At 66.7% G+C, this 55951-nt stretch carries 55 protein-coding genes and 1 pseudogene (1 of these 56 cut by a window edge); 20 read left to right on the top strand and 36 right to left on the bottom strand.

Annotation, left to right across the window (positions count from 1 at the left end):
- The 3 genes from RCJ92_RS03595 to pdhA all read right to left on the bottom strand — a co-directional run.
- On the bottom strand, positions 1-1129 hold a 1129-nt coding region (locus RCJ92_RS03595), incomplete at its 3' end, for a dihydrolipoamide acetyltransferase family protein (protein ID WP_446753784.1).
- Position 1130: 1 nt separating this feature from the next.
- Entirely contained in the window at positions 1131-2213 is a 1083-nt protein-coding gene (locus RCJ92_RS03600) for an alpha-ketoacid dehydrogenase subunit beta (RefSeq protein WP_138926639.1), read from the bottom strand.
- A 1-nt stretch (position 2214) separates the two neighbouring features.
- Positions 2215-3378 (bottom strand): pyruvate dehydrogenase (acetyl-transferring) E1 component subunit alpha, encoded by a 1164-nt coding sequence (gene pdhA / locus RCJ92_RS03605; RefSeq protein ID WP_446753785.1) that lies wholly within the window; start codon positions 3376-3378, stop codon positions 2215-2217.
- A gap of 226 nt (positions 3379-3604) precedes the next feature.
- Between pdhA and RCJ92_RS03610 the strand changes: the two genes are divergently transcribed.
- Entirely contained in the window at positions 3605-4057 is a 453-nt protein-coding gene (locus RCJ92_RS03610; protein WP_171021222.1) for an Lrp/AsnC family transcriptional regulator, read from the top strand.
- Positions 4058-4209: 152 nt separating this feature from the next.
- On the opposite strand, the gene RCJ92_RS03615 is transcribed toward RCJ92_RS03610, so the two are convergent.
- The 8 genes from RCJ92_RS03615 to RCJ92_RS03650 all read right to left on the bottom strand — a co-directional run bounded on the left by RCJ92_RS03615 (position 4210) and on the right by RCJ92_RS03650 (position 11276).
- A complete protein-coding gene (locus RCJ92_RS03615) occupies positions 4210-4995 on the bottom strand; it encodes an enoyl-CoA hydratase/isomerase family protein (RefSeq protein ID WP_446753786.1) in 786 nt (261 codons plus the stop codon).
- A gap of 10 nt (positions 4996-5005) precedes the next feature.
- Positions 5006-6166 carry a 1,2-phenylacetyl-CoA epoxidase subunit PaaE gene (paaE, locus tag RCJ92_RS03620; protein ID WP_138177002.1) on the bottom strand — a complete coding sequence of 387 codons (1161 nt, stop codon included), beginning with the start codon at positions 6164-6166 and terminating at the stop codon, positions 5006-5008.
- A complete protein-coding gene (gene paaD, locus RCJ92_RS03625) occupies positions 6163-6651 on the bottom strand; it encodes a 1,2-phenylacetyl-CoA epoxidase subunit PaaD (protein ID WP_054821074.1) in 489 nt (162 codons plus the stop codon). Before paaD ends, paaE begins: the two co-directional genes overlap by 4 nt.
- Positions 6652-6697: 46 nt before the next feature.
- Positions 6698-7558, bottom strand: a complete 861-nt coding sequence (gene paaC / locus RCJ92_RS03630; RefSeq protein ID WP_446753787.1) for a 1,2-phenylacetyl-CoA epoxidase subunit PaaC — start codon at positions 7556-7558, stop codon at positions 6698-6700.
- A complete protein-coding gene (gene paaB / locus RCJ92_RS03635; RefSeq protein ID WP_138176996.1) occupies positions 7555-7848 on the bottom strand; it encodes a 1,2-phenylacetyl-CoA epoxidase subunit PaaB in 294 nt (97 codons plus the stop codon). The genes paaC and paaB overlap by 4 nt, the downstream gene beginning before the upstream one ends.
- A 3-nt stretch (positions 7849-7851) precedes the next feature.
- Positions 7852-8838 carry a 1,2-phenylacetyl-CoA epoxidase subunit PaaA gene (paaA, locus tag RCJ92_RS03640; protein WP_138176993.1) on the bottom strand — a complete coding sequence of 329 codons (987 nt, stop codon included), beginning with the start codon at positions 8836-8838 and terminating at the stop codon, positions 7852-7854.
- A 285-nt stretch (positions 8839-9123) separates the two neighbouring features.
- On the bottom strand, positions 9124-9882 hold the full coding sequence (locus tag RCJ92_RS03645; protein ID WP_138176990.1) for an amino acid ABC transporter ATP-binding protein: 759 nt from the start codon (positions 9880-9882) through the stop codon (positions 9124-9126).
- Entirely contained in the window at positions 9879-11276 is a 1398-nt protein-coding gene (locus RCJ92_RS03650; protein WP_343831949.1) for an amino acid ABC transporter substrate-binding protein/permease, read from the bottom strand. Before RCJ92_RS03650 ends, RCJ92_RS03645 begins: the two co-directional genes overlap by 4 nt.
- 303 nt (positions 11277-11579) lie before the next feature.
- On the opposite strand from RCJ92_RS03650, the gene RCJ92_RS03655 reads away from it, so the two are divergent.
- From RCJ92_RS03655 to RCJ92_RS03680, 6 genes are all read left to right on the top strand, one after another.
- Positions 11580-13745 carry a S9 family peptidase gene (locus RCJ92_RS03655; protein WP_446753788.1) on the top strand — a complete coding sequence of 722 codons (2166 nt, stop codon included), beginning with the start codon at positions 11580-11582 and terminating at the stop codon, positions 13743-13745.
- Positions 13745-14812, top strand: a complete 1068-nt coding sequence (locus tag RCJ92_RS03660; protein ID WP_446753789.1) for a GNAT family N-acetyltransferase — start codon at positions 13745-13747, stop codon at positions 14810-14812. Before RCJ92_RS03655 ends, RCJ92_RS03660 begins: the two co-directional genes overlap by 1 nt.
- 84 nt (positions 14813-14896) lie before the next feature.
- Positions 14897-15337 carry a hydroxyphenylacetyl-CoA thioesterase PaaI gene (gene paaI / locus RCJ92_RS03665; RefSeq protein WP_054821979.1) on the top strand — a complete coding sequence of 147 codons (441 nt, stop codon included), beginning with the start codon at positions 14897-14899 and terminating at the stop codon, positions 15335-15337.
- Positions 15338-15467: 130 nt separating this feature from the next.
- Positions 15468-16787 carry a phenylacetate--CoA ligase family protein gene (locus RCJ92_RS03670; RefSeq protein ID WP_054821471.1) on the top strand — a complete coding sequence of 440 codons (1320 nt, stop codon included), beginning with the start codon at positions 15468-15470 and terminating at the stop codon, positions 16785-16787.
- A gap of 109 nt (positions 16788-16896) precedes the next feature.
- Positions 16897-17514, top strand: a complete 618-nt coding sequence (locus RCJ92_RS03675) for a TetR/AcrR family transcriptional regulator (RefSeq protein WP_138176982.1) — start codon at positions 16897-16899, stop codon at positions 17512-17514.
- Positions 17515-17693: 179 nt separating this feature from the next.
- On the top strand, positions 17694-18374 hold the full coding sequence (locus RCJ92_RS03680) for a nicotinamide mononucleotide transporter (RefSeq protein ID WP_446753790.1): 681 nt from the start codon (positions 17694-17696) through the stop codon (positions 18372-18374).
- A 203-nt stretch (positions 18375-18577) separates the two neighbouring features.
- Here the strand turns inward: RCJ92_RS03680 and paaZ are convergent, their stop codons facing one another.
- Complete coding sequence (gene paaZ / locus RCJ92_RS03685) at positions 18578-20701, bottom strand: phenylacetic acid degradation bifunctional protein PaaZ (protein ID WP_446753791.1); 2124 nt, start codon at positions 20699-20701, stop codon at positions 18578-18580.
- An 87-nt stretch (positions 20702-20788) separates the two neighbouring features.
- On the opposite strand from paaZ, the gene RCJ92_RS03690 reads away from it, so the two are divergent.
- Positions 20789-21244, top strand: a complete 456-nt coding sequence (locus RCJ92_RS03690; protein ID WP_138926645.1) for a hotdog fold thioesterase — start codon at positions 20789-20791, stop codon at positions 21242-21244.
- A gap of 35 nt (positions 21245-21279) precedes the next feature.
- Here RCJ92_RS03690 and RCJ92_RS03695 read toward each other — a convergent pair whose 3' ends face one another.
- Positions 21280-22026: a tyrosine-protein phosphatase gene (locus tag RCJ92_RS03695; RefSeq protein WP_246049543.1), complete on the bottom strand. Its 747-nt coding sequence runs from the start codon at positions 22024-22026 to the stop codon at positions 21280-21282.
- A gap of 141 nt (positions 22027-22167) precedes the next feature.
- Here RCJ92_RS03695 and RCJ92_RS03700 point away from each other — a divergent pair, with 141 nt between their 5' ends.
- Entirely contained in the window at positions 22168-23049 is an 882-nt protein-coding gene (locus RCJ92_RS03700; RefSeq protein ID WP_175419409.1) for a serine protein kinase RIO, read from the top strand.
- 92 nt (positions 23050-23141) lie between these two features.
- On the opposite strand, the gene RCJ92_RS03705 is transcribed toward RCJ92_RS03700, so the two are convergent.
- The 3 genes from RCJ92_RS03705 to RCJ92_RS03715 are packed head-to-tail and all read right to left on the bottom strand — an operon-like array spanning position 23142 to position 26032.
- Positions 23142-24002: a 3-hydroxyacyl-CoA dehydrogenase family protein gene (locus RCJ92_RS03705; RefSeq protein WP_446753792.1), complete on the bottom strand. Its 861-nt coding sequence runs from the start codon at positions 24000-24002 to the stop codon at positions 23142-23144.
- Between the two features lie 6 nt (positions 24003-24008).
- The gene (locus RCJ92_RS03710; protein ID WP_138926647.1) at positions 24009-24803 is read right to left on the bottom strand and encodes an enoyl-CoA hydratase/isomerase family protein; all 795 of its coding nucleotides are present in this window, start codon (positions 24801-24803) and stop codon (positions 24009-24011) included.
- A gap of 5 nt (positions 24804-24808) precedes the next feature.
- On the bottom strand, positions 24809-26032 hold the full coding sequence (locus tag RCJ92_RS03715; protein WP_138176964.1) for a thiolase family protein: 1224 nt from the start codon (positions 26030-26032) through the stop codon (positions 24809-24811).
- 479 nt (positions 26033-26511) lie between these two features.
- On the opposite strand from RCJ92_RS03715, the gene RCJ92_RS03720 reads away from it, so the two are divergent.
- The 4 genes from RCJ92_RS03720 to RCJ92_RS03735 all read left to right on the top strand — a co-directional run bounded on the left by RCJ92_RS03720 (position 26512) and on the right by RCJ92_RS03735 (position 31123).
- Positions 26512-27855 (top strand): MFS transporter, encoded by a 1344-nt coding sequence (locus RCJ92_RS03720; RefSeq protein ID WP_446753793.1) that lies wholly within the window; start codon positions 26512-26514, stop codon positions 27853-27855.
- 186 nt (positions 27856-28041) lie between these two features.
- The gene (locus tag RCJ92_RS03725) at positions 28042-29013 is read left to right on the top strand and encodes a 1,4-dihydroxy-2-naphthoyl-CoA synthase (RefSeq protein WP_138176961.1); all 972 of its coding nucleotides are present in this window, start codon (positions 28042-28044) and stop codon (positions 29011-29013) included.
- A gap of 14 nt (positions 29014-29027) precedes the next feature.
- Positions 29028-30158 carry an AMP-binding protein gene (locus RCJ92_RS03730; protein ID WP_138926648.1) on the top strand — a complete coding sequence of 377 codons (1131 nt, stop codon included), beginning with the start codon at positions 29028-29030 and terminating at the stop codon, positions 30156-30158.
- 80 nt (positions 30159-30238) lie between these two features.
- The gene (locus tag RCJ92_RS03735) at positions 30239-31123 is read left to right on the top strand and encodes a 1,4-dihydroxy-2-naphthoate polyprenyltransferase (protein ID WP_138926649.1); all 885 of its coding nucleotides are present in this window, start codon (positions 30239-30241) and stop codon (positions 31121-31123) included.
- A gap of 24 nt (positions 31124-31147) precedes the next feature.
- Here the strand turns inward: RCJ92_RS03735 and RCJ92_RS03740 are convergent, their stop codons facing one another.
- A complete protein-coding gene (locus tag RCJ92_RS03740) occupies positions 31148-31429 on the bottom strand; it encodes a DUF4229 domain-containing protein (RefSeq protein WP_138176953.1) in 282 nt (93 codons plus the stop codon).
- Between the two features lie 52 nt (positions 31430-31481).
- Here RCJ92_RS03740 and RCJ92_RS03745 point away from each other — a divergent pair, with 52 nt between their 5' ends.
- Complete coding sequence (locus RCJ92_RS03745; protein ID WP_446753794.1) at positions 31482-31892, top strand: PLDc N-terminal domain-containing protein; 411 nt, start codon at positions 31482-31484, stop codon at positions 31890-31892.
- Between the two features lie 22 nt (positions 31893-31914).
- On the opposite strand, the gene RCJ92_RS03750 is transcribed toward RCJ92_RS03745, so the two are convergent.
- The 6 genes from RCJ92_RS03750 to RCJ92_RS03775 all read right to left on the bottom strand — a co-directional run bounded on the left by RCJ92_RS03750 (position 31915) and on the right by RCJ92_RS03775 (position 37456).
- A complete protein-coding gene (locus RCJ92_RS03750) occupies positions 31915-32385 on the bottom strand; it encodes a hemerythrin domain-containing protein (protein ID WP_446753795.1) in 471 nt (156 codons plus the stop codon).
- Positions 32386-32613: 228 nt separating this feature from the next.
- The gene (gene ccsB / locus RCJ92_RS03755) at positions 32614-33651 is read right to left on the bottom strand and encodes a c-type cytochrome biogenesis protein CcsB (protein ID WP_446753807.1); all 1038 of its coding nucleotides are present in this window, start codon (positions 33649-33651) and stop codon (positions 32614-32616) included.
- A gap of 7 nt (positions 33652-33658) precedes the next feature.
- On the bottom strand, positions 33659-35404 hold the full coding sequence (resB, locus tag RCJ92_RS03760; protein ID WP_446753796.1) for a cytochrome c biogenesis protein ResB: 1746 nt from the start codon (positions 35402-35404) through the stop codon (positions 33659-33661).
- The gene (locus RCJ92_RS03765; protein WP_138177575.1) at positions 35404-36165 is read right to left on the bottom strand and encodes a cytochrome c biogenesis CcdA family protein; all 762 of its coding nucleotides are present in this window, start codon (positions 36163-36165) and stop codon (positions 35404-35406) included. Before RCJ92_RS03765 ends, resB begins: the two co-directional genes overlap by 1 nt.
- A gap of 2 nt (positions 36166-36167) precedes the next feature.
- On the bottom strand, positions 36168-36788 hold the full coding sequence (locus tag RCJ92_RS03770; RefSeq protein WP_346923007.1) for a TlpA family protein disulfide reductase: 621 nt from the start codon (positions 36786-36788) through the stop codon (positions 36168-36170).
- Between the two features lie 5 nt (positions 36789-36793).
- Complete coding sequence (locus RCJ92_RS03775; protein ID WP_138926653.1) at positions 36794-37456, bottom strand: histidine phosphatase family protein; 663 nt, start codon at positions 37454-37456, stop codon at positions 36794-36796.
- A 178-nt stretch (positions 37457-37634) separates the two neighbouring features.
- On the opposite strand from RCJ92_RS03775, the gene RCJ92_RS03780 reads away from it, so the two are divergent.
- From RCJ92_RS03780 to RCJ92_RS03790, 3 genes and pseudogenes are all read left to right on the top strand, one after another.
- Complete coding sequence (locus RCJ92_RS03780) at positions 37635-38399, top strand: hypothetical protein (RefSeq protein WP_446753797.1); 765 nt, start codon at positions 37635-37637, stop codon at positions 38397-38399.
- A 155-nt stretch (positions 38400-38554) separates the two neighbouring features.
- Positions 38555-39978 (top strand): annotated as a pseudogene (locus RCJ92_RS03785) (KUP/HAK/KT family potassium transporter); the annotation flags it as partial.
- Positions 39976-40551: a KUP/HAK/KT family potassium transporter gene (locus RCJ92_RS03790; RefSeq protein WP_446753808.1), complete on the top strand. Its 576-nt coding sequence runs from the start codon at positions 39976-39978 to the stop codon at positions 40549-40551. The pseudogene RCJ92_RS03785 and the gene RCJ92_RS03790, both read left to right, overlap by 3 nt.
- 17 nt (positions 40552-40568) lie before the next feature.
- Here RCJ92_RS03790 and RCJ92_RS03795 read toward each other — a convergent pair whose 3' ends face one another.
- Both RCJ92_RS03795 and RCJ92_RS03800 read right to left on the bottom strand, forming a co-directional pair.
- On the bottom strand, positions 40569-41252 hold the full coding sequence (locus tag RCJ92_RS03795) for a redox-sensing transcriptional repressor Rex (protein WP_446753798.1): 684 nt from the start codon (positions 41250-41252) through the stop codon (positions 40569-40571).
- A gap of 44 nt (positions 41253-41296) precedes the next feature.
- A complete protein-coding gene (locus tag RCJ92_RS03800) occupies positions 41297-41545 on the bottom strand; it encodes a glutaredoxin family protein (RefSeq protein ID WP_246049548.1) in 249 nt (82 codons plus the stop codon).
- 115 nt (positions 41546-41660) lie between these two features.
- Here RCJ92_RS03800 and RCJ92_RS03805 point away from each other — a divergent pair, with 115 nt between their 5' ends.
- A complete protein-coding gene (locus RCJ92_RS03805; RefSeq protein ID WP_138926656.1) occupies positions 41661-42479 on the top strand; it encodes an HAD family hydrolase in 819 nt (272 codons plus the stop codon).
- Positions 42480-42670: 191 nt separating this feature from the next.
- On the opposite strand, the gene RCJ92_RS03810 is transcribed toward RCJ92_RS03805, so the two are convergent.
- The 5 genes from RCJ92_RS03810 to RCJ92_RS03830 all read right to left on the bottom strand — a co-directional run bounded on the left by RCJ92_RS03810 (position 42671) and on the right by RCJ92_RS03830 (position 46549).
- Positions 42671-42769 (bottom strand): 30S ribosomal protein bS22, encoded by a 99-nt coding sequence (locus RCJ92_RS03810; RefSeq protein ID WP_019174583.1) that lies wholly within the window; start codon positions 42767-42769, stop codon positions 42671-42673.
- Positions 42770-42918: 149 nt separating this feature from the next.
- Positions 42919-43143, bottom strand: a complete 225-nt coding sequence (locus RCJ92_RS03815; RefSeq protein ID WP_054822018.1) for a helix-turn-helix domain-containing protein — start codon at positions 43141-43143, stop codon at positions 42919-42921.
- Positions 43144-43416: 273 nt separating this feature from the next.
- Positions 43417-44760, bottom strand: coding sequence for an NADP-specific glutamate dehydrogenase (gene gdhA, locus RCJ92_RS03820; RefSeq protein WP_138176930.1), 1344 nt, complete (start codon positions 44758-44760; stop codon positions 43417-43419).
- Between the two features lie 159 nt (positions 44761-44919).
- Positions 44920-45381 carry an ArsR/SmtB family transcription factor gene (locus tag RCJ92_RS03825; RefSeq protein ID WP_446753799.1) on the bottom strand — a complete coding sequence of 154 codons (462 nt, stop codon included), beginning with the start codon at positions 45379-45381 and terminating at the stop codon, positions 44920-44922.
- A gap of 52 nt (positions 45382-45433) precedes the next feature.
- The gene (locus tag RCJ92_RS03830) at positions 45434-46549 is read right to left on the bottom strand and encodes an acetoin utilization protein AcuC (protein WP_343834029.1); all 1116 of its coding nucleotides are present in this window, start codon (positions 46547-46549) and stop codon (positions 45434-45436) included.
- 253 nt (positions 46550-46802) lie between these two features.
- On the opposite strand from RCJ92_RS03830, the gene RCJ92_RS03835 reads away from it, so the two are divergent.
- Both RCJ92_RS03835 and RCJ92_RS03840 read left to right on the top strand, forming a co-directional pair.
- Positions 46803-48236 (top strand): TrkH family potassium uptake protein, encoded by a 1434-nt coding sequence (locus RCJ92_RS03835; RefSeq protein WP_446753800.1) that lies wholly within the window; start codon positions 46803-46805, stop codon positions 48234-48236.
- A complete protein-coding gene (locus tag RCJ92_RS03840; RefSeq protein WP_054821453.1) occupies positions 48229-48900 on the top strand; it encodes a potassium channel family protein in 672 nt (223 codons plus the stop codon). The genes RCJ92_RS03835 and RCJ92_RS03840 overlap by 8 nt, the downstream gene beginning before the upstream one ends.
- Before the next feature lie 105 nt (positions 48901-49005).
- On the opposite strand, the gene proC is transcribed toward RCJ92_RS03840, so the two are convergent.
- The 6 genes from proC to RCJ92_RS03870 all read right to left on the bottom strand — a co-directional run.
- Entirely contained in the window at positions 49006-49848 is an 843-nt protein-coding gene (gene proC / locus RCJ92_RS03845; RefSeq protein ID WP_446753801.1) for a pyrroline-5-carboxylate reductase, read from the bottom strand.
- A gap of 7 nt (positions 49849-49855) precedes the next feature.
- Complete coding sequence (locus RCJ92_RS03850; protein ID WP_446753802.1) at positions 49856-50674, bottom strand: sugar phosphate isomerase/epimerase family protein; 819 nt, start codon at positions 50672-50674, stop codon at positions 49856-49858.
- 52 nt (positions 50675-50726) lie between these two features.
- Positions 50727-51749 (bottom strand): Ppx/GppA phosphatase family protein, encoded by a 1023-nt coding sequence (locus tag RCJ92_RS03855; RefSeq protein WP_138176915.1) that lies wholly within the window; start codon positions 51747-51749, stop codon positions 50727-50729.
- Between the two features lie 29 nt (positions 51750-51778).
- Entirely contained in the window at positions 51779-54586 is a 2808-nt protein-coding gene (gene topA, locus RCJ92_RS03860; protein ID WP_446753803.1) for a type I DNA topoisomerase, read from the bottom strand.
- 140 nt (positions 54587-54726) lie between these two features.
- Positions 54727-55377 carry an ArsR/SmtB family transcription factor gene (locus RCJ92_RS03865; protein ID WP_446753804.1) on the bottom strand — a complete coding sequence of 217 codons (651 nt, stop codon included), beginning with the start codon at positions 55375-55377 and terminating at the stop codon, positions 54727-54729.
- Between the two features lie 23 nt (positions 55378-55400).
- Positions 55401-55951, bottom strand: partial view of a DUF7059 domain-containing protein gene (locus tag RCJ92_RS03870; RefSeq protein WP_446753805.1) — the final stretch only. It continues 1021 nt past the right edge of the window; 551 of the gene's 1572 nt are visible here — the last part of the coding sequence; its start codon lies off the right edge, out of view; it ends in the stop codon at positions 55401-55403.

The following is a 55951-nucleotide window of genomic DNA, read 5'->3' on the forward strand; positions in this document are numbered from 1 at the left end:
CGGCCTTGCCTTCGCGGGCCAGCGAGGCCAGGCGGGCGAACTCGGCCGAGAGCTGCTGTGCGTTCAGCTGGTGCGCGCCGCGCACGTTGGGGACCACCAGGCCCCGCTCGGTTTGCGCGGCGAAGCCCAGGTTCACCCCGTCGAAGCGGGTCTGTGTCAGCTGCCCGTCGGCCCCCACCTCGATGCGGCTGTTCAGTTCCGGGAACTGCTTCAGGCCCAGCACCGCGAAGCGGGAGATGATGGCCAGCATGCTCGGGGCGCTGCCGGCACTTTCCTTGACCTTGGCGCGCAGCTTCAGCAGCTTGGTGACATCCACATCCACCCAGACGGTGGCCTCGGGAATCTCCCGGCGCGAGGTGCTCATCGCGTTGGCGATGGTGCGCCGCACGCCGGAGAGCACCGTGGATTCGGCCACCGGCAGGCCGGTGCGTGAATCGGTCTGCCCGGCGCCGGCCGGGGCACTGGCCGCCGCAGCCGGGGCCGGGGTGGCTGCCGGGGCCGGGGTGCTGGCCGCCGCCGGGGCGCCGGAGTCGATGCGGGACTGGATGTCGCTGCGCAGCACCATCCCGTTCTGGCCGGTGCCCTGCACGGTGGCGATGTCGATCCCGTGATCGCGCGCCAGCTTGCGCACGATCGGGTTGATCACCAGCGGGGCCTGCTCGTTGGCCGGTCCGGGGGTGGTGATCACGCTGCCGGCGCGCGGGCGGCGCCGGCGGCTGCCGGTGGACTTGGCCGCGCCGGTGCCGTACCCGATCAGCACGTTGCCGCTGCCCTCGTCCTCGGCCTGCGGGGCCGTGGTTCCGGCACGCTCCTCCTCACGGTAGGACAGCGCCCCCTCGGCCGGCTCGGAGTCCGCGGGCGAACCGGAGTCCTGGCCGCCGGCTTCCCCGGCCTCGGTGGCCACGGAGATGAACGGCTCGTCAACCAGCATCATCTGCCCGGCTTCCCCGTGCAGCTGGTGCACCACGCCCTCGAACGGGCAGGGGATCTCCACCAGCGACTTGGCGGTCTCCACCTCGGCGATGGGCTGGTCCACGGCCACGGTGTCCCCCGCGGCGACCATCCAGCGCACCAGTTCGGCCTCGGTCAGGCCCTCCCCCAGATCGGGGAGCAGGAATGTCTTGATCACGTTAGGCCTCCCATTGCAGTTGGTCGACGGCGTCGAGGATGCGCTCGGCGCTGGGCAGGTGGTGCTTTTCCAGGGTCGGGGCCGGGTACGGGATGTCGAACCCGGTCACCCGCAGCACCGGGGCCGCCAGCGAGTGGAAGCAGCGCTCCTGGATGCGGGCGGTGATTTCACTGGCCACGGACACGAAGCCCTGGGCTTCGCCGATCACCACGGCTCGTCCGGTCTTGCGTACCGAGGCGGCCACGGTCTCATCATCGAACGGCACAATGGTGCGCACGTCGATGACTTCCAGGTTCCGGCCCTCCTCGGCGGCGATCTTGGCCGCCTCCAGGGCGGTGGACACGCTCGGGCCGTAGGCCACCAGGGTGGCGTCGGTGCCCGGGCGGGCGATGCGGGCGGTGCCCTCGGTCTTCGCCGCGCGCTGCGCCTCGTACTGCCGGGCCAGGTCCTCCAGGTCCACCTGGTCCTTGGTCCAGTACAGCTTCTTCGGCTCAAAGAACACCACCGGGTCCGGGGAGTCGATGGCCTCGCGCAGCATCAGGTAGGCGTCCTGCACGGTGGAGGGGGTGAAGACCTTCAGCCCCGGGGTGTGGGCGTAGTAGGCCTCGGAGGAGTCGCAGTGGTGCTCCACCCCGCCCACGCCGCCGGCGTAGGGGATGCGGATGACCATCGGCAGCGGCAGGCGGCCCTGGGTGCGGTTGCGCATCTTGGCCACGTGCGAGGCGATCTGTTCGAAGGCCGGGTAGGCGAATGCGTCGAACTGCATCTCAATCACCGGGCGCATCTCATTCATGGCCATGCCCACGGCCATGCCCACGATGCCCGATTCGGCCAGCGGGGTGTCAAAGCAGCGGTGGGAGCCGAACCGGGCGGTCAGCCCGTCGGTGATGCGGAAGACCCCGCCAAGCACTCCGACGTCCTCGCCGAAGATGACCACCGACTCATCCGCGCTCAGCGCGTCGGCCAGGGCGGTGTTCAGGGCCTTGCCGAAGGTCACCGGCTGGTTGGCCGCGGCCTTGGCTGCGGCGGCGTGTGCGGTTTCGGCGCTGACGTTGCCGTTCTCGGCTGATGCGGTTGCAGTCACCTTATGCCTCCTCGCGGGCTAGTTCGTCGGCCAGCAGTGCGGACTGTTCCTTCAGCTGGGCGGTGGGGGTCGAATACACGTGGTTGAACAGCTCCAGCGGGTCGGTGTCCGCGTCCTGGTTCATCCCGTCGCGCAGGGTCTTGGCCACGGTTTCGGCGTGGTCGGTGATCCGCTGCGTGGCCTCGGACTCCAGCAGCCCGGAGTCGGCCAGGTAGGCTTCCATGCGCTTGACCGGATCCTTGGCCACCCATTCGGCCACCTCCGCGTCCTCGCGGTAGCGCTTGTCGTCATCGGCGTTGGTGTGCGCCTGCATGCGGTAGGTGTGGGCCTCGATCATCAGCGGGCCGGAGCCCTCGCGGGCCAGGCGCACGGCGCGGCCCATGACGGCCATCAGCGCGATCAGGTCGTTGCCGTCCACGCGTTCGCCGGCCATGCCGTAGCCCACGGCCTTGTGGGCCAGCGACGGGGCAACCGACTGCTGGGAAAGCGGCACGGAGATGGCGTATTTGTTGTTCTGCACGAAGAAGATCACCGGCAGGTTGAACACGGCGGCGAAGTTCAGGGCCTCATGGAAGTCGCCTTCACTGGTCGCGCCGTCGCCGCACATGGCCACCACCACGGTGTTCTCCCCGCGCAGCTTTGCGGCGTGGGCAACACCCACCGCGTGCAGCAGCTGGGTGGTCAGCGGGGTGGACATCGGGGCCACCTGGTACTGCTTCGGGTCGTAGCCGCAGTGCCATTCGCCGCGGAAGCTGGTCATGACCTCCATCGGGGCCACCCCCTTGGTCATCACCGCCACCGAGTCCCGATAGGTCGGGAAAAGCCAGTCGCCATCCTGCAGGCACAGCGCGGCAGCGATCTGGCAGGCCTCCTGCCCGTGGCTGGAGGGGTAGACGGCCATGCGGCCCTGGCGGACCAGGGCCGAGTTCTGGTCGTTGACCCGTCGCCCGACCACCAGCGCCTCGTAGGCGCGCAGCAGTTCGGCGGGGCTGGGCAGCGGGTACTCGTGCCCCGGCTCCGCGCCCTGCTCCTCGGTGGAGCGCAGCGAGCCGTCCGGGTTCAGCAGATTGATCATGTGCCGTGCCGGCAGCATGTAGTCCTCGGGGGAAATGCCGAATTTGCGGCTGACTTCAGTGATGAGGTCTTCGCGGGGTTCGGTGCTCATGGCAACCCACCTTTCCTGACCGGGTGCGTGACCCACGACAGAGGGTCGTGTGAAATCACTCACCAATACATTCTTTGTTCACAATTATGGGTAACGATGACTATTCGTCGCCAGTCCGGCGGCTGATCCCAGAAAGTTGCGGGAATATTCCCTATACTCGTAGACGAATAGTTCATTCATCAGGGCTTTGACGAGAACTCGTCCGCCCGCAGTTTCAGGAGCTTTGGTGAGCAAGGAAACCGAGATCAAACTCGATGACGTGGATCATGCGATCCTGGCCGAATTGACCCGGGACGGACGCCAGTCGGTGACCACCGTGGCACAGCGGGTGCACGTCTCGCGGGCCCACGCCTATTCACGCATTGCCCGCCTGCAGGACGCCGGGGTGATCACCCGGTACACGGCGGTCATCGACCCGGTCAAGGCGGGTCTGAAGGCCAGCGCCTATGTCACCCTGAAGCTGCGCCAGCATTCGTGGCGGGAGCTGCGGGACCATCTGGCCTCCATCCCGGAGGTGCACCACGTGGGCCTGGTGGGCGGGAACTTCGATGTGATCCTGCTGGTGCGGGCCAAGGACAACCTGGACCTGCGCCGGGTGGTCTTTGAACGCCTCCAATCCCTGCCCACCGTGCTTGACACCCAGACGCTGCTGATTTTCGAGGACGCCGACACCCGGTAGGGGGTATCCCGCAGCCCCCTGGGCCGGCCGCTGTTCCGGCGCATTGCCCCTCCGGCTGGGCGCAGTACCGGTCAACGCACGCAGCCTCCGGGAAAAGACGGTGTCTTTTCCCGGAGGCTGCGTGCGGTCGGTGGCGGTGTTCGCCAGTGCTGTTAGCCGCGGCCGGTGAACCGCGGCGCGCGCTTTTCCTGGAAGGCCTTGAAGCCCTCGCCGTAGTCGGCGGTGTCGCACAGGGCCGCCTGGGCCTTGTTCTCGGCGCGCATGGACGCCCACAGTCCCACCCGCTCGTCACGGATCTGGGCGACCAGTTCTTTGGAGGCCACGAACGCCTGCGTGGCGCCGTTGGCGACCCGGGCCACGATCTGCCCGGTCTGCTCCAGCAGCTGCTCCGCGGCGAAGGCCCGGGAGAACAGCCCGGAGCGCACCGCCTCGGTGCCGGAAATCAGTTCGGCGGTATAGATCAGATCCAGGGTCCGGTGGGCGCCGAGCCGTTCGGTGAACAACCAGTGTCCGCCCGAATCCAGGGTGGCTCCCAGGTTGGCGAACGGGGAGCCGATCTTCGCGTTCTCGGCCACGTAGACCACGTCGGTGGCTACGGCCAGGCCCAGCCCGACGCCCAGGCAGGCGCCGTGCACCGCGGCGAACGTCGGGGCGGGAAACGCCGACATCTTCTGCAGCAGCGGCTGCACCTTGCCGTCGAGGTAGCCCATGACGTCATCGTCTGCCGGGTTCACCCCGGAGATGTCCCGTCCGGCACAGAACCCGCGGCCCTCTGCGCGCAGCAGCAGGGCGCGCACCTGACCGGACTGCACCTGGGCGGCTGCCTGGTCATAGGCCTCGGACAGTTCGGCCAGGGCCGCCTCGTCCAGCGCGTTCATCTTCTGCGGTGCGTTCAGCACCACGGTGGCCACCGAATCGGCAATGTTCAGTTCGATCATCGGGCGGCTCCTAGGCGTCGAAGTCGACGGTGACTTTGTCACTGGTCGGATGGGACTGGCAGGTCAGCACGTAGCCGGCCTCGATCTCGTCCGGCTCCAGCGCGTAGTTTTCGGCCATCTTCACGCTGCCGCAGGTGACCTTCGCGCGGCAGGTGCCGCACACCCCGCCGGCGCAGGCGAACGGAACGTCCGGGCGGACCCGCAGCGCGGCGTTCAGCACGGTCTCATTGGTGCGCACCGGGGACTTGACCTCACCCTGCAGCCCATCGAGCTTGAAGGTGATTTCGTAGCTTTCCTCGTTCTCATCCACCTCGACCGGGCGGCCGATCTGGCCCTGCGGCCGGTTCGGCTCACCGGTGGTGAACAGTTCGAAGCGGACCTTGTCGGCCGGGACCTGCAGTTCGGAGAGCTGGTCGCGCACCAGCTGGACCAGTTCGAAGGGACCGCACAGGAACCATTCGTCCACATCGTCGTGCGGGATGACGGAGTTCAGCAGGGCGGTGAGCTTCTCGGCGTCAATGCGCCCGGAGAGCAGCGGGGAGATGCGCTGTTCCCGGCTGAGCACGTGGTGCAGGGCCATCCGTGAGGGGTAGCGGTCCTTCAGGTCCGCCAGCTCCTCCAGGAACATCACGTCCATGGCGGCCTTGTTTGCGTAGATCAGGTCAAAGCGCGTGTTCTCGTTGGCTTCCAGGATGGTGCGCGCAATGGCCAGCACCGGGGTGATCCCGCTGCCCGCGGCAACGGCCACGAAGTGGTCCTGGGTGAGCGTATCCACGCTGGTCGGGTCGTTCATCCCGGTGAGCTTGTGCTTGGAGATGAAGGCGCCGGCCGGGCTCATCACATCGATCTGCTCGCCGGCCTCCAGTTCCTCATTCGCCCAGGTGGAGAACACCCCGCCCAGGTCGCGCTTGATCGCGACCTTGATCTCGCTGCCGGTCGGTGCGGCACAGATCGAGTAGGAGCGGCGCACTTCCTGCAGCTCGCCCTCGGCGTTGGGCAGTTCCTTGCGCAGGGCCACGTACTGCCCGGCGACGTAGTCGTATTCCTCGGACAGCTCCGGCGGGATCGCGAAGGTCACCTCGATGGAGTCCTTGGTCAAGCGCCGGACCTCGGAGACGGTCAACCGGTGGAAGGTGGCCCGCCGGCGCGTCGGTGTGGTTTGTTCAGTCATGAAAGCACCTTGAAGTAGTCGAAAGGTTCCAAACAGTCGCTGCAGGTGTACAGCGCCTTGCACGCGGTCGAACCGAAGCGGGCGAGTTCACGGGTCTTCAGGGAGTGGCAGCGCGGGCATTTCACGCTCAGCCCCAGGGTCACCGGGCCGCGGTGGCCGGTGCCGGTGGGCGGGGCAATGCCGTATTCGCTGAGTTTGCGTTTGCCGTCCTCGCTCATCCAGTCGGTGGTCCAGGCCGGTGAGAGCACCAGCTTGACGTCCACCTTCTGGTAACCGGCGTCCTCGAAGGCGTGGTGCAGGTCCTGGGTGATCACGTCCATGGCCGGGCAGCCGGAGTAGGTCGGTGTGATGGTCACCTGGACGGTGCCATCCTCCAGCTGCTCGACCCCGCGCAGGATCCCCAGATCGGCGATGCTCAGCACGGGGATCTCCGGGTCATTGACCTTGGAGGCGATGTGCTGCAGCTTCTCGTGATCGGTGCTCATGCTTTGCTTCGTCATCTCTGCTCACCCATTCGGTTCGAAAAGATTGCTACCAGGTCGCGCCCGGGTGCTTGCGGGCCAGGACCTGCATTTCGGCCAGAATGTAGCCCAGGTATTCCGAGTGTTCGCCCTGGCGTCCGCGGCACATGGCCTGCGGCACCTGCGGGGCTTCCAGTCCGGCGGCGTCCAGGACGCGGGTGATTTCCGCATCCCAGGCTGCGCGCAGGGTGGAGGGGCGCACGGCGATGCCCTCAAGCTCACCGTGCAGCGGCTCGTCGGCGAACATCTCCGAGACGTAGGGCCACATGATTTCCAGTGCGTGGCGCATCTTGGCGGCCGATTCCTCGGTGCCAAGGCCCAGGCGGATGGTCCACTGCTCGGCGTGGTCGTGGTGGTAGTGCACTTCCTTCTCGGCCTTGGCGGCGATGGCCGCCAGGGTTTCATCCGAGGAGTTCATCAGCTCACGGTAGAGCAGCATCTGGAAGGTCGAGACGAACAGCATCCGGATGATCGTCACCCCGAAGTGCCCGTTGTCCTGCTCCACGATGTGCAGGGAGGTGAAGTCCTCTTCCTCACGGAAGTAGGCCAGCTCATCCTCGGTCTTGTCCCACGCCAGCCCGGCGTAGGTCAGGAACGAGCGGGCGTGGCCCAGCAGGTCCAGGGTGATGTTCCCCAGTGCCACGTCCTCTTCGAGTTCCGGGGCGCGTGAGACCCAGTGGGCCATGCGCTGGGAGAGGATGAGCGAGTCGTCCCCCAGGCGCAGCGCGTACTGGGCGACCGCCTCGGAGGGCTTGACCCCATCCTGGGCGATGTCCTCCGGGCGCAGCGCGTTGCCCGGGGTGACCCGGGTGGCCGAGGCCAGCGCGTCGCCGAAGCTGTCCAGGGTGGCATCCAGTTCATCGGACTTCACAGGTGCTTCACCCCTTCGCTGGCCTTGTAGTAGGTGGCGTGGCGGTAGTCCTTGCCCTTGGGCGATTCAAAGAATTCATCCTTCGCCCCCGGGTCGGAGGAGATGATGTCATCGGACTTCACGACCCACAGCGACACACCTTCGTTGCGCCGGGTGTACAGATCCCGTGCATTGCGCACGGCCATCTGGGCGTCCGGTGCGTGCAGCGAACCGGCATGTACGTGGGACAGGCCACGGGAGGAACGCACGAAGACTTCCCACAGCGGCCACTGGTTCTTCTGGGTGCTCATCGTTTAGGCGACCTCACTTTGTGCTTGCTTGTTGGCGTATGCGGCGGCGGCTTCGCGCACCCAGGCACCTTCGCGGTGGGCGGCGCGGCGGCGCTCCATGCGGTGGGCGTTCATCGGACCGCCACCCTTGATCACGCTCATGAACTCATCCCAGTTCAGATCCTTGTGGATCCACTTGCCCGACTCCTGATCGAAGCGCAGTTCCGGGTCCGGCAGGGTCAGGCCCAGCACCTTGACCTGTTCGGCGATCATGCCCACGAAACGCTGGCGCAGGTCGTCGTTGGAGAAGCGCTTGATCTTCCAGGCCATGGACTGCTTGGAGTTCGGGGACTGCTCATCCGGCGGACCGAACATCATCAGCGAGGGCTCGTAGAAGCGGTTGATGGCGTCCTGGGCCATCTTCTTCTGCGCCTCGGTGCCGCGGGAAAGGGCCAGCAGGATCTCGAACCCCTGACGCTGGTGGAAGGACTCTTCCTTGCAGATGCGCACCATGGCCCGGCCGTACGGGCCATAGGAGGCGCGGCACAGCGGCACCTGGTTGGCGATGGCCGCACCATCGACCAGCCAGCCGATGGCTCCCATGTCCGCCCAGGTGCGGGCCGGGTAGTTGAAGATCGAGGAGTACTTCGCCCGGCCGGTGAGCAGCTGCTCGTTCAGCTCATCGCGTGCGGTGCCCAGGGTCTCGGCCGCCGAGTACAGGTACAGGCCGTGGCCCGCCTCGTCCTGCACCTTGGCGATCAGGATGGCCTTGCGCTTCAGCGACGGGGCGCGGGTGATCCAGTTGGCTTCTGGCTGCATGCCGATGATTTCCGAGTGCGCGTGCTGCGAGACCTGGCGGGTCAGGGTCTTGCGGTAGGCCTCGGGCATCCAGTCGCGGGGCTCGATGCGCGAATCGTCGTCGATGATGGCATCGAAACGGGCCTGCGACTGCTGTTCCTCATAACTGGGAACGGCGCTAAGCTGCGAATCATTCTGTGTGGTTGCGGCCATGGTTCACCTCACTGATGTCAAAGATATTTACCGACCGTTCGTTCAGTATATTGGTGAGTCACGCATCACGTCAACATGAGTCGCCGCTTACAGCACAAGCTGCGCAGCAGGGCCCGCTCCCCCGCCCAATGGCCGGAAGCAGCCGGCGAAAACCGCAGGTTCTTCCGGCCCCTTGCCCTCCCGCCGGCGGTAGTCGCCTCCCAGCACGAAGGCGCCCGCCCCGGTCCCCGGCCCCAAGGGCCAGGACACCGGAACGGGCGCCGTCTGCGTGGCGGCAGCCAGCCGTTAGAGCACCTTGGACAGGAAGTCCTGGGTGCGGGCCTGCTGCGGGTTGCCGAACAGCTCGGAGGGGACGTTTTCCTCGCACACCACTCCGTCGGCCATGAACACCACCCGGTCGGCCACCTCGCGGGCAAAGCCCATCTCGTGGGTGACCAGCACCATCGTCATGCCCTCATCGGCCAGTTCCTTGATCACCTGCAGCACCTCACCGACCATTTCCGGGTCCAGGGCGCTGGTGGCCTCGTCGAAGAGCATGATGCCCGGGCTCATCGCCAGCGCGCGGGCAATCGCCACACGCTGCTTCTGCCCACCGGAGAGGGAGGCGGGGCGGGCATCGGCCTTCTCCTCCAGCCCCACCCGGCGCAGCAGCTCCAGGGCGCGGGTGCGGGCCTCGGAACGCGACATCTTGCGCAGCTCCACGGGGGCGAGCATGATGTTCTGCGCCACCGACATGTGCGGGAACAGGTTGAAGTGCTGGAAGACCATGCCCACGTGGCGGCGGACCTCATTGATGTCCACCTTGGGGTCGGTGACGTCAAAGCCATCGACCACCACGGTGCCGCCGGTGATTTCCTCCAGCTTGTTCAGGCACCGCAGCAGTGTGGACTTGCCCGACCCGGAAGGCCCGATCACGCAGACCACCTCACCCTCGGCCACCTGCAGGTCAATGCCCTGCAGCACCTCGTTGCTGCCAAAGGACTTGCGCAGCCCCTCGACCTGGATCTTCGGTTGGCGTGACCGCTTTTCGCTGACTTCACTCACTTGTTAAACCTCCGATCGGCGAAGTTCGCCAGTTTGGTCAGGGCCAGGATGGCCACCAGGTAGATCACGGCCACGATCAGCAGCGTCTCGGTGACCCGGAAGTTCGCCGCGTAGATCTGCTGGCCCTGGTAGAGCAGTTCGCCAAAGCCGATGGCCAGCAGCAGTGAGGAGTCCTTGAGCATGATGATCAGCTGGTTGATCAGTGACGGGGTCATGATCTTGAACGCCTGCGGGATCACGACCTTCTGCATTGACTTGCCGTATCCCAGGCCCAGCGAGCGGGAAGCCTCCAGCTGTCCGGGGTCCACCGACTGCACGCCGCCGCGCACGATTTCGGCGATGTAGGCCGCGCCGTTCAAGGACAGGGTCAGCACGCCGGCCACCCAGATGTTCACGCTCTGCCCGATCAGCTGGGCCAGACCGAAGTAGAAGAAGAACGCCCACACCAGGATCGGGGTGCCGCGGAAGAGGTTGATGAAGCCGGTGGCCAGTCCGCGGGCGAAGATGTTGCGGGAGATCTTCAGGAATCCGAAGAGCAGACCCAGCGCCATCGCCACCACGAAGGAGATCCCGGTGACCACCAGGGTGTTCTTCAGACCCATCATCAGGGCCGGGAAGGACTGCTTGAGCAGGTCGAAGAAGCCGCCGGAACTGGAGGCGGCCGGGTCGGCCAGGTAGGAGTCCAGGATCTTGTCGTACTCCCCGCTGTCCTTCAGCTTGGCCAGCCCGTCATTGAAGGCGGCCAGCAGCGCGGAGTTCTTGCCCTTGTTCACCGCGAACCCGTAGGATCCGGCCGGCTCCTTCTCGGTCACGGTCTTCAGCCCGTTGCCCTGGGCGATGCCGTAGGCCAGCACTGGATAGTCATCGAAGACCGCCACCGCGGTGCCAGCCTTGACCGACTCATACATGGTGGCCGACTGGTCCAGCGACTTGACCTCGAACCCGTAGTCGTCGGCGATCGACTTGGCGAAGGTTTCCCCCTCGGAGCCGGTCTTGGCGACCACGGTCTTGCCCTTGAGGTCCTCGTAGCCCTTGATGTCCTCGTTGCCGCGTTCGATGGCCATCTGGATGCCGGACTCGAAGTAGGGTTCGGAGAAGTCGTAGACTTCCTTGCGCTCGTCGGTGATCGACATGCCGGCGATCACGCCGTCGACCTGGTTTGAGCTCAGCGCCTGCAGGGCCGCGTTGAAGCCCAGGGAGCGGATCTCAACATTGAACCCCTCCTCCTCGGCGATGGCGCGCAGCAGGTCCATGTCGATGCCCACCAGATCCCCGCCCTGGCGGAACTCAAAGGGGGCGAAGGTGGTGTCGGTGCCGATGACGAAGGTCTTGCCCTCGACGCCGTCCTCAGGCTGGGCCACGGCGCCGGGGACGCCGATGACCAGGGCCAGCATGGCCAGTAGGGTGCTGGCCAGCCAGCGGCGCCACTGCCGCGGGCCGCTGGCCCGGCGCGGTCGCAGTTGCTCTGGCCGCGCAGAATTATGTGTAGTTGTCACCAAGTTTCACTCTTTCTTCCAAGGTGCGGTTCCAAGGTGTTGTGCTTGTTAGCTGGGTCATACCTCCTTGCTTTAGCCTAAAGCCATCGGTGAGTAGAAGGTACCCGCCGCGCTTTGGCGATCCTCCCGCCGGGGCGACGCGCCGGTTCGCGCAGGGCTAGATCCATCCCCGGCAGGGTGATGGTGGGTTTAGATGGGATCATGCATTCCGAATCGAAGATCCCGCACCCCCCGGTGGCCGCCAAGCGCCCCACCACCCGCACCCACCACGGTGATACCTTCACCGATGACTATGAATGGCTGCGCGAGAAGCAGAACCCGCAGGTCATCGAGCACCTCCAGGCCGAGAACCGCTACACCGAGGCGATCAGCGCGAGCCAGGAGCAGCTGCGCCAGGAGATCTTCGATGAGATCAAGTCCCGCACGGTGGAAACCGACCTGTCGGTTCCCACCCGGCGCCGCGGCTGGTGGTACTTCACCCGCTCCGTGGAGGGCCAGCCCTACCTGATCCACAGTCGGGTCAAGGCCGCGGACACCGGGGACCTGGAGGCGGACTGGACCCCGCCGGTGATTGACCCGGCCGCCGAGCTGCCCGGGGAGCAGGTGCTGGTGGACGGCAACCGGCTGGCCGAGGGCGAATCCTTCTTCGCCCTGGGCGGGATGGCCATCAATGAGACGAGCAACCTGCTGGCCTACTGCGTGGACACCACCGGGGATGAGCGTTTCACCCTCTACCTGAAGGACCTGCAGACCGGGCAGCTGCTGGCTGACACCATCGAGGGCGTGTTCTACGGGTTGGCCTTCTCCCCCGATTCGCGCCGCGTGTTCTACACCGTGGTGGACGAGACCTGGCGCCCCCACCAGATCCGGGCGCACGTGCTGGGCACCGACCCGAATAAGGATGCGGTGATTTTCCAGGAAGATGACCCGGGCATGTGGCTGGGCTTTGAGCTCAGCGCCGACCGGGAGCACCTGCTGATCTCCAGCGGCAACTCCGAATACTCCGAGACCAGCGTGCTGGATCTGCGGGATCCGGCCGCCGAGGTCCAGCTGCTGGTGGACCGTTCCCTGCGCCTGCTGCACGCGGTGGACCTGCTGCCCGGCGAGCGCGCCGACGAGGTGCTGATTACCCACGACCACCAGGCACCGAACAACCGGATCTCCCTGGTGCCCCGCGATCAACTCGGTGCCGCAGCCGATCCCGGGCAGTGGCCCGATGTGGTGCCGCACCGGCCCACCGTCAAATGCGAGGGCGCTCTGATCACCGCGACCCACCTGGTGCTCTCGGTGCGCCGGGACACCTGCGAGCGGGTGGAGCTGCTGCCGCTGCAGGGGCTGGGCACCGACGCCCAGCAGCCGGTGCTGGAGCCGCAGTTCGAGGAACAGCTGTTCACCGCCTCCCCGGTGTTCGCCTCCCTGGAATCCCCGGTCGCGCGCATCGCCTACACCTCGGACTTCACTCCGGCCCGGGTCTATGACCTGGTCCTGGAGGACCACCGGCTGCTGTTGCGCAAGCAGACCCCGGTGAACAACTATGACGCGGCCAACTACCGGGCCACCCGCCACTGGGCCAGCGCCGCGGACGGGACCCAGATCCCGCTGACCGTGATGCACCGGGTGGATGTGGATCTCTCCCGCCCGCAGCCCACCCTCATCTACGGGTACGGATCCTATGAGATGTCCATGGACCCGGGCTTTGGCATCCCCCGGCTGAGCCTGCTGGACCGCGGGGTGGTGTTCGTGGTGGCCCACGTACGCGGCGGCGGCGAACTGGGGCGCGACTGGTACCTGCAGGGCAAGAAGCTGAACAAGAAGAACACGTTCACCGATTTCGTGGACGCCACCACCTACCTGATCGAGAAGGGCATCGCCGACCCGCAGCGGATCGTGGCGTTGGGCGGTTCGGCTGGCGGGCTGTTGATGGGCGCGGTGGCGAACCTTGCCCCGCAGCTGTACGCGGGCATCATCGCCCAGGTGCCGTTCGTGGATGCGCTGACCTCCATCCTGGATCCGGAGCTGCCGCTCTCGGCCCTGGAGTGGGAGGAATGGGGCAACCCGATCCAGGACCGCGAGGTGTACGAGTACATGAAGTCCTACTCCCCGTATGAGAACATCCGTCCGGTGCCCTACCCGCGCATCGCCGCGGTCACCTCCCTGCACGACACTCGGGTGCTGTATGTGGAGCCGGCCAAGTGGGTGGCGAAGCTGCGTGAGGTGGGCACCGGCACCAAGCCGATCGTGCTGAAGACCGAGATGGAAGGCGGGCACGGCGGTGCCTCCGGCCGCTACGAGGGCTGGAAGAACCGGGCGTGGGATTATGCGTTCGCCCTCGATGCCCTGGGGCTAAACCCGGCCGGGAACAGCTAATGAGCTCCCCGCGGCCGGTGGAGCTGCAGTGGCTGGAGCATGCCCGGTGGTGCGCCGAACCGGCGTTCACCGGGCTGCTTGGGCTGGCCGCGGGCCCACCGGACGCGGCACGGCTGCAGGGCCTGGTGCAGCACTGCGCGCAGCTGCCCCTGCTCGGGGCGTTTGCCTCCCCCGGAGAGTTGGTGGGCCTGGCCGCCTACCGGCGCCGTCCGGGGCAGTGTGTGGAACTGGAATACCTGGCGGTGCTGCCGCAGGCGCAGCACCGCCAGGTGGCTTCGGCCCTGGTGCAGGCGCTGCGCACGGCCGAGCAGGCCACGGTGGGGGCCGCCACGGATGATGACGCCATCGGCTTCTACCGGGCCCGCGGCTTTCTGGTTTCCCGGGCGCCGCGGGATCCGCGCTGGCCCGCGGCCACCCGCTACTGGTGCACGCTGGCGCACCCGGCCGCCCTGCGTCAGCGGCCCACCGGCGATCCGGGGCTTCCGTATCTTGACGGGGCACCGGCCCCGGGCAGCATCCAGGTGGTGCCCGCCGACCCGGGCTGGGCGCAGCACTTTGAGCAGCTGGCCGAGCGCCTGCGCCGGGCCCTGGGGGCCACCGCGCAGGTGGTTGAGCATGTGGGCTCGACCTCGGTGCCTGCGCTGGCGGCCAAGCCGGTCATTGACATCAACCTGCTGGTGGATGATCCGCGGGACGAGGATTCCTACGTGCCGCAGCTGCGCGCGGCCGGGCTGCTGTTCTGGTTGCGGGAGCCGGGCTGGCACCAGCACCGGTTGTTCAAGCAGCTGGCCACCGGCAGCACGCTGGAGGCCAATATCCACCTCTTCGCGCTGGGCAGCGCCGAGCACTGCCGGATGGTGCTGCTGCGTGACCGGTTGCGCTCCGACCCGGCCATGCGGCGGGCGTACGCTCGGGCCAAGCTCGACGCGGCCGGCCAACTCAATGAGCGCACCGCTCACCAGGGTCTGGTCATGGACTACAACCGGATCAAGGAGCCGTTCATCCTGGGCCTGCTGGAGCAAATCGTCCACGGATTCCCGGAAGACTCTTTGCCCACCACGGCGTGAAACAGTAGACACCCCGACTTGACTTGAGTCACAATTCATTATTACCTAATGATCGTTCGGTAAATAATTCCTGCAGGGGTGCCCATGAGCGAAACACAAGTCGAAAAGTCCCTCCCCCACGCCATCCTGGCCAATGACTACGCCACCGAATGGATGGGCATTGAAGTGCTGCAGCTGGGGGACGGCACCGCCACCATCACCATGCAACTGCGCAAGGAGATGCTCAACGGTTTCGGCATCGCCCACGGCGGGATGGTCTTCGCCCTGGCCGATACGGCCTTCGCCCTGAGCTGCAACCCGGCCGAGGGCAGCGACAAAACCATCACGGTGGCCTCCGGGGTGGACATCAACTTCCTCAAGCCAGGCATTCCCGGACGCACGCTGACCGCCCACGGACAGCGGGTCGCCCAACAGGGCCGCAGCGGCGTGTACGACATCCGAGTCACCCAGGACACCCCGCAGGGAGACGAGGAACTGCTGGCCGTCTTCCGCGGCCGCTCGCGCACCATCCCCAAGCCGGCCTGACACCGCTCCCGACCAGGCCCCGGGGCGTCCCACCAGAAGGCGGCGCAGCAAAAGCCCGGGCAGCCTGGCTCCCCCGCACCGGTCCGCCGGTGCGCACGGCCCCACCACATCACGAACGAAAGATTTGAGCATGACCCAGAACCCCGAACGCGAAGAGCTACCCAACCCGCTGGATCCCGAGGAACTGATGAGCCGGGATGAGATCGAATCGATCCAGCTCACCCGGTTGCAGGAAACCATCGCCTACGCCTACCAGAATGTTCCGTACTACCGCCAGAAGTACGACGCGGCCGGTGTGCACCCGGGGGACATGAAGGAATTGTCCGACCTGGCCAAGTTCCCCTTCACCGAGAAGGAGGACCTGCGCAAGTCCTACCCGTTCGGGATGTTCGCGGTACCCCAGCACCAGATCGCCCGCCTGCACGCCTCCTCGGGCACCACCGGGCGGGCCACCGTGGTCGGCTACACCCAGAAGGACCTGGATGACTGGGCCCGACTCGGGGCCCGCTGCCTGCGCCTGTCCGGGGTCAAGCCGGGCTGGAAGGTGCACAACGCCTACGGCTACGGCCTGTTCACCGGCGGGCTGGGCGCCCACGCGGCGGCCGAGAAGCTGGGCACCACGGTCATCCCGATGTCCGGGGGCCAGACCGAAAAGCAGATTACCCTGATCCACGACTTCCAGCCCGACGCCATCCTGTGCACCCCCACCTACCTGCTGACCATTGGCGATGCGATGCAGCGCATGGGCCTGGATCCGCGCGGCACCTCGCTGAAGGTGGCGGTGCTTGGCGCCGAGCCGTGGACCGAGGAGATGCGCCACGAGCTGGAGGAGATGTTCGGGCTGGACGCCTGCGACATCTATGGCCTCAGTGAGGTCATGGGTCCGGGAGTGGCCGGGGAATCCAATGAGCTCAAGGACGGCAGCCACATCTGGGAGGACTACTTCCGCCCGGAGATCCTGGACGCCTACGACGAAACCAAGGTGCTGCCCGACGGGCAGCACGGCGAACTGGTGTTCACCTCGCTGACCAAGCAGGCGCTGCCGATCATCCGCTACCGCACCCATGACCTGACCCGGCTGCTGCCCGGCACCGCCCGGCCCGGGCACCGCCGCATGGGCCGGATCACCGGGCGCAGCGATGACATGATCATCCTGCGCGGGGTGAACCTGTTCCCCAGCCAGATCGAGGAACTGATCCTGAAGGTCCCGGCCCTCTCCCCGCATTTCCAGCTGGTGCTCACCCGCCCCGGACGCATGGACCAGCTGGCGGTCAAGGTCGAGCGCCGCAGTGACGCGACCGCCCACGAGGTCTCCACCGCCGGGCAGGAACTGGCCTCGCTGATCAAGATCCACATTGGCTCCAGCTGCGCCATCGAGGTCGTTGAGCCCGAGACCCTGGAGCGCTCCATGGGCAAGCTCAAGCGCATCTACGACATGCGCAACCTGTAGCGTTCGCATCCGCCACCCGGCGGGTACGGCCACAACGGGGTGTGGGGGCAAACCGGTGTTTGCGCCCACACTCCGTTTTTGTCTTCCGTAATGGGATAATCGAGGAATCATGTCTGAAACCGAAACAGTTAACGTCTCCGCCCGTCGGGGCCGGCCCGGCTACGACCAGGACTCCGTGCTGGCGATCGCGGTGGAGCTTTTCAACCTCCACGGCTATGACGCCACCAGCATGGGCAAGCTCGCCGACCGGCTGGGGATCAGCAAGTCCGCGATTTACCATCACGTGCCCTCCAAGGAGGACCTGCTGCGCCTGGCCCTGGATGAGGCCCTGATCCCGCTGGAGGCGGTGGTCGAGGACGAGCACACCCACGGGCGCAGCGCCGACGAGCGCCTGGAATACTTCCTGCGCGCCACCGTGCGGATCCTGGTTGCCAAGCGCTCCTACGTCACCCTGCTGCTGCGCCTGCGCGGCAACACCGCCCTGGAACGCGCTGCCCTGGAGCGCCGCCGCGCGGTGGACCGCAAGCTGGCAGAACTGGTGACCCTGGCCCAGCAGGAAGGCTCCCTGCGCCAGGACCTGGAGCCACGCACCACCGCCCGCCTGCTGTTCGGCATGATCAACTCGGTCGTCGACTGGTACCGGGAGGATGGTGTGATCACCGCCGCAGGCCTGGAGCAGCACGCGATTTCCATGGTGTTTGACGGGCTGCACGTCCAGCGCCCCTAGCGCCCCGGGGTGCCAGCTCCCGGGTGGCCGGCTGAGATTGCTTCACAGGTTTCAGATATAGCATCGTGAAGGTGCATGGTGATGCGCTGGGCCCGGTCCCGGACCGGGTGATCCTCCCTGCCCCGCCGGCAGGCAGCGCCCGCCGACCCCTATCATTGCCGAACTAGCTAAGTAGTGTCGTGGAAGAACTATTCTTTAATCTTTTCTCGCAGCTGCCGGGCACCCAGTCCGGGACCCAGGTTGCCCTGTTTTCGCTCAGCGCCCTGCTCTCGGTGATTGCCTGCCTGCTGCTGGCGCACCGCAACGACCTGGGCTGGTGGGCACAGATGCTCTCGGTCTTCGCCGGGCCGCTGGTCATTGCCCTGCAGTACGACCTGAAGCTGCTGATCTACGCGCTGCCCTACTTCATCCTCGCGGCCTTCGGCCTGTGGCGCTTCTCCCGCTATGAATTCCAGGGAAAGTTCACCCGGAAGGTCACCCTGGGCACGTTTGGTCCCGGCGCCTGGGCGCTGAGCGTCATCCTGGTGGCGGTGCTCACCGCGCTGCACCTGGGTGAGATGCTCACCAGCGGTTTTGCCTTTACCGCCGGCACCTCGGTGATCTGGGTCAGTTTCCTGGCCGAGGCGCTGGTGATCACCTCCTTCGTCCTGATCGCCTGCGGCTGGCGTCCGGGCTGGCTGCTCATGGCCCTTGGCTCGCTGGCGTACGTGGTGGCGATCTTCAGCAACAACCCGGCCCTGGCCCTGCTGGGCACCTGGGTGTTCATGGTCCTGGCCTCGCTCTACGGCTGGTGGGCATGGCGTAAGCTGCCGCGGCGCACCGACGCTGCCGCCGAGGCCGCACTGGAGACCCAACCCTAGCCGTTAGCGCCCAGGGAAAGAACTCCCCGTCGGAACCTGCTGCCCCTTGGGGGCGGCGGTTCTGGCGGGGAGTTCTTTGCATCAGCTCGTTGCGGATTCACCGCACCGCGGGAGACCAAAGCCCAGCGGCCCGCCGCCGGCGCATGATGTGCCGGCGGCGGGCCGCTGGGTGGCTGCCCCAGTTGGGCAGCCGGACTGGGGAACTAGTCGGTCCAGTTGGCGTAGGTGGAATTCTGCTTTTCGACCAGGGTCAGCACATCGTAGGTGGCCACGATCTCGTCATTCTGGTTGTGCAGCACCGCATCCCAGGCCACTTCCCCGTACTCGTCGGTGACGCGCGGGGTGATCCTCTTGGCGGTCAGGGTCACCCGAATCGAGTCCCCCGCCCCCACCGGGGTGATGAAGCGCAGGTTCTCCAACCCGTAGTTGGCCAGCACCGGCCCCGGCGCCGGTTCCACGAACAGTCCCGCGGCCCAGGAGACCAGCAGGTAGCCGTGGGCCACGATGCCCGGGAAGAACGGGTTGGCTTCGGCGGCCTTCTGGTTGGTGTGCGCGTAGAAGGTGTCCCCGGTTTCATTGGCGAAAGCGGTGATCTCCGCCAAGGTCACCTCCCGCAGGTCCGAGGCCAGCGCGTCGCCGATGCGCAGCTCGGCCAGCGACTTGCGGAACGGGTGCACATTGCCCGGCTGCGCCCCATACTTGGCGCTGCCGGCGATCTGCCGGTCCGCCCCCGTGTGCCAGACCCCGGTCAGCGCGGTCAGCATGTTCGGCGAGCCCTGCACGGCGGTGCGCTGCATGTGGTGCATCACCGAGCGGATGCCGCCCAGCTCCTCGCCGCCGCCGGCGCGTCCCGGCCCACCGTGGACCAGGTGCGGCACCGGGGATCCGTGTCCGGTGGAGGTGCGGGCGGTTTCCCGGTTCAGGATGTGCACGCGCCCGTGGTGGGCGGCGATGCCCAGGGTCAGGGCACGCATCGCCTCGGGGTCATTGGTGCACACCGTGGCCACCAGGGAGCCGGCGCCCTGCGCGGCCAGCTCCACCGCCTCATCCAGGCTGCGGTACCCGACCACGGAGGAGACCGGGCCGAACGCCTCACGCGAGTGCAGGATCGGGTTGGCCGGATCGGACCAGCGCAGCACCACCGGGGCCATGAACGCCCCGTCCTGGGCGATCTCGGTGCGTTCGCCGCTGGTGCGCACCCGCGGGGCATCCAGCGAGCCGTAGGCCAGTTCGCCGCCGGCGTCCAGCATGTCCTGCACCGCCTGGCGCACGTCGCGCAGCTGGTCCAGGGAGGCCAGCGCGCCCATGGTCACGCCCTCCACGCGTGGATCGCCGATCACGGTGCGGGCCTCGATGCGCTCGCCGACGGCCTTGATGACGGCGTCAACCAGCTGCTCGGGCACGATGCTGCGTCGGATGGCGGTGCACTTCTGCCCGGCCTTGCTGGTCATCTCGCTGACTACGGCCTTGACGAAGGCGTTGAACTCCTCGGTGCCCTCGACCGCGTCCGGGCCGAGGATTGCGGCGTTCAGCGAGTCGGTTTCCGAGGTGAACTTCACCCCGCCATCCACCACGTTGCGGTGGGCCTTGAGCTTGTTGGCGGTCGCCGCCGACCCGGTGAAGGCCACCATGTCCCGGTAGTCCATGTGGTCCAGCAGATCCCGGGCCGAACCGGAAAGCAGCTGCAGCGAGCCGTCGGGCAGGAGTCCGGAGTCCAGCATCATGCGCACCACGGCCTCGGAGAGGTAACCGGTGGGGCTGGCGGGCTTGACTATGGTCGGGACCCCGGCGATGAAGGCCGGGGCGAACTTTTCCAGCATTCCCCAGACCGGGAAGTTGAACGCGTTGATCTGCACGGTCACCCCGGCCATGGGGGTGAAGATGTGGGTGCCGATGAAGGACCCGTCCTTGCTCAGCGGCTCGGTGGGCCCATCCAGGATCACATTGGAGTTGGGCAGTTCACGCCGCCCCTTGGAGGAGAAGGTGAACAGCACCCCGATGCCGCCATCGATGTCGACCATCGAATCGATCTTCGTGGCACCGGTGCGGTAGGAGATCTCGTAGAGCTCTTCGCGGCGCTCGTTCAGGTAGAGCGCCAATTCCTTGAGCTTCAGGGCGCGCTGGTGCAGCGAGAGACCGGACAGTTCACGCTGTCCCACGGTGCGTCCGTAGTCCAGTGCGCCGGCCACGTCCAGCGCTCGGGCGCTGACGGTGGCAACGGGCTGGCCGGTGTTCGCATCGAGCACCTGCGTGCCGCCCTCGGCCTGCGGGCTGATCCATTCTCCGGCGATGAAACTAGGCACCACAGTGGCTTGGGCAGTCGACATCGACACAATTCCTTCCTGAACGATCGGTCAGTATTAGGATTAAGAGTAACAGTATTGCGTGATAGCCAACACTTTGAAAGGTCCGCCATGTCACAGAATGCGCCCCGCGCCACCCCTGCGCCCGGCTCGCCCCAACCCGAGGCGCTGGAGCCCTGGACGATCGAACTGGGCGAGCTGGATCAGAAGATGGGCGTGCGGATCATCGAGGAATCCGTGCAGCGCGTCGTGGCGCGCATGCCGGTGGCCGGCAACACCCAGTCCTTCGGCCTGCTGCACGGCGGGGCCTCGCTGGCCGTGGGCGAGGCGGTGGGCTCCTGGGCCGCCGTGAAGTTCGCCTCGACCTTCGGCAAGGTGGTGGTCGGCGTGGATGTCAATGCCACCCATCACCGCTCGGCCACCGGCGGCGAGGTGACCATCACCGCCACCCCGATCAAGCTGGGGCGGCGGCTCACCAGCCACGAGGTCATCATCACCGATGACCAGGACCGCCGGATCTGCACCCTGCGCATCACCAACCTGGTGGTGGACAGGCCCGCCCACTAGACGCCTCTCGCCAATGGCCGGGGCGCCGGCGGCGGTTAGCGGCCAGGACGGGAGTCCGCCTGGGCCTGCGACACCACCTGGCGCAGCCGCTGCACCGTGGCTTCGGACAGGCCCAGGCGGAGCAGGAACTCCTGCGGATCACCCACCCAGCGCATGAACTCCTTGAGCGCGGAAGCCCGGCTGGCGAGGATCGGAGTAAGTTTTCCGTCGGGCAGGTGGCTTTCGTGCGGGTGGCGGTACCCGCTGACCCGGTGCCATTCATTGATGCCGCGGGTCGCCAGGGCGTCCTGCTCCAACACCTCATCGCCACGCCCGGCCAGGGCCAGCAGCAGGCTGGCCACCAATCCGGTGCGGTCCCGGCCCGCCGAGCAGTGCAACACCACCCCACCCTCGCCCGCGGCAAGCTCGGTGAAGACCTCCCGCAGCCGGTGGGGAAACTCCTCGCACACCAGGCGATACATCGACGGGTGGTTCATGTACGGAACGGCCACGGCCGCGAACCGCTCATTACCGGCATCCTCCAGGGGCAGGTTGACCACCCGGATGCCCTCCAGCGCATCGGGACGCACCCGCGGGTCCAGTGCCCGGGCCTTGTTTTCCCCGGGATTGCGCAGATCCAGCACCCGCCGCACGCCGGACTCCCGCAGCTGCCGCCAGCCGGCCTCGGTCAGCCATTCGCGCCGGCCCATCCGGTAGACCGAGCCGGCAATGCGCCGGGCATTGACCGATCCATCCCACGTCACATCCCCGGCGCCGCGCCGGTAGGTCCCTGGTTCCATCATGCTCCCATTGCACCACAACGCCGCCTCAGGCTACGCTATGAACTGATTGAGTTTCATCAATCGGTATTTGTTCCAAGGAGGGATCCCGATGGCTGTTCTGACTTCACCCCATGCCCCATCCCGTCTTTCCAAGGACCGATTGTGTATCACTCTTCTGCCACAAACCGATTAGACCCCACCGCCGAACCTTTTGAACCCACCCGCCGCCGGCAGTGGCGCTGGGATGAATCCGGCCCGGAACCGCTGCCCGCCAGCCAACGCCACTCCACCTGGACCGGCATTGAGAAGGGTGCGCGCGGCCCGCGCCCGTATCCTTCCTGGCTGATCGAGGAGGCGGCCGCCATCGACACCGAGCTGGGCTTGATCAAGTCCGGCAAGGAGGCCGAGGTGCATCTGCTGGAACGCGCCACCGAGCAGCGGCGGGTCCTGCTGGCCGCCAAACGCTACCGCGCCAGCGAACACCGGCAGTTCACCCGCTCCCAGGCCTACAGCGAGGGCCGCGCCGCACGGCGTTCACGGGATAACCGCGCGGTAAGCAACAATTCCAGCTACGGCCGCCAGGTCGCCGCCGGACAATGGGCCGCCGCCGAATTCCACTACCTCACCCTTTGCCACCAGGCCGGGATCCCGGTTCCCTACCCGGTGCAGATCGATGGGACCGAGCTGCTGTTGGAATTCATCAGCGACCCGCAACACCCGCAGCTGGCGGCCCCGCGCCTGCAGCAGCTGCGCCGGGAGGATGAGCGGCTGCCGCAACTGTGGGACCAAGCCGTGCGGATCCTGGAGGGGTTCGCGGCGGCCGGCCTGGCCCATGGGGACCTATCGGCCTACAACCTCCTGGTCGCCGGCCGGCGCCTGGTTGTGATCGACGTGCCGCAGTGCGTGGATTTGGCTGGCAACGCCAATGGCCTGGATTACCTGCACCGGGACTGCGTGAATCTGTGCGCCTGGTTCGCCTCAAAGAACCTGGAGCGTGATCCGGACGCGCTGTTCACCAGCCTGCTGGCGGTGATGTTCAGCTAAATCCGGCTCGCGGGCACCGGTTAAGCGCCGCAGGGGCGTGCCGCCGTAGGCAGCACGCCCCTGGTGGACCGTTTCCGGTGTCCTGGACTCTTCTAGTCCTGGGACCAGTCGTAGAACCCCTGGCCGCTCTTGCGTCCCAGCTTGCCCTCGGCCACCAGCTCACGCAGGATCTGCGGCGGCTCGAAGCGCTCCCCCAGTTCCTGATGCAGGTATTCGGCAATGCCCAGACGCACGTCCAGGCCGACAATGTCGGTGGTCTTCAGCGGCCCGGTCGGGTGCTTGTAACCCAGCACCATGGCGTTGTCGATGTCCTCGGCGCTGGCCACGCCCTCCTGGACCATGCGCATCGCCTCCAGGGCGATGGCCACTCCCAGGCGGGAGGAGGCGAAGCCGGGGGCGTCATTGACCACCACTGCGGTCTTGCCCAGGGCGGCAACCCAGTCGCGGGCCTGGTCCACCAGTTCGGCGTCGGTCTGCTTGCCGATCACCACCTCGATCAGCGTCGAGGCCGGGACCGGGTTGAAGAAGTGCAGGCCCAGGAAGCGGGAGGGGCGGGACAGCTCTCCGGCCAGCCCGGAGACCGAAAGGCTGGAGGTGTTCGAGGCCAGCACCGCCGTGGGTGCCAGGACCTTTTCCACACCCTGCAGCGAGGAAACCTTCAGGTCCCAGATTTCCGGGACGGCCTCGACCACCAGCTGGCAGTCGGCAAACTGCTGGTAGTCGGTGCCCACGCTCAGCCGGGCCCCGAGCTGCTCACGGGTTTCGGACAGGGTGCCGCGGGCCAGGGACTTGTCCACCGAACCCATGACGCGTTCGCGGGCGGCGGCCGCCGAGGCCTCGTCGCGTTCAATGACGCGCACCTGGGCGCCGCTGATCAAAAATGCATGGGCGATGCCGGCGCCCATGCGCCCGCCGCCCAGCACGCCTACTGTTGCCGGAAGGGAATTGCTCATCGTCGCCTACTTCTTCTTTCGATCCAAAAACGCCTGCATGCGGTCAAACTTGGCCTGGGACTCAAAGAGCATCCCCTGGGCCAGGGTGTCGATCACCGGGTGCACCTCACGCGGGGTGTGGAACACGGCCTTGGTGATCCGCACCGCCAACGGGTCCTGGGCGCAAATCCTGTCGGCGAGCGCGTCCGCCGCGGCCTGCAGCTGCTGCGGGGCATGCAGTTCGGTGATCAGCCCGGCCTGCAGGCACTGGCTGCCGGTGAGCACCTTGCCGGCCAGCAGGATCTCCTTGGCCATCGGTTCACCTACCAGTTCCTTCAGCCGCCAGGTGGCCCCGGCGGCGGCCATGATTCCCAGGTTGGTTTCCGGGTTGCCCATGCGCAGCGCCTCGGTGCCGATGCGGAAGTCCGCCGCGTAGGCCAATTCCGCTCCCCCGCCCAGGGCGTAGCCATCCAGTGCCGCGATGACCGGCATCGGCAGCTTGGCGATCCGGTCAAAGATGGTGGAGTTGATCCCGGCCAGCGCATCATCACGCCGGCGTTCGCGCAGCTGGGCGATGTCTGCTCCGGAGGCGAAGATTCCCTTGACGCCCTTGGGGTGCTCTTCGCTGGGTTCCTGGCCGGGGGTACCGGCCAGGATCAGCACCTTCGGGGTGGCCTCCAGGTGGCTGCACACCGCGTGCAGCTCATCGACCATCACCTGGTCGATGGCGTTGCGCACCTTGGGTCGGTGCAGGCGCACCCACAGCCGGTCCTCGCGCTCGCTGATCTGCAAGGTGGTGAAGTCTGTGGCATTCAGGCTCACTGGGACTAGACCCCCTCAACCAAAAGCGCGGTGCCCTGTCCCACGCCCACGCACATCGTGGCCACGCCAAGCTTGCGCCCGGTTCCGCTCAGTTCGCGTTCCATGCGCCCCAGCAGGGTGATCACGATGCGCGAACCGCTGGAACCCAGCGGGTGGCCCAGGGCGATGGCCCCGCCGTCGTTGTTCACGATTCCGGCGTCCACGCCCAGTTCGCGCATGCTGGCCAGGGACTGGGAGGCGAAGGCCTCGTTGATTTCCATGGCTCCCAGCTCATCGATGCCGATGCCGGCGCGCTCGAGCACCTTGTTGGTGGCCGGCACCGGGCCCATGCCCATGATTTGTGGGGCCAGGCCGGCGGCCTGGCCGTCGATGATGCGGGCGCGCGGGGTCAGCCCGAAGCGTTCGATGGCCCGTTCGGAGACGACCAGGATCGCCGAGGCGCCGTCGTTCAGGGAGGAGGCGTTGCCGGCGGTGACCACGCTGCCGCCCTTGACCACCGGACGCAGCCCGGCCAGCGCGTCCAGGGAGGTTTCGGGGCGGGGTCCTTCGTCGGTGTCCACCACGTGTTCGCCCTTGCGGGTCTTGACGCTCACCGGCACGATTTCCTCGGCAAAGCGCCCGGCCTGGATCGCGGCGATGGCCTTCTGGTGGGACTGGTAGGCGAATTCGTCGCAGTCCTCGCGGGAGATGTTATAGACCCGGGCCACTTCCTCGGCCGTCTCGGGCATGGAGTAGGTGGCTTTGCCCTCGCGGGCCAGTTCCCCGGAGAGGAACCGCGGGTTGGTAAAGCGCCAGCCGATGGAGGTGTCGAAGGTGGCTCCGGGCTTGGCGAAGGCCTTGGTCGGCTTTTCCATGACCCACGGGGCGCGGGACATTGATTCCACCCCGCCGGCGACGACGATGTCCGCCGCACCGGCCTTGATCATGTGGCTGGCCATGGTGATGGCGCTCATCCCCGAGGCGCACAGCCGATTGACGGTGATGCCCGGTACGGTGTCCGGGTACCCGGCCAGCAGCCAGGCCATGCGGGCCACGTTGCGGTTTTCCTCCCCGGCACCGTTGGCGTTGCCGTAGATGACCTCATCCACGGCCGAGGGGTCGATCCCGGCCTGTTCGATGACGCTGCGAATCGTCAGCGCCGCCATGTCATCCGGACGCACCGAACTCAGTGCCCCTCCGTAGCGGCCCACGGGCGTGCGCGCGCCACCGACCAAAAATGCCTCGGTCATGAAAACTCCTTTGTCTGCTGGCCCGATGCGCCCCGCCCGCCGTGCGGGCCGGACGCTGGGAATGCCGGACCGGACAGGGGCGGGAAACGCCCCTGAATACTTACCGACCATTCGTTCACTATTAGAATCCCATTGTGCCAATGTGGTGGTCAAGAACGCGAATGTGAACCAAGCAACAGTATAGGGCTAGTTAGTGAGGTCAGACTGGGTTTATCCGAATCCGCAGGCAAAGAATTCCATGTCAAAGCCTTGATATCTTCCGCAACGCCAAGTAGTCTCTTCTGCTTGACCGACTCTGGACCTGATTCCAGATCGTGGACCGTTACCAAGGCCGTGCCGCGGGCACCGGTTTTGGGCATCCGGTCGACGGAAAGCTGAACGACGACGGAGCAGTAATGCCACCGGTAAGCAGCCAACCAGATAACTCCGATAATTCACCACATTTCACTCCCGATCTGGACCTGGACATTGGCCCAGACATGAACACTGCCGCCGGGCGCAGCGAAATCCGCAAGGCCACGGCCGCATCGGCGATGGGTAACCTGACCGAGTGGTTCGACTACGGCATCTACGCCGTGGCGGTCACCTACATTACTGCCCACTTCTTCCCCTCCGAGGGTGGCACCCTGATGGCCCTGGCCACCTTCGCCCTCTCCTTCCTGGTGCGCCCGCTGGGCGGGCTGGTGTGGGGCCCGCTGGGCGACAAGCTGGGCCGCAAGAAAATCCTGGCCCTGACCATCCTGATGATGTCCGGGGCAACCTTCCTGATCGGTGCGCTGCCGACCTTCCAGCAGGTGGGCGTGCTGGCGCCGGTCCTGCTGGTGCTGCTGCGCATGATCCAGGGATTCTCCACCGGCGGCGAGTACGGCGGGGCGGCGACCTTCATGGCCGAATACGCCCCGGACCGCAAGCGCGGCTTCTTCGGCTCCTTCCTGGAATTCGGCACCCTGGGCGGCTTCGCCCTGGGTACTGCCGTGATGCTGGGCATGCAGCTGCTGCTGTCCGAGGACGCCATGATGGCCTGGGGCTGGCGCATCCCGTTCTTCCTGGCCCTGCCCATGGGCCTGGTCGGGCTGTACCTGCGTAACAAGATCGAGGACACCCCGGTATTCCAGGAGCTGGAGGAGGCCGGCGAGGTCGAGCAGGGCAGCTCACTGAAGGAACTGGTCAGCGAATACTGGCGCCCCATGCTGGTGATGACCGGCCTGGTCATCGCGCTGAACGTGGTCAACTACACCCTGCTGACCTACATGCCCACCTACCTGGAACAGCAGCTGGGGCTGAGCTCCAACGCCTCGCTGGCGGTCATCCTGATCGGTGAGGTCGCCATGATGGGCGTGATCCCGTTTGCCGGCTCCCTTTCCGACAAGGTGGGCCGCAAGCCGATGTGGTATACCTCGGTGATTGGCCTGTTCGTGTTGGCCCTGCCGATGTTCTGGCTGATAGGCCAAAGCTTCGCCTGGGCGATCGTGGCCTTCGCGGTCCTGGGCCTGCTCTACATCCCGCAGCTGGCCACCATCACCGCCACCTTCCCGGCGATGTTCCCCTCCCAGGTGCGCTTCGCCGGGTTCGCGATCACCTACAACGTGGCCACCGCCATCTTTGGCGGCACCGCGGCGATGGCCAACGAGGCGCTCATTGACGCCACCGGGTTCCTGCTGATTCCGGCGGTGTACATGATGGCCGCCTGTCTCATCGGCATGGTCGCCATCCGCTTCATGCCCGAAACCGCCGGCGCTTCGCTGCGCGGCACCGAGATCCCCGATGCCCTGGACACCGGCATCCTGGCCCAGGTGCCGCCGCGCACCGAAACCCAGGCCTAGTCGCCCACCGGGCCTCCGGCCCACTGGACGACCACGCCCCATGCAGGGCGAGCCGCGGGGTGGGAACACGACTGCTTGATCGTGTTCCCACCCCGCGGCTGTGTTGTTTGGCCCCGCCGCCCCGCACCGTGCGCGGCACACGCCGAGCCCCGGGTGAGATGCCCGCGCGGCGGTGAAGGGACTAGCATGCATAGGGTGAGTAGCCATAATAATTCCGCCCTGCCCGAGCAGGTTTCCGACATCTTTGACGCCCAGCGCTGGCGTGAGGTTGAAGGGTTCGACTTCACCGACATCACCTATCACCGCCAGGTGGAGCGTGACGCCAATGCGGCGGTGGTCCGTGACCTGCCCACCGTGCGCATCGCCTTCAACCGCCCCGAGGTGCGCAACGCCTTCCGCCCGCATACCGTTGATGAGCTCTACCGGGCCATGGATCATGCGCGGATGACCAGTGACGTGGCAACGGTCCTGCTCACCGGCAACGGCCCCTCCCCCAAGGACGGCGGGCATTCCTTCTGCTCCGGCGGGGACCAGCGCATCCGCGGCCGCGACGGCTACCGCTACGCCGAGGGTGAGACCCGGGAATCCATCGACCCGGCCCGCGCCGGGCGGCTGCACATCCTTGAGGTCCAGCGCCTGATGCGTACCATGCCCAAGGTGGTCATTGCCGTGGTCAACGGCTGGGCGGCCGGTGGCGGGCATTCGCTGCACGTGGTCTCGGACCTGAGCATCGCCTCCAAGCAGCACGGCAAGTTCAAGCAGACCGACGCCACCGTGGGTTCCTTCGACGCCGGCTATGGTTCGGCGTTGCTGGCCCGCCAGGTGGGGCAGAAGGCGGCCCGCGAAATCTTCTTCCTGGCCCGCGAATACTCGGCCGAGGACATGGTGCGCATGGGCGCGGTCAACGAGGCGGTGGAGCACGAGCAGCTCGAAGAGGTGGCCCTGCAGTACGCCGCCGACATTGCCCGCCAGTCCCCGCAGGCCCTGCGCATGCTCAAGTTCGCCTTCAACCTGGCCGATGACGGGCTGGCCGGCCAACAGGTCTTCGCCGGGGAGGCGACCCGCATGGCCTACATGACCGATGAGGCGGTGGAGGGACGCGACGCCTTCCTGGGCAAGCGCGAACCGAACTGGGCCGACTACCCGTACTACTTCTAGGGCCGGACCAGGCAATGCAACCGAACTCGCTGCACGAGCAGGTGCACACCGCACTGTCCCGGGCCATCAATGAAGGCGGCCCGGCCATTGAGGTGGTCGCCGACGCCGGGACGCCCGAAGGCGCCCGCGTGGAGTACCTGCAGCCCCAGCAGCTGCCGGGATTCACCGATCCGCTGCTGGTGGTGCGCACCTCCGGCTCCACCGGGCGGGCCAAGCGCACGGTGCTGTCCACCGCGGCGATGGCCGCCAGTTCACAGGCCACCGCCGAGTTCCTGGGGCTGCAGGGCCAGTGGCTGCTGGCCCTGCCGGTGCACTACATCGCCGGGCTGAGCGTGCTGACCCGTTCCCTGTTTGCCGGCACCACCCCGGTGGCCATGGAAACGAACGGCGGGTTCAGCGCCCAGAAGTTCACCGAGGCCGCCGAGCAGCTCACCGAGGCCAACAAGCTCACCTCCCTGGTGCCCACCCAGTTGGCCCGGCTGCTGGATAACCCGGCGCCGCGCACCGTCGCGGCCCTGAAGTCCCTTGACGCGATCCTGCTCGGCGGGGCACGGGCCAGCCGTGACCTGCTCACCGCCGCCCGGCACCTGGGGCTGAAGATCTTCCAGACCTACGGGTCCTCGGAGACCGCCGGCGGGCTGGTCTACAACGGCACCGCCCTGCCCGGGGTGAGCCTGCGGGAGGAAAACGGGCGGATTCTGGTCAGCGGCCCGATGCTGGCCGACGGATATCTTGCCGATCCACAGGCCACCGCCCGGCACTTTGTGCTGCGCGAGGGCCGGCGCTGGTACCTGACCGATGACCTGGGCAGCATTGAGAACAACAAGCTGCAGATCCACGGCCGGGTGGATGACGTCATCAATACCGGTGGAATCAAGCTCTCGGCCGGGCAGGTGGAGGGGCTGCTGGATGAGTTCTTTGACCAGTGCCTGGTGGTTCCGGTGCCCGACGGGCAGTGGGGTCAGGCGGTGGGTCTGGCGTTCAGCGGCCCCAGCGACACCGCCCCGGCGTTCGAGGCGGTGCGGCGCACCTTCGGAGCCCCGGCCGTGCCCAAGCGGGTGCGCCACTACCCGCAGGGCCTGCCGCTGCTGCCCAACGGGAAGGTCAACCGCCGGCTGGTGATTGAGCAGCTCTCCGCCATGTGAGCCAGCCCCATGGATTCGCGTCGAATGGGTTTTCGGGCGAAAATAGAGGGTCAGTCTTCCCTTCCCGAAAGGAATCCCCCGTGGCCTCCATCTCCCAGTGGGTTGCCGGAGCGCGTCTGCGCACCCTGCCGATCGTCATCGCCCCGGTGGTGATCGGAACGGCTGCCGCGGCCGGCGCTGCCGGTGAAGTGCACTGGGTTCGGGCCCTGCTGGCGCTACTGGTCGGCCTGCTGCTGCAGGTCGGGGTGAACTATTCCAATGACTACTCCGACGGCATCCGCGGCACGGACGCGGACCGGGTCGGCCCGCTGCGGCTGACCGGCTCGGGGGCCGCCGAACCCCGGCAGGTGCGCAACGCGGCCTTCGGATGCTTCGGGCTGGCCGCCCTGGCCGGGCTGGTGCTGGTGATCATCTCCGCCTCCTGGCCGCTGCTGCTGGTCGGGGTGGCGGCGATTTTCGCCGCCTGGGGCTACACCGGTGGACGCAACCCCTACGGCTACCGCGGCTGGGGTGACGTGTACGTATTCATCTTCTTCGGCCTGGTGGCGACCATGGGCACCACCTACACCCAAATCGGGCGGATCACCGAGGCCTCACTGATCGGGGCGGTGGGCACCGGCCTGATCGGCACCGCCCTGCTGATGGCCAACAACGTGCGGGACATCGCCACCGACAAGCCGGCGGGCAAACTGACCCTGGCGGTGCGCCTGGGCGACCAGTTGGCCCGCATCAGCTATGTGGCCATGGTGGCGGTCGCCATCATCCTGCCGGTGCTGCTGACCACCACCTACCCGTGGATGTGGCTGATCCTGGCCACCGCATTGGCGGCCATCCGCCCGTGCTGGCTGATGCTGCGCCAGCCGGACGCGTCCCGGCTGGTCCCGGTGCTGAAGCAGACCGGGATCCTGAACCTGGCCTACGCCCTGCTGTTCACCCTGGCCATCGTGCTGCAGCTGCTGGGCTAGCAGCACCGGGCGTGACGCCCTCGGCTACTGGCCGTCGTGGCGCTGCTGTTCGTCGAAGGCGTCCTCGACGTCCTCATCGGCCCGCTGCTTCGGGGTCTTGCGGCTGCTGGTGCGGGAAAAGAGCCGCTGCACATCCGCCCCGGCGGCCAGCCGAAGCTTGTTGAAGAACAGGTAGGTGACCGCAAAGGCGATGATCAGCCCGATCAGCGCGGCAACAAAGATCGGCCAGCCCATCAGCTGCCAGAGCGCGAAGAAAACGATGAGGAAGATCCCCAGGCGGAGCACGGAGTATTTTAGAAACTGCACATAGTCCAGTCTACCGAGCAATAAGCCGAGGTATTTTTACTAGACTAGGTATATGGTCCGCTTTATTATCTTCGCAGCACTCGTCGCCGTTGCGGTAACGATCTACACCCTGATCGACTGTGCCCGCACCGACCGCCATCAGGTGCGCTCGCTTCCCAAGGCGGCGTGGCTCGTGGTGATCCTGCTGCTGCCGCTGATCGGCGCCGGACTGTGGTACGTGCTGGGTCGTCCCGGCGTCTTCTCCGCCCCGGCCGCCGCCCCGCGCAGCAACGCGCCGGATGACGACGAGGACTTCCTGCGTCAGCTGGAGGTGTGGCGCCGCCAGCAGCAGCGTGAAGCCGAACTGAACCAGCGTGAGGCGGATCTCAAGCGCAAGGAAGCCGAATCCGGTGAGGATCACGCCGATCCGGAGGACCACAACCACAACGGTTCTGCGGGCAATCCGAACTCCAAGGACAACTAGTCCCCACCCCGGCGGGCGGCTCCTAGGCGCTGGCCCGGGCGCACCGCCACCCCTCGGGCATCTGCCCGGTGGCCAAGAACTCCCCCAGCCAGCGTGCCGCGGCATCCTCCAGCCCCTCATCGGCCTGCGGGTAGATGATGGGCTCTTCCTTCGCGTTGTGCTTCTCCAGCGTCTGCAGCAGCCGCTGACACAGCTGGCGGGCTTCTGCCCCGCCCCACTGCCCCTGGCGCTGATCCAGGGCGTCCAGCAGGTCCCACAGCCGCCCGTGCTCACGCTCCATCACGAACAGGGCCATGTCCAGTGACCCGCCACGCAACGACGGGAAGAGGATCACCTCTTCCAGGTAAATGTGCCGCCGCAGGGCCGCCAGGGCGGCCCCCAGGGACTCCCGGGCCCGGGCACCGGTGGCTTGGCGGGCCAGGAAGTCCTCAATCCCCGAATCAATCCGGCGGTGTTCGGCCTCCAGCGCCGCCGCCAGCTGCTCTCCGCTCATGGTTGTTCCCCTTCCCGGCCCCAAGTCCGCCCACCGATAGGTGGCCAGGCCGCGTGCCTGCGGCAGCGTCGCCTGGGGCTTTCTTGTCTCCAGCGTCATCCCGGCCCGGGCGGAAGTCAACCAGAACAGGGAACGGTCAAGCCCGCGCCGATGATGCCACCGCGGAGGGTGAAGACAAAAAGGGCGCCGACGCAGTTGACCGCGTCGGCGCCCTGAGTACTGCCGGGACTAGATTCCGGCGTAGGAATGCAGGCCGTTGAAGTAGATGTTGACCACCGTAAAGTTGAAGATCACGCAACCGTAGCCGATGATCGACAGCCAAGCCGAACGCGGCCCGGTCCAGCCGCCGGTGGCGCGCGCGTGCAGGTAGCCGGCATAGACCACCCAGATCACGAATGACCATACTTCCTTCGGGTCCCAACCCCAGTAGCGTCCCCAGGCCGCCTCGGCCCAGATGGCGCCGGCCATCACGGTGAAGGTCCACATCACGAACGCGATGGTGTTGATCCGGTAGGCGAAGTTCTCCAGGGCACCGGCCCCGGGCACCAGACGCATGAACGGCAGCCGGTCGTTCTTGCCCTCGGCCAGGCGGTTCATCCGGGAGTGCTGCAGCAGCTGCAGCACGTTCATGGCGAAGCTGATGGAGAACAATGCCGAGGCCAGCACCGCGATGGACACGTGGATCACAATCCAGGGGCTCTGCAGCGCCGGCACCAGGTGGCCAACCGGGGTGGGGAAGCCGATGGTGGCCGCGCACAGCATCAGGGTCACCAGTCCGATGATGAAGGTGCCCATGAAGCGCAGGTCCTTCAGCAGCAGTGCCACCACGTACACGGCCGCGACCACGAACGCACCGGTGGTGAGGAACTCGTACATGTTGCCCCAGGGCACCCGGTTCGCGGCCAGCGCCCGGGAAACCACGGCGAAACCGTGCATCAGCACGCCCAGCCAGGTCAGCACGACGGCGATGCGGGCCATGCCGCGTTTGGCGGAGCTGGCGGTGTAGGTCATCTTGTCGTTGACCACGTGCTCGCCCATCAGGTCGGCGCGCGCGTTCTTGGTCCGCCGCGGTTTGCCGCCCGAGGCGCCGGCGGTCACCAGCGACTTCTGGTCGCTTTGCAGGGCGGCGGCGTCCAGTTCGGCGATGGTCTTGTTCGACTGCACCAGATCCAGTGCGTAGAAGATGAACGCGACCGCGTACACCATGGCCGACAGCAGCATGAACAGCTGGCTGTACACCCCAAGGGTCTCGTTAATGGGTTCCAAGGCGCTGTTAGTGCCCACGGTCTTCTCCTAGTTCGTGCTCGTCCGAATCCGGCTCATCAGCCACCGGCCATGTTTTCTCAAAGATGCGCCGCAGTTCGCGGGCCTCGTTTTCCAGCCGCGGGTCCTCGCCGCGGGCCAGCAGCGCGAACTCGATGCCGCGCTGCCCACCCTCATCGGTGAGCTTGACCCACACGCGCCGGCGCGGGGTGAACAGCGAAACCGCCAGCCCCACCAGGGCCAGCCCGGCGAAGATCGCAATCGGCAGCTTGCCCGGGTCGGCGTTGATGTCCACCGCGATGTACCGCTTCAAGTCCTCGAAGGTGATGCTACCGGCATTGTCCGGCAATTCGTAGGTCTGCCCGGCTTCCAGGATGATGCCGCCGGCGTCCTGGGAACGCGAGTTCAGCTCGGTCATCTTCTCGGTGTCCAGTACGTACACGTTCTGCGGCACCCCGTCATCCACGCCCAAATCCCCGGCGTAGGAGTTCAGGTGCAGCTGCGGGTTGATGGCGTTGGGGTCCCCGGAGATGCCAAAGCCGTTCTCGTCCAGCATCGCTGTGGGCAGCAGGAATCCCTGGAAGCCCAGCTGTTCGGGCTTGGCGTCGGGGACCTTGGCCACCATCAGGGAGGTGTACACCGAGTCCTGCGGCACCGAAACCACCGGGCCGGAGAATGCCACATCCCCGTTGCCGTCACGCACCGTGACCACCGGGGCGTAGCCGTTGCCCACCAGGTACACATCCGCGCCGTTGATGCGCAGCGGATGGTTGACCTTCAGCTCTTCCTTTTCCGGCTCCGCGTCCGGGGAGCGCCGGGTGGTCACGTGCGCGGTGAAGTCCAGCGGCTGGCCGAAGTGGGTTTCGGATTCCCGGTCGAAGAGGATGTCGAACTTGTCCAGGGTCACCGAATACGGTTCCAGGTTCTCGGCATCAAAATAGGTGCCCGGGGAGAAGGAGTCGTAGGAAACCAGCGAGTTCACGAACGTCTCGCCCTCCACGATGACCCGCTGCCCGCCGTAGCCGAAGGCCCCGCCCAGGGCCATGGACAACAGCACGCCGACCAGGGAGATGTGGAAGGTGAGGTTGCCGATTTCACGGGTGTAGCCGCGTTCGGCGGCCACCGAGGCCCCGGCCCCGCTCCCCCGGGCCTCGGCGCGGTAGCCGCGGCGCTTGAGGATCTTGTGGGCGGTGGCGATGACCTCGTCCTCGCCGGGCAGCTGCCCGGCGCTGGCGGCAAATTCCAGGCGGGTGTACTGCGGCAGCCGGTTCAAGCGCGCGGGGGTGCGCGGCGGCGGGGTGCGCAGCGCCTTGGCGTGCTTCTTGATGCGCGGGATGATGCAGCCGACCAGCGAAATGAACAGCAGAATGTAGATCGCGGAGAACCACGCCGAGGAGTACACGTCAAAGAGCTGGAACCGGTCCAGCCACGGCGCGCTGTCCGGGTTGTCCACGAAGTACTGGTTCACCATTTCCGGGTTCACCCGGCGCTGCGGGAAAATCGAGCCCGGCACCGCGGCGACCGCCAACAGCAGCAGCAGGAACAGCGCGGTGGGCATGGAGGTCAGCTGGGTCCAGATCCAGCGCAGCATGCCCAGCGGGCCCAGGGCCGGGGCATCGCCCCGGTTGTTTTTCCCGCCCTTGCCCTTGCGGGTCTTGGTGGCACCGCCGGTGCCGCGGCCGGCCGCGGTGCTCCCGGCGGTACCGGGTGCGTCGGCAGGTGCGGACGGGTGCGGGGTGTGATCGCGTTGTGCCATCAGATCGGCAACCTCACTTCATTGGCAAACCAGTTCTGCAATTCGGCCACCCAGCTGCCCCACAGGCCGGTGGCCATGACGATGCCCAGCGCAATCAGCAATCCGCCACCAAAGCGCATGATCGCCAGTTGGTGCCGGCGGAAGAAGTCCAAGGTGCCCATGCCGCGGCGCATCCCCAGGGCGATCAGCACGAACGGCACGCCCAGCCCGAGGCAGTAGAAGAAGGTCAGCAGCGCGCCGCGGGCCACGTTCGCGTCGGTGCCGGTGCTCATGATCAGCACCGCCGAGAGGGTCGGGCCAATGCACGGGGCCCAGCCCAGACCGAAGGTCAGCCCGAGCACCGGGGCTCCCCACAACCCGGCCGGGGGCCGGCGGTGGATCTTGCGGTCGCGCTGCAGGAAGGAGATCCCGCCCATGAACACCACGCCCATGATGATCACCACCACGCCCAGCAGCTGGGTCACCCAGGCGCCGTTGAAGCGCATCCACGCGGTCACCTGGCTGAAGAGCACCCCGGCGGAGATGAACACCACCGAGAACCCCAGGATGAACAGCAGCACCCCGGCCAACACCCGGCCGCGGCGGTGTTCACGCAGATCCGCCCCGGTCAGCCCGGTGACGTACCCCAGATACCCGGGAACCAGCGGCAGCACGCAGGGAGAGAGGAAGGAGACCAGCCCGGCCAGCAGGGCCACCGGTCCGGCAAGAAACAGCGATCCGTCCAGCGCGATCTGGGAAAACTGGTTGGTCGTCACGGCCAGGTTCACAGTTCCTCGTTCAGTCCAGACTTAATCAGGGCACGCAGGGTGGTTTCCTCCACGGCACCGATCACCCGGGCGCGCACCCGGCCCTGGCGGTCGAGCACCAGGGTGGTGGGCACCGCCTGCAGCGGCACGTACTGGGTCATGGCCAGCTGGATCTTCCCGTCGGTGTCCTGCACGGACTCATAGGGGATCTTGAAGGTGCGTTCGAAGGCCAGCGCCGCTTCCTTCTCATCACGCACGTTCACGCCCAAGAAATGGACCTTTTCCCCGAATTCCTCGCTGAGCTTGCGCAGGTGTGGGGCCTCGATGCGGCACGGGGCGCAGGCGGCGTACCAGAAGTTCATGACCACCGGGGCGCCCTGGAACTGGGCCAGCTCCACCTTGGTGCCCTGATAGGTGCTGGCGCTGATCTGCACCGGGTCGGTGCGCTTTTCGACCGCGTATTCCTCCACCGCGCCGTCCCCGGCAATGTAGTTCTTGTTGTCCCCGCTGCGGGCCTGTTCGGCCAGCGGGTCATCGGTGGCGCAGGCGGCCAGCGGAATCACCGCGGCGGCCAGGAACGCCGAACGCAACAGGCTCCGCCGCCCGATGCGTGCTGCGGGATTCGACGAATCAGTCATGGGTGTCAGGCTCCAGGGATGTTTGCGGCACCGGCCAGCAGGTCGGCGCACGGTTCGTGGTACGACAGGTTCACCAACTGGTCGTCCGAGAATTCAAAACTGGTGATCGAGGTCAGCGTGCATTCGCGCTGGCGCGGATCATGCCACAGGCGCTGGCCCTGGGAGGCGCGGCGGGTCACCCAGATCGGCAGCTGGTGGGAGACGATGACCACCTCGGCGCCGTCCCCGGCCTCGGCGACCGCGGCCTTGCGGTGCTCCTGCATGGCCAGGCGCATCCGATCGACCTGTTCGCTGTAGGGTTCGCCCCAGGAGGGCTTGAGCGGGTTGATGATGTAGGGCCAGTAGCGCGGCTCGCGCAGGCGGTTGGCAATGCGGGACAGACCCTCAAAACGGTTCCCGGCCTCGATGACCCGCTCATCGGTGAGGATCGGCAGTTCCAGGGCCGCGGCGGTGGGGGCAGCGGTTTGCTGGGCCCGCAGCAGCGGGGAGGCGACCAGGCGCACCAGTTTCGCGCCCTCCGCGGCCTGCTCGCCGAAGTACTTTCCGGCGCGTTCGGCCATTTCCATTCCCAGTTCGGATAACCCGTAACCGGGGATCCGCCCGTAGAGGATGCGATCGGGGTTCTGCACTTCCCCATGGCGCAGCAAATGGACGGTCGATTTAGGCATGGACTCATTCTCTCAAAGATTTTCGGGAAAACCGTCGGATTGTGGCCACACTCAAGTTTTCACAGCCTGCGCATGGGATTCGCATATACAAAAACCATCCTTTCGGAGGTGTCCGGCGCAAACCCCCATCCACTAGGGTTGTGGTAGATAATCCAGCAGTCGCATGAAGGAAGTTCCCATGAGTTCCACTGACCCGAACCAGCCCGGCGACCAGCCGCAGGGTTCCACGCCCTACAACCCCTACGGGGGTTCGGCGCCCCAGCCCCCGGCGTACGGCTCCAACCCGTACGGGCAGCCGGATCCTTCGCAACAATCCAATCCCTATGCCCAGCCCCCGCAGTACGCCTACCCTCCATCCGGCGGGTACGCTCCGGTGCAGCCCCCGGCAGAGCGTCCCCGCACCCTGCAGCTGGCGTTCTGGCTGATCCTGGCCGCCGGTGTGGTCTCGGCCCTGAGCAGCTGGCTGCTGGACCGCACCCAGTTCTTCGCCGGCATCATCCGTTCGGAGTGGGACCTGTTCCAGTCCGAACTGCGCCGCCAGATGGAAGCGGATCCGAGCTTGGGCAATGACCCGCAGCTGCAGCAGATGCTGGAGAACCCCGACCAGATGATGAACGCGATCTCCGGGGCGATGACCGCCTTCACCATGGTCTCGATTGTCCTGACCCTGATCGCCTACTTCCTAGTTGGCTTCTTCGTTGGCCGCGGCGTGAACGCCATGCGCATCATCGCCACCGTCCTGGCCGCCCTGTCGCTGCTGGGCCTGCTGAGCGTGGTGCCGACCATCGCGATGTACGCCAATGCCGCGGACGTGGGAATTCTGACCACCGCCTACGTGGCCAGCGTGCTGCTGGGCATCGCCGGCGTCGTGTGCTCCTGGCTGCGTCCCTCCAGCCAGTACATTGCCCAGCGCCGCGCCGCCCGGCAGGCCGGCTACCGCTAGACCGCACCCGCTCACCCAGCCTTCGAACCCCACCGGCACCGGCCTCACGACCCGGAGCGCCGGTGGGGTTCGGTCGTTAACGCCTGGCCGGTTCCCGAAAAAAATATCCCCGGTCCACCGGTTCCTTTCCCCGTCAAGGGGCGCACAATAAGGTCATGGTTGCCCAGCACCGGATCAGCAGGCCGCACCATCGCCCGAACCGTTTTCCCAGGTCGGAACCGTCGCCTCAGGCAAAGCGCGCCGCCGCCGGGCCCAACCGGGGCCGCCGCGGCATCAGCTCCCAGGGGGCGGCCACCGCGGGGCTGGGGGCCCTGGGGGTGGTCTTTGGGGATATCGGCACCAGTCCGCTGTACGCGTTGCACACCGCCTTCAGCATGGAGCACAACGCGGTGCCCGTGGACGCCGAGAACCTCTACGGGGTGATCTCCATGGTGTTGTGGACACTGACCCTGATCGTCACGGTGAAGTATGTGCTGCTGGTGACCCGGGCGGACAACCATGGGCAGGGCGGGATCCTGGCGCTGCTGGGGCTGCTGCGCTCCCGGCTGACCTCCGCCCGAGGCATGGTGCTGGTCACCGTGCTGGCGATGGCCGGGGCGGCGCTGTTCTTCGGCGACTCGGTGATCACCCCGGCAATCTCCGTGCTCAGCGCCGTGGAGGGGATGGCCACCGTCTCCCCGGCCCTGGCCGGGCTCATCCTCCCGGCGGCCGTGGCCGTGCTGCTGGTTTTGTTCGCCATCCAGCCCTTCGGCACCGGCAGGGTCGCCCGCGCCCTGGGACCGATCATGCTCGGCTGGTTCCTCCTCCTGGCGGCGCTGGGGCTGCCGCAGATCGCCGCGCACCCGCAGATCCTGCTGGGATTGTCCCCACAGTGGGCCGGCCTGCTGCTGCTGAACCACCCGGTGCAGGGGTTCATCCTGTTTGGGGCGATCGTGCTGACGGTGACCGGGGCCGAGGCCCTGTACGCGGACATGGGCCTGTTCGGCGCCCGGGCGGTGCGCCGGGCATGGCTGTGGGTGGTGATGCCCGCCCTGCTGCTGGTGTACCTGGGGCAGGGCGCCCTGGTACTGGGTACCCGCAGGCGGTGGAAAACCCGATGTTCTACCTGGCCCCGCCGGCCCTGCGGGTGCCGCTGGTCATCTATGCCACGCTGGCCACCGTGATCGCCTCCCAGGCGGTGATTGCCGGGGCCTACTCGGTGACCCGCCAGGCGATGCGATTGGGGTTGCTGCCCCGGCTGAGCGTGAAGTACACCTCCCGGCGCGACGAGGAACAAATCTACCTTCCCGGCGTGAACTGGGTGCTGTTGGCCGCGGTGCTCACCGTGATGGTGGTCGCCGGGTCCTCCTCCGGGCTGGCCAACGCCTACGGCCTGGCGGTGACCGGGACCCTGCTGCTGGAATCGGTGATCTTCCTGATCTTCGCGGTGCTGGTGTGGCGCTGGCGCTGGTGGAAGGTCGGAGCCTACCTGCTGGCCATCGGGCTGCTGGAAGTGGTGCTGCTGGCGGCGAACTCGGCCAAGCTGCTTTCCGGGGGCTGGGTGCCGCTGGCCCTGGCCGGGGGCATGCTGGTGGTGATGACCACCTGGCAGCGCGGGTTCCGCACCGTGGCGGCCTACCGGGCCGAGCTGGAGGGCTCGTTCAGCGGCTTTGTGGAAGCACTGTCCGCCCCCAACCTGCGCCGTACGGCCGGGGTGGCGGTCTTCCCGCACCCGAACCTGCACAGCACTCCCCTGTCGTTGCTGCTGTGCACCCGGATTTTCCGGATGCTGCACGAACAAGTGGTGATCGTGCGGATCGCCTACGCGCACCGCCCACACGTACCGGTGCACTCGCGCTTTGAGGTGGACCAGCATTTGAGCGCCAGCCACGGCATCACCCGGATCACCATCCACACCGGCTACCTGGACCGGCAGAACATTCCGGCGAACCTGGCGCTGGTGCACGACCAGGTGCCCGAGTGCGACATCGATTTCAGCCAGGCGCTGTATTTCCTCTCGGTGCTCACCCTGCACAGCCCGCACCCGGAAAGCCTGCGCCGGTGGCGGCGCAGGCTGTTTGTGGCATTGGAGAAGAACCAGGCCCCGCGCGCGGAAATGTTCCAGCTGCCGCCCGAACGCACCATCGTGCTCGGCTCCGAGGTGCGGCTCTGAGGTGGAGCCCAAGAATCCTAGGCTTCGGTTCCCAGCCCGGACAGTGGCCCCTGCCCGGTTTCCAGGTCGTTGCGCACCGCGTGGTAGGCCAGGATCTGCAGTTCGGTGGACAGATCCACCCGGCGCACCTCCACCCCCCTGGGGGCACGGATGACGTGCGGGGCGAAGCTGAGGATGCTTTTCACCCCGGCATCGGCCAGCTGGTCCACCAGCGGCTGGGCAGCCGCGCCGGGCACCGCCAGCACCGCGATGTTGATCTGCTGCTCGGTGACCACCGCACCCAGTTCGGCTGCGTCGCGCACCACCAGTTCCCCGACCCGATGCCCCACAAGGTCCGGGTCGCTGTCCAGCATGGCCTTGACGTGGAAGCCGCGGAAACGGAATCCGGCGTACCCGCTCAGGGCGCGCCCGAGGTTGCCGGCCCCGATGATCAGGACCCGCCAGTCCTGATCCAGGCCCAGGGTGCGGCTGATATGGTCGGCCAGTTCGCGCACCACGTAGCCCACCCCGCGGGTGCCGTAGGAGCCCAGCAGCGACAGGTCCTTGCGCAGGATCGCCGGATTCACCCCGGCCGCCTCGGCCAGGACCCCCGAACTGGTGCGTTCCACGCCCTGGGTGTCCAAGGCGTTCAAGGCCCGCAGGTACTGCGTTAGACGCATCAGCGTGGCCTCGGGCAGGATTCGCGGTTCGGATAGGGGCAAGGAGGGCTCTTTCGGTTGGGGTCAGCGGCGGAACGGGCTGCGGCCTAGTGCTCGCGCAGCAGGCGTTCGAGCCGTTGCGGGTCGATTCGCCAGAAGTCCCGGACCTGCCCGTCGATCAGCAGCACCGGCACCTCTTCATGGTGTTGCTCACGCAATTCTGGGCGGGTGTCGATGTCCACTTCACTGAAGCTCATTCCCAGGCGCGAGGTCACCTCGGCCACGGTCTGGCGGGCGGCAGCGCACAAATGGCATTCCTGGCGCACCAACAGCTGGATTTCGGGAGTCTGTTTCACCCTTCCATGTTCTCACGCCGCATCCCGGGCACGGGTGTTGGCGCCGCTTTGCGACGCCCCGCCCGGGGCCGGCCCCGCGGGAAGAAGCGCAGGGCCACCGGCTAAACTTGGGCTAATGGAAGCCAACGAAGTACGGGACACTGCGCAGCATCCTGCCCCCACCGAGGGGCGGATCGCGGCGTTCTTTGACGTTGACAACACCCTGGTGCGCGGAGCCTCGCTGTACGCGGTGGCCCGCAAGATGCACCAGCACAAGTTCTTCCACTTCCGCGAGGTGCTGTTCTTCGCGCTCAAGCAGCTTAGCTTCCTGGCCCGTGGGGAGCACCTGGGCGACATCACCGCCATCCGTGACCGGGCCCTCGACATGGTGCGCGGGGTGAAGGTCGAGCAGATGCGCGAGCTCGGGGATGAGATCTATGACGAATTCATTCACCCCAAGCTGTGGGGCGGGACCGTGGCCATTGCCCGCCAGCACCTGAACGTGGGGCGCGAGGTCTGGCTGGTCACCGCCACCCCCACCGAGGTGGCCGGGGTGATCGCCCGGCGCCTGGAACTGACCGGAGCCCTGGGAACCCGGGTGGAAAGCGAAAACGGGGAATACACCGGACGGCTGACCGGCCCCATCCTGCACGGCGCGGACAAGGCGCAGGCGGTGCTGGAGCTGGCCCAGCAGCAGAACATCAACCTCGCTGGGTCCTGGGGATACTCGGATTCCTACAATGACGTGCCGTTGCTGGAGGTTGTCGGCCACCCGGTGGCCATCAACCCCGATGCCCGGCTGCGCGCCTACGCCAAGGAGCGCGGCTGGCAAGTTTATGACTTCCGCACCGGGCAGCGTGCGGCCCGGGTGAGCCTGAAGCTGGCCGGGGTCATTGGCGCCCTGTGGGCGGCCCGGCGCAGCCTGCAGCGGCTGCGGCACGGCGGCGGCCGCTAACCGGTCTCGGCGCCCAGCGCCTCCCCCATCGCCCATCGGGTAGCTGCTTGGTGGGGGTGCCGGTGTCGAAGGCGGCCCGGTCCTGCGGCGGCACGCCGTCGACAGCTTGGGGATACAACAATCGCCACCGCCAAGGGCAAAGCCTTCGGGCGATGGCGATCATCTCCAAGAACATGTTTCGCGGTGCGAGACTACTTCTTGTTGCGGCGCTGGTGGCGAGTCTTGCGAAGCAGCTTGCGGTGCTTCTTCTTCGACATACGCTTGCGGCGCTTCTTAACAACTGAGCCCATAGTGGTTCCTCACAGACTAAATAAATGCATCGACCGCGTTACCATCAAGCCAACAAAGGCTTCACGCACGGCCGACCGGACGTTAAACGTTCCTTAATAGGTTACCCGCTCCATGGCCGGTTTCTGACCACGGTCATCCTATCTGCCGTCTACCTGCCGTACGATCCAGTTCCCCTGTGAGGATCGACACCTGCGGCCTGCAGGTAGGCTTCAACGGCGTTTTCCGGAACGCGATAGGAGCGGCCGAACTGCACGGCGGGTAAATCACCGGCGTGGATCAGACGATAAACGGTCATCTTTGAAACACGCATCATCTCGGCCACCTCGGCCACAGTCATGAATCGTGCTCCAGCAAAATTCTGTTTATCCGCCATAGGGGACTTTCTCCTGACGCTGATCTCTGTTTCGTCGCGCTGTCGGCATACATGAACTTCTTCGACTTGTGATCAACGTCGGTAACGTCACGTACACCTTCACCATAGTCTACTGGGTGGCCGACCGCTTTTCGAAGCATGAACACACGCGCACGCACCAGTAGTTCGCGATCCGCAAGGTGCCGGACACGCCGCGGGCGCGGCCGTGGCTGTCGCCTGCGGCCGCGCCCGCGGTTCCAAGGCCGTGCCCGGCCCGAAGGCCGAAGCCCGGGCCTAGATCAGCCCCTGGGCGAGCATCGCGTCGGCGACCTTCACGAAACCGGCAATGTTCGCCCCGGCCACGTAGTTGCCCGGTACCCCGTATTCCTCGGCCGTGGCCGCGCACCGGTCGTGGATGCCGATCATGATTTCACTCAGGCGGCGCTCGGTGTGGGCGAAGGACCAGGAGTCACGGCTGGCGTTCTGCTGCATTTCCAGCGCGGAGGTGGCCACGCCACCGGCGTTGGCCGCCTTGCCCGGGCCGAAGAGCACCCCGGCGTCCTGGAACAGGGAAACCGCCTGGGCGGTGCAGGGCATGTTCGCACCTTCGGCCACCGCGATCAGCCCACCGGAAATCATCTTCTTGGCCGAGCTGGCCCCCAACTCGTTCTGGGTGGCGCAGGGAAGGGCGACCGTGCACTTTTCGTCCCACACGTTCCCGTCCGCAACGTAGCGGGCCTTCTTGCTGCCGCGGCGCTTGGCGTATTCGCTGATCCGCTCGCGCTCAACTTCCTTGATCTGGCGCAGCAGCGGAACATCGATGCCGTTCTCATCCACGATGTAGCCGCCAGAGTCCGAGGCCGCCACCACGTGGGCACCGAACTGCTGGGCCTTTTCGATTGCGTGGATCGCCACGTTGCCCGACCCGGAGACCACCACACGCTGGCCCTCAAAGCTGGTGTTGCGGGTGGCGAGCATCTCCTGGGCGAAGAGGACCGCACCGTAGCCGGTGGCTTCCGGACGCACCAGGGACCCACCCCAGCTCAGCCCCTTGCCGGTGAGCACCCCGGACTCGTAGCGGTTGGTGATGCGCTTGTACTGGCCGAACAGGAAGCCGATCTCGCGCCCGCCCACGCCAATGTCCCCGGCCGGGACGTCGGTGTATTCGCCGATGTGCCGGTACAGCTCGGTCATGAAGGACTGGCAGAAGCGCATGACCTCCGCATCGGACTTGCCGCGCGGGTCGAAGTCCGAACCGCCCTTGCCGCCGCCGATGGGCATGCCGGTCAGCGAGTTCTTGAAGATCTGTTCAAAGCCCAGGAACTTCACGGTGCCCAGGTAGACCGAGGGGTGGAAGCGCAGTCCGCCCTTGTAGGGGCCCAGCGCGGAGTTGAACTCGACGCGGAAGCCGCGGTTGATCTGAACCCGTCCGGCGTCATCGGTCCACGGCACACGGAAGATGATCTGGCGTTCCGGCTCGCACATGCGCTGCAGGATCGCGGCTTCGGCGTATTCCGGGTGCTTCTGGGAGACGGCTTCGAGGCTCTCGAAAACCTCGGTAACGGCCTGGTGGAATTCGGCTTCCCCGGGATTCCTGCGGAATACCTCATCGCGGATAGTCGCTAAATGCTGGTCCAAGTTACTCTCCTCATCACTTGGGGCAGGCGCTGGGGCAGAGTTCTACCGCAGAACCGGCGTCACTGCCCCACCGAAGAGAATGCCACGGTGGTGCGCGATGTCGGAAATTTTACGTCAATTTTTTTGTGCCGCACGTAACGTTCGGCGGTGGTGCGCAGCCTAGCGTTTGCGCCCGAAACGGGGGAAACGCTCAATCAGTTCATGGGCCCGGCCGGTGACGTGTTCCAGGCTGCGCCCCACGGTGCGCCCCAGCTGCTGGGCGGCGGTGGTGGCCGGGGTTCCGGCGTTCGCGGGCATCACCGCAGCGGTCGCGGCGGTGACCTCGGTGAGCTGGGCGACGGTTGCCTCCGCCGGCTGCGGCTCGGGCAGGAAGTCCGCGCACCACTGGCCCAGGGTCTCAATGGCGGGCAGGTCCAGGGAATAGATGCGGCGCTGGCCCTGGGCGGTCATGCTCACCAGCGACGCCTCGCGCAGCACCTTCAGGTGCTTGGACACGGTGGGCTGGGAGATCTGCAGGCGCTCGACCAGCATCCCCACGGCCAGGGCCTCGTCCTTCAGTTCCTCCATGATGCGCCGCCGGGTCGGTTCGGCCAGCGCTGCGAACAGTTCATCAATAGCCACAGACATAACCCTAGCGGCATATAGGGCGTTTTGCCGGTAGCCGGTGCCGGGGCTAGTCGAACCAGGGGTCCAGTCCGTAGAGCGGGAAGACTTCCTTGCGGGTGGCGATGATGGAACGGTCCACCGGGTCGGCCGGGTCATAGCCGATCTCCCAGTTGCGCCACCACAGTTCCGCGTCGTCCCCCATCAGGTACGGCATCGCCTTGCCGTAGGTTTCCAGCACGTAGCGCCGGAAGGTCTCGGGCACATAGGTGCGCAGCGGCACCGGCTTGTCCGCGGCAATCGCGATCAGGTGGCTCCAGGTGCGCGGCACCACGGCGGTGACGTTGTACCCGCCCCCGCCGGTGGCGATCCACCGGCCCTCGCAGACCTCATCTGCCAGCTGGGAGATATCCAGCGCCACCTGGCGTTGGGCATCGACGGAGAGCTTCAGGTTGGTCAGGTCATCGTCCCGGTGCGAGTCGCAGCCGTGCTGGGAGACGATCACCTCGGGTTCAAAGGCCTTCACCAGCTGCGGCACCACCGCATGGTAGGCCCGCATCCAGCCGGCGTCCCCGGTCATCGCCGGCAGCGCCAGGTTCACCGCACTGCCACGCGCCCGCTCCCCGCCGATCTCGTTTGCGAACCCGGTGCCGGGAAACAGGCTCATCCCGGATTCATGGATGGAGATGGTCAGCACCCGCTCCTCGTCCCAGAACAGGGATTCGGTGCCGTCCCCGTGGTGCGCGTCCACGTCGATGTAGCACACCCGCTGCACCCCCTGATCCAGCAGGAACTGGATGGCGGCGGCCGCATCGTTGTAGATGCAAAACCCACTGGCCTTCTCCCGCGCCGCATGGTGCATCCCGCCGGCGAAGTTCACCGCCCGCACCGCCTTTTGCTGCACGATGGCCTCGGCGGCAACCAGGGAGCCGCCGAAGAGCCGGGCGCTGGCCTCGTGCATGCCGGCGAACGCCGGATCATCCTCCGTGCCCAGCCCGTAGTCCGGGGCCTGGAGGGTGGGGTCCTGGCTGACCCTGCGCACCTGGTCCAGGTAGTCCTGCGAATGCACGGTGAGCAATTCGCTGTCCGCGGCAACGGTGGGCGGTGCCACCTCCAGGTTCGCCCCGCGCATCACCCCCAGCTCCTGGCTCAGGCGCATGGTCAGCTCCAGGCGGGAGGGATGCATGGGGTGGTAGTCGCTGAACTTGTACTGCAGGTACTTTTCATCCCAGACCACCAGTGTCGGGCGCGGAGCACGTTGAGGTTGTAGCACGTCTTCTACGCTACCGGATTGTGACCGAACTCAATGCGTCGGCTCACATTTGTGCCCCAGTGCCACCTTGGCGCCGCGTGCGCCTGCGCGCAGGCGGTGCGGGGCGTAGATTACTCTGAAGAGTCAGTACTTCTATCCCCACTTCTTTCCCGCAGGAGAGGCATCGATGAGCGACCCCATGCAGCAGCGCCCCAGCGGGCCCGCTGACAGCTTGTGGTTACGCAAACGCAAGCAGCTGTTGCGCGTCAAGGCGGCACTGTCCGACTTCACCGCCCGCTCCCCCGCCCGGCTGGCCCTGGGCGCGTTCCTGCTGGTGATCACCCTGTTCACCGCGCTGCTCTCCGCGCCCTTCGCCTCGGCCAGCGGCGAACCCACCCCGTTGCACGACGCGCTGTTCACTGCCGTCTCCGCGGTGTGCGTGACCGGTCTGACCACGGTGAGCACCGCGGTGCACTGGTCGTTCTTTGGCCAGCTGATTCTTCTGGTGGCGATGTTCATTGGCGGGTTGGGGATCCTCACGATCGCCTCCCTGCTCTCCCTGGCGGTGTCCAAGCGCCTGGGCGTGCGTGGGAAGCTGGTGGCGCAAAGTTCGATGAACACGGCCGCGACCTCCACCCTGGGTGAGGTTGGTTCGCTGCTGCGCGTGGTGATCCTGACCGCGATCACCCTGCAGGGCCTGCTCTCGCTGCTGCTGATTCCACGCTTCTACGTGCTGGGCGAAGGCCCGCTCTCGGCGATCTGGCACGGGGTGTTCTACGCCGTCTCGGCGTTTAACAATGTGGGCTTCACCCCGCACTCCAATGGGCTGGTGCCCTATGAGATGGACCTGTGGATCCTGATCCCGCTGATGCTCGGGGTGTTCGTCGGTTCGCTGGGCTTCCCGGTGATCATGGTGTTGGCCGCGCACCGGCTGAACCACCGGCGCTGGACGCTGCATGCGAAGCTGACGCTGCTGACCACCACGATCCTGTTGCTGAGCGGCACCGTGCTGTGGCTGCTCTTTGAATGGAACAACCAGCGCACCATCGGCGGGGAGGATGCCGGGGAGAAGATCGTCAATGCGCTCTTCGCCTCGGTGATGATGCGTTCGGGCGGGATGAACCTGGTGGAGCCCTCCGACATGCAGCCGGTGACGGTGCTGCTGACCGATGCGCTGATGTTCGCCGGCGGCGGCTCGGCCTCCACCGCCGGCGGCATCAAGGTCACCACCATTGCGGTGATGTTCCTGGCGATCTTCGCCGAGGTGCGTGGCGACAAGGAGGTGCGCGCCTTTGGCCGCCGCCTGCCCGAGAGCACCATGCGCGTGGCGATCTCGGTGGTCGTGCTCGGTGCCACGCTGGTGGCGGTGGCGGTGGGGGCGCTGCTGGTCATTGATGACACGCTCTCCTTCCAGCGGGCGCTGTTCGAATCAATCTCCGCTTTTGGCACCGTGGGGCTGAGCATGAATGTTTCGGCCGAACTGCCCCCGGAGGGCAAGTACGTGCTCTCGGCGCTGATGTTCGCCGGGCGCATCGGTAGCATTACCTTGGCAAGCGCGCTGACCATGCGCCAGCGCGATACCCTGTACCAGTTCCCGGAAGAGAGGCCGATCATTGGCTGATAGATCTATTTCGCACAATGCTCCGGTCCTGGTGATCGGGCTGGGCCGTTTCGGCATCGCGGTGGCCGAGCAGCTGGTCAAGCAGGGCCGTGAGGTCCTGGCCATTGAACGTGACCCCGAACTGGTGCAGAAGTGGGCCAGTTCGCTGACCCACGTGGTGGCCGCGGACGCCACGAACATCGACGCGCTTCGCCAGTTGGGCGCCCAGGAATTCTCCTCCGCCGTGGTCGGGGTGGGCACCTCCATCGAGTCCTCCGTGCTGATCACCGTGAACCTGGTGGATCTGGGGATCGAGCACCTGTGGGTCAAGGCGATCACCCCGGCCCACGGCAAGATCCTCACCCGCATCGGGGCGAACCACGTGATCTACCCGGAAGCGGACGCCGGGGTGCGCGCCGCCCACCTGGTGGGCGGGCGGATGCTGGACTTCATCGAATTCGATGACGGGTTCGCGATCGTGAAGATGTACCCGCCAAAGGAAACCCAGGGCTTCACCCTGGCCGAATCCAATGTGCGTTCCAAGTACGGGGTGACGATTGTGGGGGTGAAGTCCCCCGGCGAGGACTTCACCTACGCCGTGCCCGATACGGTGGTCACCCGCCGCGACGTACTGATCGTCTCAGGACACGTGGACCTGCTCGAGCGCTTCGCCTCCCGCCCCTAGCCGGGCCCGGACGCCCAAAGACCACGGCCGGTGGCCAGAACCCCGAAGGGTCCAGGCCGCCGGCCTTTGCGTGAGCGTGCTGCGCGTGTTCCCGGATTGTGCCGGCTAGCCCAGTTCGCGGCTGATCTGGGCGGCGCGCTGGGCGGCGGCGGCGGCGCCGTCGGCGATGAGCTGCTCCATGCCGCCCTTTTGGAAGGTGGCGATCGCCTGCTCGGTGGTGCCGTTGGGGCTGGTGACCTTCTTGCGCAGGTGCCCGGGGTTCGCCTGCGGATCGGCCAGCATCTTTCCGGCCCCGGCGACGGTGGCCCGGGCCAGGTCGATGGCCAGCTGCTCGTCGAGGCCCAACTTCATCCCGGCCTTGGCCATCGCCTCGGCCAGGAAGAAGCCGTAGGCCGGCCCGGAGCCGGAGATCGCCGAGAGCGCGTCCTGCTGGGCCTCCTCGATCACGTGCACCTCACCGGAGCCGGCGAACAGGTCAATGACCTGCTGCAGCTGCTGTTCACTGACGGCCGGGGCCGGGCTAAGGCCCACCACCCCGGCCCCCACCTGCAGCGGGGTGTTGGGCATGGCGCGCACCAGCGGCTGGTCCTGCGGCAGGTGGGCGGCCATGGACTGCAGGGTGATGGCCGCGGCCACCGAAACCACCACGGTCTGCGGGCGCAGCGCTGCGGAGATCTGGTCGCACAGCTCGGTGATCCCCACCGGCTTGACCCCCAGGAAGACGACGTCCGCCTCGGCCGCGACCCGCGCGTTCGCCTCGGGATCCTGCCCGGTCACCACCACGTTCACTCCCAGCTCGCGCAGCTCGGCCTCACGCGCGTCGCTGCGGATGGTCGCGGTGATCAGCTTCGGGTCGTGCCCGGCTCCCAGGATGCCGCGCAGGATCGCCCCGTTCATGGAGCCGGTGCCCAAAAAGGCCAGGGTCAACGAGTTGGTCAGTTCGCTCATGGTGTCCTTACTTCGTTCGATCTGCGGTATCCGGCAGCGCCAGGTGGGTGCGGGCGTATTCGAGGGTTTCCCCCAGCCACTGTTCCTTCTGCCCGGTGCCCTTGGCCTTGCGGGTGGAGACCTCCACCGCGATGACCCCGCCAAAGTCGGTGTCGCGCAGGTACTGCAGGGTTTCGGCCACCGGCTGGGTGCCGCGCCCGGGCACCAGGTGTTCGTCCTTGCCGTTGTTCAGCCCGTCGCACAGGTGCAGGTGCGCCAGGCGCTCCCCCAGCTGCTCCACGGCCTTGCGCGAATCCATCTCGGCGATCGCCGCGTGGGAGAAATCCCAGGTGACGTGCGGGTAGGACTGCGGTACCGGGTCCCAGTGCGGCAGGTACATCTTCGCTTCGCGTCCGCGGGCCCGCCACGGGTACATGTTCTCCACCGCGATCTTCATCCCGGTCGAGTCGGTCAGCCGCTGCACTCCCCCGGCGAACTCCAGGGCATAGTTCCCCTGCCAGCGGAACGGCGGGTGGGCCACGACGACCTCGGCCCCCACGGCCTGGGCCAGGATTACCGAGCGTTCGATTTTTGCCCACGCCGAGCCCCACACCTGCTGGGTGAGCAGCAGCGTCGGGGCGTGGACGGCCCGAATAGGCAGCTGGTACTTGTCCATCAGCGCCAGCAGGGCGGTGGCCGACTGGGTGGCCTGGTTGCCGGTGATCAGCACCTCCAGCCCGTCGTAGCCCACATCCTTGGCCACCGCGAACGCGTCGTGCACGGTCAGGGGGTAGACCGAGGCACTGGACAGCGTGATGGGGATTGACGTTGTTGCAGGCTCTTGCATGACTCAGCCCCTTCTTCCAAGCACTGGTGTGCCGATCAACCCCGAGCCGGGGCTAATTCGTTTCCGCGGGTGCGGGCAGTTGCCCCATCCCGGCACCGAGCGCTACCTCTCCAACTCCCACGCTACTACTTAGCGGAGTCGAAGAGTCAAACAAGACATGATCAAAACGGCGCAGCATCAGCCCTTCACGCAGCGCCCACGGGCAAATGCGCAGGTGTTTGATCTTCAGTTTCTTCATGGCCTCGATCGCCACCAACGCGCCGGCCAGCAGCTGCGGGGCCCGCACCTGGGAAACCCCGGGCAGTTCGGCGCGTTCCTCCCAGCTCATGGCCATCAGCCGGTTCGTCCACAGTTTCAGGCTTTCGCGTTCCAGCACCCGCTTCACATAGGGCCCCTCGGTGCTGGGGGCGGCCCCGGTAATCCGGGCCAGGGAGCGGAAGGTCTTGGAGGTGGCGGTGGCCAGGGACGGTTTGCCGTACTGGGCCAGCTCCGTGGTGGGGTCCGAGAGCACATCGCGCACATAGGTGCGCAGCTCCTTGACCTGCTTGGGGGTGGGCCGGTCATCGGGCAGCCATTCGCGGGTCAGCCGCCCGGCGCCCAGCGGCACCGAGTAGGCCACCTGCGGGAATTCATCGTTGCCCAGGGCCAGTTCCAGCGACCCGCCGCCCATGTCCAGGTTCAGGATCGAGTCGTAGGCCCAGCCGAACCAGCGGCGCACCGCATAGAACGTCATGCCCGCTTCCTCTTCACCCGAAAGCTCCAGCAGCTTCACCCCGGTCTCGGCCTCCACGCGTTCCAACACGTGGGCGCCGTTGGAGGATTCGCGGATCGCGGAGGTGCAGAAGGCCATGAAGTCCTCCACCCGGTGGCTGCGCGCGAACCGGGAGGCCTCGGTGATGAAGCCGATCAGTTCGCGCTGCCCCTCCTCGGTGATGGCCCCGTACTCGTTCAGGTACTGCACCAGGGAGAGCGGGCGCTTGTGCGACGCGTAGGGGTTGGGCCGGGCGCCGGGGTAGGCGTCCACCAGCAGCAGGTGCACGGTGTTCGAACCGATGTCCAGTACGCCCAGCCTCATCAGATGTCCTTCGCGTCGGGTAGCCTGCGCTACTTCTCGGTCTTCTTCGCGGTGGTCTTGGCCGTGGTGGCCTTCTTTGCCGTGGAGGCCTTCGTGGTGCTCTTCTTGGTGGTCGTCGCCTTCTTGGCCGGGGCCTTCTTGGCGGCGCTCTTGCGCTTGACCGGGCCGCGGGCCCGTTTCTCGGCCAGCAGCTCGATGGCCTTTTCCCGGGTCAGCTCCTCGATCGCGGTGCCTCGCGGGACGGTGATGTTCGTTTCCCCGTCGGTGATGTATGGTCCGAAGCGTCCGTCCTTGACCACGATGTTCTTCTCACTGGTCGGGTCGGTGCCGAATTCGGCCAGCGGCGGCACCGCGGCACGCCGGCCGCGCTGCTTGGGCTGGGCGTAGATCGCCAGCGCCTCCTCCAGGGTGATGGTGAAGATCTGCTCCTCGGATTCAATGGAACGCGAGTCGCTGCCCTTCTTCAGGTACGGGCCGAAGCGCCCGTTCTGCACCGTGATTTCCTCACCCTCGGCATCGGTGCCCACCACGCGCGGCAGGCTCAGCAGCTTCAGCGCCTCCTCCAGGGTGACGGTCTCAATGCTCATTGACTTGAACAGCGAACCGGTGCGCGGCTTGATCTTGGCCGGCTTCTTCGGCGGCTTGGGCTTGCCGTTCTTGTAGTACTCCACCGGCTGGGCGGCCAGTTCCTCGGCGGTCGGCTCCGGGATCACCTCGGTGACGTAGGCCCCGTAGCGCCCGTCCTTGGCCAGGATGGTGCGCCCGGTCTGCGGATCCACCCCCAGCTCGCGTTCGGAAACCTGCGAGTTGGCGAACAGCTCCTCGGCCTTTTCCGCCGTCAGCTCATCCGGGGCCAGGTCCTCGGGCACGTTCGCGCGCTCAGGGGTGGCGTCCTCGGCCGCATCGGCGGGCAGGGCGCGTTCCAGGTAGGGGCCGAACTTGCCGACGCGCAGCACGATGTCATCGGTGATGGCAATGGAGTTGATGGCCCGGGCGTCAATGTCCCCCAGGTTTTCCACCACGTGCTTCAGCCCGCTGGCCGCGTCGCTGCCGAAGTAGAACAGGTTCAGCCAGTCGCTGCGGGCGCGCTGGCCCTTGGCGATCTCGTCCAGGTCATCTTCCAGCCGGGCGGTGAAGTCGTAGTCCACGTACTGGGCGAAGTGCTCCTCCAGCAGGCGGATCACCGAGAAGGCGATCCAGCTGGGCACCAGGGCGCCGCCGCGCTTGGTGACGTAGCCACGGTCCATGATGGTTGAAATGGTCGGCGCGTAGGTGGAGGGGCGCCCGATCTCCCGCTTTTCCAGTTCCGCCACGATCGAGGCTTCGGTGTAGCGGGCCGGCGGGGTGGTTTCGTGGCCCAGGGCCTCCAGTTCGGTGCCGTTCAGCCCGTCCCCGACCTTCAGCTGCGGCAGGCGGGCCTCGGCGGACTCGCTGGCCTCGGCCTCCGGGGTGGTGTCCTTGCCCTCCTCGTAGGCGGCCAGGAAGCCGCGGAAGGTGATCACGGTGCCGGAGGCGGAGAACTCGGCCACCCGCTGGTCGCTGGCGGTGCCGGCCAGCTTGATGGTGGCGGTAAAGCCCTTCGCGTCGGACATCTGGGAGGCGACGGTGCGCTTCCAGATCAGCTCGTACAGCGTGTACTCGTCCTTGCTCAGCGAGGCGCGCACATCCCTGGGCCGGCGGAACATGTCACCGGCCGGGCGGATGGCTTCGTGGGCCTCCTGCGCGGCGTCGGTCTTGGCCTTGTAGACGCGCGGACGCTCGGGCACCGAGTCCGCGCCGTACAGTTCGGTGGCCTGGGTGCGGGCCGCGTGCACGGCCTCGTTGGAGAGGAACACCGAGTCGGTACGCATATAGGTGATGTAGCCGTTTTCATACAGGCGCTGAGCGACCTGCATGGTGATCCGCGAGCTCCAGCGCAGCTTGCGCGAGGCCTCCTGCTGCAGCGTGGAGGTGGTGAATGGTGCGGCCGGGCGGCGGGTGTAGGGCTTGTCCTCCACCGAGGTGACCTTGAAATCGGCCTCGACCAGGTTTTCCACCAGTGAGCGGGCGGCCGTCTCGTCAAGGTGGGTCACCGCGCTGCGCGAGCTCTTGAGCTGCCCACGGTCATCGAAGTCGCGGCCGGAGGCCACGCGGGCCCCGTCCACGGAGGAAAGCTTGGCGGCAAAGGATTCGGCGTTGCCGGTGGCGAAGACGCCCTTGATGTCCCAGTAGCCGGCGGAGATGAACGCCATGCGTTCGCGTTCACGCTCCACCACCAGGCGGGTGGCCACCGACTGAACACGGCCGGCGGAGAGCCCGCGGGCGATCTTGCGCCAGAGCACCGGGGAGATTTCATAGCCGTAGAGGCGGTCCAGCACGCGCCGGGTCTCCTGCGCGTCCACCAGGTCGGTGTCCAGTTCGCGCATGTTGCCCAGGGCGCGTTCGATGCCCTCCTTGGTGATCTCGGTGAAGGCCAGGCGGCGCACCGGCACCTTGGGCTTGAGCACCTGCAGCAGGTGCCACGCGATGGCTTCGCCCTCGCGGTCCGCATCTGTGGCCAGGTAGAGCTCGTCGGCTTCCTTCAGCTTGGCCTTCAGCTCGGAGACGCGCTTCTTCTTGTCCGGGTACACCACGTAGTAGGGCTCGAAGTCGTTGTCCAGGTCGACCGCAAACTTGCCCACCGAGGTCTTCTTCAGCTCGGTCGGCAGTTCCGAGGGCTGGGGAAGGTCACGGATGTGCCCCACCGAGGCGTCCACGTCGAAGCCTTCGCCCAGGTACTTGGCAATCGACTTCACTTTGGCAGGGGACTCGACGATGACGAGCTTCTTACCGGTTTTTTCCTTGGCCTTCGGGGGCACGGCTCTCCTTCACACGGTGTCGGCAACAACCCGACCCCGAAACTATCAGACCCGCTGTCGTTGTCGCCAAGATGCATCCATGGCTCCAGTGCTGAGCCACGATTCCCGATGATCATACATCGGGCAGCAGCCTGTCCTTGCTACGCCCCGGCCGGGGAAGGATGCGGGTACTCGGGCAACAACGATACCAAGTAGAACATCCGGGTGGAGTGGATACTGCGCTCCTCGGCTGTGGCCATGGCCTCATATTCGTAGATCAGGTCCATCAGCCGGCGGTTAAATTCCTTCTGCTTGTCCTCCGGGAGGAACACCAGCCCGCTGCTGAGCAGCGGTGGGCGGTCCGCGGGGGCCACGATGCCGGCCTTGGCCTCGGCCTCGCGGCGGGCCACCTCGGCGTTCAGCCGGGTGCGGAAGTTGTTCAGCTGCACATTCAGGTAGGCGGTCTTGGCGTTGGCCGAACCGTCGTGGGTGTTCAGCTCCAGGCGTTCACCGGCCGCCTTCCACCGGCGTTCGCGCGCATCACCCTCATTGGCGGCGCGCACCACGTATCCGTACTTCTCCAGCGCCCGCAGGTGGTAGCTCATCGCACTGGGGGTCAGGGAGCACAAGGTGGCCAGCTCGGTGGCGGTGCGTGTGGTCTGGGAGGCAAAGAGTTCGTCGAGCACGATGAGCCGGGCGTCGTGGGCCAGCGCGCGAATCGCCTGGGGGTCGGTGATGGACACCAGTTTCGGGTCCGGCGCGGCCCCAGGGGCCTGGTGCTCGTCAGGCCTCTCGGATGTGTTCTGTGTCATACCGAAAAACTTTAGTCCTTGTTTCACACTTTGCGAAGAAAGCCATGCCGGATTAAGCGTTCCACCCCGTCACGTAGGCGATCGGCGAAGGATTCATCCCCCTCCCCGATCAGCGCGTCCAGCGCATTGACCAGCTGGTCCACGCTCAGTTCCCCGTCACTGGCGGACACGAACCCGGCCTGGGCGGTGTCCAGCACCTCGCTGCGGCGCAGCCCCGCGCCCTGGCGCAGCAGGATCACCCCGGGATGTTCGGCGCCCGGGCGCTGGTGGCGCTCCTCGGTCACGTCCTCCGCGACCTCCAGGTGCCACTGTCCCCATTGCCCGTTGGCGGCACGCAGCTCGGCTGCGGTGTGCAGGTCCCGCTGCAGGAAGGGCGCCAGCGGCTGCTGGACCGGGTGGGTGATGGATTCGAAACGCTGCTCGGGCCGATGCCCGTCCCGGGCCAGGCCAAGGTAGACGTAGCCGAACCCGATCCCGGCGACCGAACGGCCGGCAAAGTCATCCAGGTACGCCTGGTAGGCCTGCTGATACTGTTCGGGGTCCTGGTCCTGGGAGGCATCGCGCAGCCAGGTTT

The organism is Glutamicibacter sp. BSL13 (assembly GCF_052928425.1).

What these genes read in the sequence shown, in the direction of transcription:
- pdhA (WP_446753785.1), bottom strand. Translation starts at nt 3,378, where the DNA reads ATGAGCACCGAACCCCGCGAAGACCTCATCACTGAAGTCAGCCGCAAA.
- RCJ92_RS03615 (WP_446753786.1), bottom strand. Translation starts at nt 4,995, where the DNA reads ATGATCGAACTGAACATTGCCGATTCGGTGGCCACCGTGGTGCTGAAC.
- paaE (WP_138177002.1), bottom strand. Translation starts at nt 6,166, where the DNA reads ATGACTGAACAAACCACACCGACGCGCCGGCGGGCCACCTTCCACCGG.
- paaD (WP_054821074.1), bottom strand. Translation starts at nt 6,651, where the DNA reads ATGAGCACCGATCACGAGAAGCTGCAGCACATCGCCTCCAAGGTCAAT.
- paaB (WP_138176996.1), bottom strand. Translation starts at nt 7,848, where the DNA reads ATGAGCACCCAGAAGAACCAGTGGCCGCTGTGGGAAGTCTTCGTGCGT.
- paaA (WP_138176993.1), bottom strand. Translation starts at nt 8,838, where the DNA reads ATGGCCGCAACCACACAGAATGATTCGCAGCTTAGCGCCGTTCCCAGT.
- RCJ92_RS03650 (WP_343831949.1), bottom strand. Translation starts at nt 11,276, where the DNA reads ATGCTGGCCCTGGTCATCGGCGTCCCCGGCGCCGTGGCCCAGCCTGAG.
- RCJ92_RS03655 (WP_446753788.1), top strand. Translation starts at nt 11,580, where the DNA reads ATGCATTCCGAATCGAAGATCCCGCACCCCCCGGTGGCCGCCAAGCGC.
- RCJ92_RS03660 (WP_446753789.1), top strand. Translation starts at nt 13,745, where the DNA reads ATGAGCTCCCCGCGGCCGGTGGAGCTGCAGTGGCTGGAGCATGCCCGG.
- paaI (WP_054821979.1), top strand. Translation starts at nt 14,897, where the DNA reads ATGAGCGAAACACAAGTCGAAAAGTCCCTCCCCCACGCCATCCTGGCC.
- RCJ92_RS03670 (WP_054821471.1), top strand. Translation starts at nt 15,468, where the DNA reads ATGACCCAGAACCCCGAACGCGAAGAGCTACCCAACCCGCTGGATCCC.
- RCJ92_RS03675 (WP_138176982.1), top strand. Translation starts at nt 16,897, where the DNA reads ATGTCTGAAACCGAAACAGTTAACGTCTCCGCCCGTCGGGGCCGGCCC.
- paaZ (WP_446753791.1), bottom strand. Translation starts at nt 20,701, where the DNA reads ATGTCGACTGCCCAAGCCACTGTGGTGCCTAGTTTCATCGCCGGAGAA.
- RCJ92_RS03690 (WP_138926645.1), top strand. Translation starts at nt 20,789, where the DNA reads ATGTCACAGAATGCGCCCCGCGCCACCCCTGCGCCCGGCTCGCCCCAA.
- RCJ92_RS03695 (WP_246049543.1), bottom strand. Translation starts at nt 22,026, where the DNA reads ATGATGGAACCAGGGACCTACCGGCGCGGCGCCGGGGATGTGACGTGG.
- RCJ92_RS03705 (WP_446753792.1), bottom strand. Translation starts at nt 24,002, where the DNA reads ATGAGCAATTCCCTTCCGGCAACAGTAGGCGTGCTGGGCGGCGGGCGC.
- RCJ92_RS03715 (WP_138176964.1), bottom strand. Translation starts at nt 26,032, where the DNA reads ATGACCGAGGCATTTTTGGTCGGTGGCGCGCGCACGCCCGTGGGCCGC.
- RCJ92_RS03720 (WP_446753793.1), top strand. Translation starts at nt 26,512, where the DNA reads ATGAACACTGCCGCCGGGCGCAGCGAAATCCGCAAGGCCACGGCCGCA.
- RCJ92_RS03725 (WP_138176961.1), top strand. Translation starts at nt 28,042, where the DNA reads ATGCATAGGGTGAGTAGCCATAATAATTCCGCCCTGCCCGAGCAGGTT.
- RCJ92_RS03730 (WP_138926648.1), top strand. Translation starts at nt 29,028, where the DNA reads ATGCAACCGAACTCGCTGCACGAGCAGGTGCACACCGCACTGTCCCGG.
- RCJ92_RS03745 (WP_446753794.1), top strand. Translation starts at nt 31,482, where the DNA reads ATGGTCCGCTTTATTATCTTCGCAGCACTCGTCGCCGTTGCGGTAACG.
- RCJ92_RS03750 (WP_446753795.1), bottom strand. Translation starts at nt 32,385, where the DNA reads ATGAGCGGAGAGCAGCTGGCGGCGGCGCTGGAGGCCGAACACCGCCGG.
- resB (WP_446753796.1), bottom strand. Translation starts at nt 35,404, where the DNA reads ATGGCACAACGCGATCACACCCCGCACCCGTCCGCACCTGCCGACGCA.
- RCJ92_RS03770 (WP_346923007.1), bottom strand. Translation starts at nt 36,788, where the DNA reads ATGACTGATTCGTCGAATCCCGCAGCACGCATCGGGCGGCGGAGCCTG.
- RCJ92_RS03775 (WP_138926653.1), bottom strand. Translation starts at nt 37,456, where the DNA reads ATGCCTAAATCGACCGTCCATTTGCTGCGCCATGGGGAAGTGCAGAAC.
- RCJ92_RS03780 (WP_446753797.1), top strand. Translation starts at nt 37,635, where the DNA reads ATGAGTTCCACTGACCCGAACCAGCCCGGCGACCAGCCGCAGGGTTCC.
- RCJ92_RS03790 (WP_446753808.1), top strand. Translation starts at nt 39,976, where the DNA reads ATGACCACCTGGCAGCGCGGGTTCCGCACCGTGGCGGCCTACCGGGCC.
- RCJ92_RS03805 (WP_138926656.1), top strand. Translation starts at nt 41,661, where the DNA reads ATGGAAGCCAACGAAGTACGGGACACTGCGCAGCATCCTGCCCCCACC.
- RCJ92_RS03810 (WP_019174583.1), bottom strand. Translation starts at nt 42,769, where the DNA reads ATGGGCTCAGTTGTTAAGAAGCGCCGCAAGCGTATGTCGAAGAAGAAG.
- RCJ92_RS03815 (WP_054822018.1), bottom strand. Translation starts at nt 43,143, where the DNA reads ATGGCGGATAAACAGAATTTTGCTGGAGCACGATTCATGACTGTGGCC.
- RCJ92_RS03830 (WP_343834029.1), bottom strand. Translation starts at nt 46,549, where the DNA reads ATGCATCCCTCCCGCCTGGAGCTGACCATGCGCCTGAGCCAGGAGCTG.
- RCJ92_RS03835 (WP_446753800.1), top strand. Translation starts at nt 46,803, where the DNA reads ATGAGCGACCCCATGCAGCAGCGCCCCAGCGGGCCCGCTGACAGCTTG.
- proC (WP_446753801.1), bottom strand. Translation starts at nt 49,848, where the DNA reads ATGAGCGAACTGACCAACTCGTTGACCCTGGCCTTTTTGGGCACCGGC.
- RCJ92_RS03850 (WP_446753802.1), bottom strand. Translation starts at nt 50,674, where the DNA reads ATGCAAGAGCCTGCAACAACGTCAATCCCCATCACGCTGTCCAGTGCC.
- RCJ92_RS03855 (WP_138176915.1), bottom strand. Translation starts at nt 51,749, where the DNA reads ATGAGGCTGGGCGTACTGGACATCGGTTCGAACACCGTGCACCTGCTG.
- RCJ92_RS03865 (WP_446753804.1), bottom strand. Translation starts at nt 55,377, where the DNA reads ATGACACAGAACACATCCGAGAGGCCTGACGAGCACCAGGCCCCTGGG.